At 64.5% G+C, this 55,859-nt stretch carries 53 protein-coding genes and 1 riboswitch (2 of these 54 cut by a window edge); of the genes, 28 read left to right on the top strand and 25 right to left on the bottom strand.

Annotation, left to right across the window (positions count from 1 at the left end; genetic code table 11):
• The 7 genes in view from gspL to HD842_RS11600 are tightly spaced (at most 42 nt apart) and all read left to right on the top strand, a layout consistent with a single transcriptional unit that may run on beyond the window.
• Positions 1–1,144, top strand: partial view of a type II secretion system protein GspL gene (gspL, locus tag HD842_RS11630; protein ID WP_183554557.1) — the 3' portion only. 74 nt of this gene lie to the left of the window's left edge; the window shows 1,144 of its 1,218 coding nt (coding positions 75–1,218); its start codon lies beyond the left edge, outside the window; it ends in the stop codon at positions 1,142–1,144.
• Positions 1,141–1,659 (top strand): type II secretion system protein GspM, encoded by a 519-nt coding sequence (gene gspM / locus HD842_RS11625; protein ID WP_183554555.1) that lies wholly within the window; start codon positions 1,141–1,143, stop codon positions 1,657–1,659. The genes gspL and gspM overlap by 4 nt, the downstream gene beginning before the upstream one ends.
• Positions 1,656–2,429, top strand: a complete 774-nt coding sequence (gene gspN, locus HD842_RS11620) for a type II secretion system protein N (protein WP_183554553.1) — start codon at positions 1,656–1,658, stop codon at positions 2,427–2,429. The genes gspM and gspN overlap by 4 nt, the downstream gene beginning before the upstream one ends.
• Positions 2,429–4,843: a type II secretion system secretin GspD gene (gene gspD, locus HD842_RS11615; RefSeq protein WP_183554551.1), complete on the top strand. Its 2,415-nt coding sequence runs from the start codon at positions 2,429–2,431 to the stop codon at positions 4,841–4,843. Before gspN ends, gspD begins: the two co-directional genes overlap by 1 nt.
• 4 nt (positions 4,844–4,847) lie before the next feature.
• Positions 4,848–6,269, top strand: coding sequence for a type II secretion system ATPase GspE (gspE, locus tag HD842_RS11610; protein ID WP_183554549.1), 1,422 nt, complete (start codon positions 4,848–4,850; stop codon positions 6,267–6,269).
• A 3-nt stretch (positions 6,270–6,272) separates the two neighbouring features.
• The gene (gspF, locus tag HD842_RS11605) at positions 6,273–7,493 is read left to right on the top strand and encodes a type II secretion system inner membrane protein GspF (RefSeq protein ID WP_183554547.1); all 1,221 of its coding nucleotides are present in this window, start codon (positions 6,273–6,275) and stop codon (positions 7,491–7,493) included.
• Positions 7,494–7,535: 42 nt separating this feature from the next.
• A complete protein-coding gene (locus HD842_RS11600; RefSeq protein ID WP_183554545.1) occupies positions 7,536–8,177 on the top strand; it encodes a hypothetical protein in 642 nt (213 codons plus the stop codon).
• A 54-nt stretch (positions 8,178–8,231) separates the two neighbouring features.
• On the opposite strand, the gene HD842_RS11595 is transcribed toward HD842_RS11600, so the two are convergent.
• The 8 genes from HD842_RS11595 to HD842_RS11560 form a co-directional block, all read right to left on the bottom strand.
• Positions 8,232–8,963, bottom strand: coding sequence for a helix-turn-helix domain-containing protein (locus tag HD842_RS11595; protein WP_183554543.1), 732 nt, complete (start codon positions 8,961–8,963; stop codon positions 8,232–8,234).
• Positions 8,964–9,110: 147 nt separating this feature from the next.
• Positions 9,111–9,314 carry a hypothetical protein gene (locus HD842_RS11590; RefSeq protein WP_183554541.1) on the bottom strand — a complete coding sequence of 68 codons (204 nt, stop codon included), beginning with the start codon at positions 9,312–9,314 and terminating at the stop codon, positions 9,111–9,113.
• A 19-nt stretch (positions 9,315–9,333) separates the two neighbouring features.
• Positions 9,334–10,671, bottom strand: a complete 1,338-nt coding sequence (gene hslU, locus HD842_RS11585) for an ATP-dependent protease ATPase subunit HslU (protein ID WP_183554539.1) — start codon at positions 10,669–10,671, stop codon at positions 9,334–9,336.
• A gap of 13 nt (positions 10,672–10,684) precedes the next feature.
• A complete protein-coding gene (gene hslV, locus HD842_RS11580; RefSeq protein ID WP_183554537.1) occupies positions 10,685–11,221 on the bottom strand; it encodes an ATP-dependent protease subunit HslV in 537 nt (178 codons plus the stop codon).
• Between the two features lie 99 nt (positions 11,222–11,320).
• A complete protein-coding gene (locus tag HD842_RS11575) occupies positions 11,321–12,580 on the bottom strand; it encodes an STAS domain-containing protein (RefSeq protein WP_183555288.1) in 1,260 nt (419 codons plus the stop codon).
• 266 nt (positions 12,581–12,846) lie between these two features.
• On the bottom strand, positions 12,847–13,296 hold the full coding sequence (dksA, locus tag HD842_RS11570; RefSeq protein WP_183554535.1) for an RNA polymerase-binding protein DksA: 450 nt from the start codon (positions 13,294–13,296) through the stop codon (positions 12,847–12,849).
• A 255-nt stretch (positions 13,297–13,551) separates the two neighbouring features.
• Positions 13,552–14,631 (bottom strand): CobW family GTP-binding protein, encoded by a 1,080-nt coding sequence (locus HD842_RS11565; RefSeq protein ID WP_183554533.1) that lies wholly within the window; start codon positions 14,629–14,631, stop codon positions 13,552–13,554.
• Positions 14,632–14,775: 144 nt separating this feature from the next.
• Positions 14,776–15,654: an alpha/beta fold hydrolase gene (locus tag HD842_RS11560; protein WP_183554531.1), complete on the bottom strand. Its 879-nt coding sequence runs from the start codon at positions 15,652–15,654 to the stop codon at positions 14,776–14,778.
• A gap of 138 nt (positions 15,655–15,792) precedes the next feature.
• Here HD842_RS11560 and HD842_RS11555 point away from each other — a divergent pair, with 138 nt between their 5' ends.
• Positions 15,793–16,515, top strand: coding sequence for an autoinducer binding domain-containing protein (locus HD842_RS11555; RefSeq protein ID WP_370660826.1), 723 nt, complete (start codon positions 15,793–15,795; stop codon positions 16,513–16,515).
• 36 nt (positions 16,516–16,551) lie between these two features.
• On the opposite strand, the gene xerC is transcribed toward HD842_RS11555, so the two are convergent.
• From xerC to HD842_RS11535, 4 genes are all read right to left on the bottom strand, one after another.
• On the bottom strand, positions 16,552–17,502 hold the full coding sequence (gene xerC / locus HD842_RS11550; protein WP_183554529.1) for a tyrosine recombinase XerC: 951 nt from the start codon (positions 17,500–17,502) through the stop codon (positions 16,552–16,554).
• 5 nt (positions 17,503–17,507) lie between these two features.
• The gene (locus HD842_RS11545) at positions 17,508–18,173 is read right to left on the bottom strand and encodes a DUF484 family protein (protein ID WP_183554527.1); all 666 of its coding nucleotides are present in this window, start codon (positions 18,171–18,173) and stop codon (positions 17,508–17,510) included.
• Positions 18,174–18,280: 107 nt separating this feature from the next.
• Positions 18,281–19,561, bottom strand: coding sequence for a porin (locus HD842_RS11540; protein WP_183554525.1), 1,281 nt, complete (start codon positions 19,559–19,561; stop codon positions 18,281–18,283).
• Between the two features lie 206 nt (positions 19,562–19,767).
• Complete coding sequence (locus HD842_RS11535) at positions 19,768–20,817, bottom strand: porin (RefSeq protein ID WP_183554523.1); 1,050 nt, start codon at positions 20,815–20,817, stop codon at positions 19,768–19,770.
• Between the two features lie 483 nt (positions 20,818–21,300).
• On the opposite strand from HD842_RS11535, the gene HD842_RS11530 reads away from it, so the two are divergent.
• A complete protein-coding gene (locus HD842_RS11530) occupies positions 21,301–22,941 on the top strand; it encodes a tetratricopeptide repeat protein (RefSeq protein ID WP_183554521.1) in 1,641 nt (546 codons plus the stop codon).
• A 143-nt stretch (positions 22,942–23,084) separates the two neighbouring features.
• On the opposite strand, the gene dapF is transcribed toward HD842_RS11530, so the two are convergent.
• From dapF to HD842_RS11515, 3 genes are read right to left on the bottom strand one after another with little or no spacing between them, the layout of a single operon-like run.
• Positions 23,085–23,936, bottom strand: coding sequence for a diaminopimelate epimerase (dapF, locus tag HD842_RS11525; RefSeq protein ID WP_183554519.1), 852 nt, complete (start codon positions 23,934–23,936; stop codon positions 23,085–23,087).
• A 4-nt stretch (positions 23,937–23,940) separates the two neighbouring features.
• Entirely contained in the window at positions 23,941–24,804 is an 864-nt protein-coding gene (locus tag HD842_RS11520) for an LpxL/LpxP family acyltransferase (RefSeq protein ID WP_183554517.1), read from the bottom strand.
• Positions 24,801–25,652 (bottom strand): lysophospholipid acyltransferase family protein, encoded by an 852-nt coding sequence (locus HD842_RS11515; RefSeq protein ID WP_183554515.1) that lies wholly within the window; start codon positions 25,650–25,652, stop codon positions 24,801–24,803. The genes HD842_RS11520 and HD842_RS11515 overlap by 4 nt, the downstream gene beginning before the upstream one ends.
• A gap of 184 nt (positions 25,653–25,836) precedes the next feature.
• On the opposite strand from HD842_RS11515, the gene metK reads away from it, so the two are divergent.
• The 6 genes from metK to metF all read left to right on the top strand — a co-directional run bounded on the left by metK (position 25,837) and on the right by metF (position 31,426).
• Entirely contained in the window at positions 25,837–27,003 is a 1,167-nt protein-coding gene (gene metK, locus HD842_RS11510) for a methionine adenosyltransferase (protein WP_183554512.1), read from the top strand.
• A gap of 95 nt (positions 27,004–27,098) precedes the next feature.
• Entirely contained in the window at positions 27,099–27,896 is a 798-nt protein-coding gene (locus tag HD842_RS11505) for a PhzF family phenazine biosynthesis protein (protein WP_183554510.1), read from the top strand.
• 30 nt (positions 27,897–27,926) lie between these two features.
• Complete coding sequence (locus HD842_RS11500; RefSeq protein WP_183554508.1) at positions 27,927–28,550, top strand: glutathione S-transferase family protein; 624 nt, start codon at positions 27,927–27,929, stop codon at positions 28,548–28,550.
• Between the two features lie 96 nt (positions 28,551–28,646).
• Positions 28,647–28,719, top strand: a riboswitch (S-adenosyl-L-homocysteine riboswitch).
• A 29-nt stretch (positions 28,720–28,748) separates the two neighbouring features.
• Entirely contained in the window at positions 28,749–30,161 is a 1,413-nt protein-coding gene (ahcY, locus tag HD842_RS11495) for an adenosylhomocysteinase (RefSeq protein WP_183554506.1), read from the top strand.
• A 91-nt stretch (positions 30,162–30,252) separates the two neighbouring features.
• Positions 30,253–30,609 carry a phage holin family protein gene (locus tag HD842_RS11490; RefSeq protein WP_183554504.1) on the top strand — a complete coding sequence of 119 codons (357 nt, stop codon included), beginning with the start codon at positions 30,253–30,255 and terminating at the stop codon, positions 30,607–30,609.
• Positions 30,596–31,426, top strand: coding sequence for a methylenetetrahydrofolate reductase [NAD(P)H] (gene metF, locus HD842_RS11485; RefSeq protein ID WP_183554502.1), 831 nt, complete (start codon positions 30,596–30,598; stop codon positions 31,424–31,426). The genes HD842_RS11490 and metF overlap by 14 nt, the downstream gene beginning before the upstream one ends.
• A gap of 145 nt (positions 31,427–31,571) precedes the next feature.
• On the opposite strand, the gene HD842_RS11480 is transcribed toward metF, so the two are convergent.
• A complete protein-coding gene (locus HD842_RS11480) occupies positions 31,572–32,177 on the bottom strand; it encodes a 5-formyltetrahydrofolate cyclo-ligase (protein WP_183554500.1) in 606 nt (201 codons plus the stop codon).
• Between the two features lie 32 nt (positions 32,178–32,209).
• Here HD842_RS11480 and HD842_RS11475 point away from each other — a divergent pair, with 32 nt between their 5' ends.
• The 5 genes from HD842_RS11475 to HD842_RS11455 all read left to right on the top strand — a co-directional run bounded on the left by HD842_RS11475 (position 32,210) and on the right by HD842_RS11455 (position 38,659).
• A complete protein-coding gene (locus HD842_RS11475) occupies positions 32,210–34,234 on the top strand; it encodes a lytic transglycosylase domain-containing protein (RefSeq protein ID WP_183554498.1) in 2,025 nt (674 codons plus the stop codon).
• A gap of 150 nt (positions 34,235–34,384) precedes the next feature.
• Complete coding sequence (locus tag HD842_RS11470; protein ID WP_183554496.1) at positions 34,385–35,101, top strand: glutathione S-transferase family protein; 717 nt, start codon at positions 34,385–34,387, stop codon at positions 35,099–35,101.
• Positions 35,102–35,105: 4 nt separating this feature from the next.
• Complete coding sequence (locus HD842_RS11465; protein WP_183554493.1) at positions 35,106–36,203, top strand: multifunctional CCA addition/repair protein; 1,098 nt, start codon at positions 35,106–35,108, stop codon at positions 36,201–36,203.
• A 110-nt stretch (positions 36,204–36,313) separates the two neighbouring features.
• Positions 36,314–37,960, top strand: coding sequence for a diguanylate cyclase (locus tag HD842_RS11460; protein ID WP_183554490.1), 1,647 nt, complete (start codon positions 36,314–36,316; stop codon positions 37,958–37,960).
• Between the two features lie 48 nt (positions 37,961–38,008).
• On the top strand, positions 38,009–38,659 hold the full coding sequence (locus HD842_RS11455; protein ID WP_183554483.1) for a GNAT family N-acetyltransferase: 651 nt from the start codon (positions 38,009–38,011) through the stop codon (positions 38,657–38,659).
• An 86-nt stretch (positions 38,660–38,745) separates the two neighbouring features.
• Here the strand turns inward: HD842_RS11455 and HD842_RS11450 are convergent, their stop codons facing one another.
• Positions 38,746–39,255 carry an Lrp/AsnC family transcriptional regulator gene (locus tag HD842_RS11450; protein WP_183554481.1) on the bottom strand — a complete coding sequence of 170 codons (510 nt, stop codon included), beginning with the start codon at positions 39,253–39,255 and terminating at the stop codon, positions 38,746–38,748.
• A gap of 189 nt (positions 39,256–39,444) precedes the next feature.
• On the opposite strand from HD842_RS11450, the gene HD842_RS11445 reads away from it, so the two are divergent.
• From HD842_RS11445 to HD842_RS11435, 3 genes are all read left to right on the top strand, one after another.
• Positions 39,445–43,017 (top strand): indolepyruvate ferredoxin oxidoreductase family protein, encoded by a 3,573-nt coding sequence (locus HD842_RS11445; RefSeq protein WP_183554478.1) that lies wholly within the window; start codon positions 39,445–39,447, stop codon positions 43,015–43,017.
• Positions 43,018–43,208: 191 nt separating this feature from the next.
• On the top strand, positions 43,209–44,774 hold the full coding sequence (locus HD842_RS11440) for a S41 family peptidase (RefSeq protein ID WP_229424725.1): 1,566 nt from the start codon (positions 43,209–43,211) through the stop codon (positions 44,772–44,774).
• Between the two features lie 129 nt (positions 44,775–44,903).
• The gene (locus HD842_RS11435; RefSeq protein ID WP_183554475.1) at positions 44,904–46,667 is read left to right on the top strand and encodes a M14 family metallopeptidase; all 1,764 of its coding nucleotides are present in this window, start codon (positions 44,904–44,906) and stop codon (positions 46,665–46,667) included.
• 25 nt (positions 46,668–46,692) lie between these two features.
• Here the strand turns inward: HD842_RS11435 and pqqE are convergent, their stop codons facing one another.
• From pqqE to pqqA, 5 genes are all read right to left on the bottom strand, one after another.
• Positions 46,693–47,862, bottom strand: coding sequence for a pyrroloquinoline quinone biosynthesis protein PqqE (gene pqqE, locus HD842_RS11430; protein WP_229424724.1), 1,170 nt, complete (start codon positions 47,860–47,862; stop codon positions 46,693–46,695).
• A complete protein-coding gene (pqqD, locus tag HD842_RS11425) occupies positions 47,862–48,131 on the bottom strand; it encodes a pyrroloquinoline quinone biosynthesis peptide chaperone PqqD (RefSeq protein ID WP_183554471.1) in 270 nt (89 codons plus the stop codon). Before pqqD ends, pqqE begins: the two co-directional genes overlap by 1 nt.
• The gene (gene pqqC / locus HD842_RS11420; RefSeq protein WP_183554469.1) at positions 48,128–48,856 is read right to left on the bottom strand and encodes a pyrroloquinoline-quinone synthase PqqC; all 729 of its coding nucleotides are present in this window, start codon (positions 48,854–48,856) and stop codon (positions 48,128–48,130) included. The genes pqqD and pqqC overlap by 4 nt, the downstream gene beginning before the upstream one ends.
• Complete coding sequence (gene pqqB / locus HD842_RS11415; protein ID WP_183555286.1) at positions 48,853–49,770, bottom strand: pyrroloquinoline quinone biosynthesis protein PqqB; 918 nt, start codon at positions 49,768–49,770, stop codon at positions 48,853–48,855. Before pqqB ends, pqqC begins: the two co-directional genes overlap by 4 nt.
• A gap of 91 nt (positions 49,771–49,861) precedes the next feature.
• Complete coding sequence (pqqA, locus tag HD842_RS24465; protein ID WP_183555285.1) at positions 49,862–49,936, bottom strand: pyrroloquinoline quinone precursor peptide PqqA; 75 nt, start codon at positions 49,934–49,936, stop codon at positions 49,862–49,864.
• 257 nt (positions 49,937–50,193) lie between these two features.
• Between pqqA and HD842_RS24280 the strand changes: the two genes are divergently transcribed.
• The gene (locus HD842_RS24280; protein ID WP_267875172.1) at positions 50,194–50,322 is read left to right on the top strand and encodes a hypothetical protein; all 129 of its coding nucleotides are present in this window, start codon (positions 50,194–50,196) and stop codon (positions 50,320–50,322) included.
• Between the two features lie 16 nt (positions 50,323–50,338).
• Here the strand turns inward: HD842_RS24280 and HD842_RS11405 are convergent, their stop codons facing one another.
• Positions 50,339–50,860, bottom strand: a complete 522-nt coding sequence (locus HD842_RS11405) for a SixA phosphatase family protein (RefSeq protein WP_183554467.1) — start codon at positions 50,858–50,860, stop codon at positions 50,339–50,341.
• A 49-nt stretch (positions 50,861–50,909) separates the two neighbouring features.
• Entirely contained in the window at positions 50,910–51,974 is a 1,065-nt protein-coding gene (locus HD842_RS11400) for a GlxA family transcriptional regulator (protein ID WP_370660825.1), read from the bottom strand.
• 103 nt (positions 51,975–52,077) lie between these two features.
• Here HD842_RS11400 and HD842_RS11395 point away from each other — a divergent pair, with 103 nt between their 5' ends.
• Positions 52,078–53,184 carry an S-(hydroxymethyl)glutathione dehydrogenase/class III alcohol dehydrogenase gene (locus HD842_RS11395; RefSeq protein ID WP_183554464.1) on the top strand — a complete coding sequence of 369 codons (1,107 nt, stop codon included), beginning with the start codon at positions 52,078–52,080 and terminating at the stop codon, positions 53,182–53,184.
• A gap of 19 nt (positions 53,185–53,203) precedes the next feature.
• Here the strand turns inward: HD842_RS11395 and HD842_RS11390 are convergent, their stop codons facing one another.
• Positions 53,204–54,067, bottom strand: a complete 864-nt coding sequence (locus HD842_RS11390; protein WP_229424723.1) for a LysR family transcriptional regulator — start codon at positions 54,065–54,067, stop codon at positions 53,204–53,206.
• A gap of 122 nt (positions 54,068–54,189) precedes the next feature.
• Between HD842_RS11390 and HD842_RS11385 the strand changes: the two genes are divergently transcribed.
• From HD842_RS11385 to HD842_RS11375, 3 genes are all read left to right on the top strand, one after another.
• Positions 54,190–54,972: a DODA-type extradiol aromatic ring-opening family dioxygenase gene (locus tag HD842_RS11385; RefSeq protein WP_183554461.1), complete on the top strand. Its 783-nt coding sequence runs from the start codon at positions 54,190–54,192 to the stop codon at positions 54,970–54,972.
• Between the two features lie 35 nt (positions 54,973–55,007).
• Positions 55,008–55,436: a DoxX family protein gene (locus HD842_RS11380; protein ID WP_183554459.1), complete on the top strand. Its 429-nt coding sequence runs from the start codon at positions 55,008–55,010 to the stop codon at positions 55,434–55,436.
• 106 nt (positions 55,437–55,542) lie between these two features.
• A protein-coding gene (locus tag HD842_RS11375; protein WP_183554457.1) for a hypothetical protein crosses the window boundary here: on the top strand, positions 55,543–55,859 show its start. The gene runs 370 nt beyond the window's last position; 317 of the gene's 687 nt are visible here — the first part of the coding sequence; it begins with the start codon at positions 55,543–55,545; its stop codon lies off the right edge, out of view.

Raw genomic sequence — 55,859 nt, 5'->3', positions numbered from 1 at the left:
CGACAACGGCGCCATCGGCCAGCAGGGCGAGGGCGTGCTGCGCAATCTGGGCGACGTCGTTGCCGCCAGCCGGCGCGTGGTGCTGGTGCTGGCCGCCAGCGACGTCACGCTGCTGTCCGTGCAGGCTCCGCCGCTGGCCGGCGCCCGCCTGCGCGCGGCGCTGCCGGCGCTCGTCGAAGAACACATCCTGGGCGACCCCCTTGATTGCGTGCTGGTGGCCGGTCCTGTACAGCCCGACGGCCGCCGTCCTGTCGCCGTGGTGCAGCAGGCCTGGCTCGAGCCCCTTGTGCGCGCGCTGCTCGCGCTCGGTGCGCGCCAGATCGCCGCCATCCCTGAGCAACTGTGCCTGCCGCTGCATCCGGGCAGCGTCAGCGCCGCCGTCGGCAACGGCGAACTGATCCTGCGCCAGAGCCAGTACGATGGCCTGGGTCTGGCGCTCGACGGCAGCCCGGTGGTGGCCTTGCAAACGGCGCGCGCGCTGTCGGGCGATGCACCACTGGTACTGTACGTCGACCGTGAACAGCTGGGTGAATACAATGCGCTCGTGGCCGAAGCCGGCCCCGGCATCACGCTGGAAAGCGACGACTGGGCGCACTGGATCGCCGGCGCCAAGGGCAGCACGGGCCCCGTGCTCGACCTGGTGCCGGGCCTGGGCACGGCCGGCGTCGCGCAGCGCGACTGGCGCCGCTGGCGCTGGCCGATCCGCCTGGCGCTGGCAGCCGTCGCGATCAACCTGATCGGTCTGAATATCGAGTGGCTGGGCCTGAAACGTGAAGCCGACGCCGTGCGCCTGCAGATGAGTCAAACGTTCCGCTCGGTGTACCCGAACCAGCCGGCCATCGACCCGGTCGCGCAAATGCGCCAGAACATCGATCGCGCCAAGGCCGGCAGTGGCCAGGTGGCCGGCAACGAGTTCAACTGGATGGCCGCCGCCTTCGGCGAAGCGACACGCACACTGGGCGTGCCGCCTGCGATTGCATCAATCGATTACCGCGAACGGACCCTCACCGTGCGCGTCAAACCAGAGTCCACCAACCCCGGCATGGCCGACCAGCTCCGCGCGTCCCTGTCGTCACGTAACCTCAGCCTGGAGTCGCCCGATGCGACCACCTGGCTGATCCGCAGCACAGGGGCCAAGCCATGAGCGCCATCGGCAAACTGAGCGGCCTGCGCGAACGCGTGGGCGGCTACTGGAGCGCGCGCACCGCGCAAGAACGCAAGTTCCTGCTCGTCGGCGGCGGTGTGGTGGCGCTGACGCTGCTGTACCTGGTGCTGCTCGAGCCGGCGCTGACCGGTCGCGAACAATTGCGCCGCGCGCTGCCCGAGCTGCGCCAGCAAGCCGCGCAGCTCGACGCGCTGGCGGCCGAAGCGCGCGCCGTCGCGGCCCAGCCGGCGCCGGCCGTCGCACCCGTCACGCGCGAGGCGCTGGCTGCCAGCATGACGGCCAGCGGTCTGAATCCGGCGTCGCTGTCGGTCAGTGGCGAATACACCAAGGTGCAACTCAATGGCGTCTCGTTCGCCAACCTGATGGCCTGGCTCGACGCGCAACGCCGCGACAGCCGCCTGCTGGTGCAGGACGCGCAATTTACCGCCAAGGATGCCCTTGGCCAGGTTGATGCCACGCTCACGCTGCGTCAAAGCACCGAGCCGGCTGCATGAGGCGGGCGCTGACGTGGGGCTTGCTGGTGGCGCTGGCCGTGGTGGCAACGGTGCTGGCATTTTTGCCGGCGGCCTGGCTTGGCCCCATGGTCGAACGCCAGACCGGCGGTCGATTGACGCTGGGGGATGCGCAGGGTACGCTTTGGCGCGGCTCGGCCTTTATTGGCGGCGCGCCGGGGCAGGGCGGTGCGGTGACGCCATTGCTGCCAGGCCGTTTTGCCTGGACCCTGTCGCCACTGGTGGTGCTGGGCAATGTGAACATGACGCTCGAAAATGCACAGGCGCTGGCCAACCCGGTGCGCGTGCAGGGCAGCTGGTCGCAGTGGCAGGTCAATGCCGGCGAACTCCTGCTGCCAGCCGAGGGGCTGGCGGGCCTGGGCGCGCCGCTCAACACGCTCGCGCCCACCGGCCGCATCCGGCTTTCCTGGAATACGCTGGACCTGCTGCGCCAGCAAAACATCGTGACGCTGCAGGGTCGTACCACGCTGTCGATGAGCGACATGGGTTCGCGCATGTCGCCCATCAAGCCGCTGGGCAGCTACGAAATGATCATGGACTGGCGCGGACCGCAGGCCGATCTGACGCTGCGTACCGTGCGCGGCGCCCTGCTGCTGTCGGGCGCAGGTACATTGCAGAACGGCCGCCTGCGTTTTTCAGGCCAGGCAGCGGCCGCCGATGGCTATGAAGACACTCTGGGAACCATGTTGAATCTGCTGGGACAGCGCCGGATGGTGAACGGCAAAAACGTAATCGCACTCGAGTTCAGATAATGAAGAAAACAGACCACACCACCTTCGCGCACCTCGAACTTCCGGCCCTGCGCCGTCTTGCCGCCGGCGCCATGCTGTGCTGCGCCGCTTCCGCCGTCGTCACGACCCTGGCCCTGCCATTGTCGGCCTCCGCGCAAGAGACTGCGAACGCCGCAGCGCTCAGCTTCGTGAATGCCGACATCGAATCGGTGATCAAGGCGATCGGCCACTACACCGGCATGACCTTCATCATCGACCCGCGCGTGAAGGGCACGCTCACGCTCGTATCCGAAAAGTCGCTCAGCAAGAGCGAAGCCTTTGGCCTGCTCACATCGACCCTGCGCCTGCAGGGCTTCGCGGTGGTCACCAGCGGCGATGGGTATGCCAAGGTGGTGCCCGAGGCCGAAGCCAAGCTGCAATCCTCACCCACGCAAGTGGGCGGCGTGCGCTCGAGCAAGGCCACCGGCGACCAGATCGCCACGCAGGTGTTCTACCTGTCGTACGAATCGGCCGCCAACCTCACCGCCGTGCTGCGGCCGCTGATCTCGCCGAACAACTCGATCATGGCCAACCCGGGCAACAACACCCTGGTCGTGACCGATTACGCCGACAACCTGCGCCGCCTGGCACGCATCATCGCCGCGCTCGACGCGCCGGTGGCGGCCGATCTCGACGTGATCCCGATCCGCAACGCCATCGCCAGCGATATCGCGCAACTCGTCACGCGCCTGATGGAACCGGCTGCCGGCGGTGACTCGGGCCGCGTCACGGTGCTGGCCGATCCGCGCACCAATGCCGTCATCGTGCGTGCGCCGTCGCAGGCGCGCGCCAACCTGGCCAAGAGCCTGATTGCGCGGCTTGACCAGGAAAGCTCCACCCGCGGCAATATCCACGTCGTCTACCTGAAAAACGCCGACGCCAGCCGCGTCGCGCAAACGCTGCGCGCCGTCGTCTCGCAAGATGCCTCGGCCGTGCCGGTGCAGCAGCAGGGCACGTCGGGCAGCTCGATCACGTCGGCCACTGGCAGCGGGCAGGGCGGCAGCGGTGCCGGTGGCCTGGGCGGCCAGCAAGGCCAGCAGAGCAGCACCGGCATGGGCGGCACCGGCAACACCTTCGGCCAGCAAAGCCAGCTCACCGCCAACGCCGGCGGCGCCGGCGGTGGCCAGGGCTCCGGCTTCATCCAGGCCGATGCCTCGACCAACAGCCTGATCATCACCGCGCCGGACGCCGTCTACCGCAACCTGCGCTCGGTCATCGACCAGCTCGACGTGCGCCGCGCCCAGGTGTACATCGAGGCGCTGGTGGTCGAAGTCACGTCCAACAAGGCGTCCGAATTCGGCGTGCAGTGGGTTGGCGCCACGGGTGACTCCGACAGCAAATACCGCTTCGGCGGCGTGCAGAACTACGTCGGTGGCAGCTCGAGCAACAGCATCGTCAACCTGGCCCTGGCTGCCAGCCAGGGTACCAGCGCCACGACTGCGCCAAGCATCCCGACCGGCCTCACGTTCGGCCTGTTCCGCCAGATTGGCGGCGAGCTTGGCCTGGGCGCCGTGGCCCGCGCACTGGAAAACGATGGCAACGCCAACATCCTGTCGACGCCAAACCTGATCACGCTTGACAATGAACTGGCCACCATCAAGGTCGGCCAGAACGTGCCGATCATCACCGGTTCGTACACCACGTCGGGCAACAACAGCGGTAACCCGTTCCAGACCGTCGAGCGGCAAGACGTCGGTCTGCTGCTCAAGGTGCGCCCGCAGATCTCGGAAGGCGGCACCATCAAGATGGCCATCTACCACGAGAATTCGAGTGTCGACGCGGCCACCCGCAACCTGGCGTCCGGCCTGACGACCAATGTGCGCGCCATCGAAAGCAATGTCCTGGCCGATGATGGCCAGATCATCGTGCTGGGCGGCCTGATCGAAGACAGCGAAGGCGACGGCGAAGAAAAAGTGCGTGGCCTGGGCGACATCCCGGTGCTGGGCAACCTGTTCAAGTACCGCACCCGCTCACGCACCAAGACCAACCTGATGGTGTTCCTGCGTCCGGTCGTGGTGCGCAGCAAGGATGCATCGAACTCGATCGCGATGGACCGCTACGAATTCATGCGCGCTGCTGGCGCTGCCGGCCGGCCAGAAACGTCGCCGCTGCTGCGCGACCTGGGCGCGCCGCTGTTGCCGCCGCTGGTGGGCGGTCAGCCGCCGGCAGGTGGCGGCATGGCCACCGTGCCGGTCCAGGCGCCGCCACCGGCCAACGCCGCGCCGGGCGCATCGAACGATGGCGCAGCCAATCGTCCGGGCGCCTCGCGTTCGAGCTCTGCGAACCCTGCAACCAATCCTGCAGATGCCACATCGGGCGCAGCATCTGGCGCAGTATCTGGCACCCCCGTGCCAGCTTCGCAATTTCGCCCGGTGACGCCACCGAACCGGGAGTAATCAGATGACCAATCTCTTGCCCTACGCGTTCGCCCGTGACCACGTCGTCCTGGCGCGCGGCACTGGCGAACCGGGCCAGAGCGTCGAAGTGCTGGTCTCCAGCGCGACCGCGCCGGCCGCCATCGCCGAGGTGTCGCGCCGCTTCGGCCGCATCCAGTTGCGCCGCATGGACAAGGACGAGCTCGACACCGTCATCGCCGGTGCGTATGCCGGCGGTGGCAACGACGCCTCGCAGGTGGTCGACGAGTTCGACGCCGACCTCGACCTGACCAAGCTGCTGCAGGATGTGCCGGCGATCGAAGATTTGCTCGAATCGTCCGACGACGCGCCCGTGATCCGCATGATCAATGCGCTACTGACGCAATCGCTGCGCGAGGGTGCATCCGATATCCACATCGAGCCGTTCGAGCAGACGTCGGTCGTGCGCTTTCGCATCGACGGCGCGCTGCGCGACATCGTGCGGCCCAAAAAGGCCATCCACGCGTCGCTGATCTCGCGTATCAAGATCATGTCGCAGCTCGACATCGCCGAAAAACGCCTGCCGCAGGATGGCCGCATCACGCTGCGCGTGGGTGGCAAACCAGTCGACGTGCGCGTCTCGACGCTGCCGACCGGCCACGGCGAGCGCGCCGTGCTGCGTCTGCTCGACAAAGAGGCAGGGCGCCTCGACCTGTCGCACCTGGGCATGGCCAGCGACCTGCTGCCGCAGTTCGACCGCCTGATCAACCAGCCGCACGGCATCGTGCTGGTCACGGGTCCGACCGGCTCGGGCAAGACCACGACGCTGTACGCGGCGCTGTCGCGCCTGAACGCGGCGACGGCCAACATCATGACGGTCGAAGACCCGATCGAGTACGACCTGAACGGCGTCGGCCAGACCCAGGTCAATGCCCGCATCGACATGACGTTCGCGAAAGCGCTGCGCGCCATCCTGCGGCAAGATCCTGACATCATCATGATCGGCGAGATCCGCGACCTGGAAACGGCGCAGATCGCCGTCCAGGCATCGCTGACGGGTCACCTGGTGCTGGCCACGCTGCACACCAACGATGCGGCCTCGGCCGTGACGCGCCTGCTCGACATGGGCATCGAACCGTTCCTGCTGTCCTCGTCGCTGCTGGGCGTGATGGCCCAGCGCCTCGTGCGCAAGCTCTGCTCGCAGTGCAAGACCTTCGACGGCACGACCTGGCACGCGGTTGGCTGCGAGCGCTGCGGCCACACGGGCTACCACGGCCGCGTCGGCGTCTACGAGCTGTTAGAGACCACCGACCAGATCCGCGCCCAGATCCACAACCGGGCATCCGAAGCCGACATCCGTGTCGCGGCGCTGGGCGTGGGCATGAAGACCATGCGCGAAGACGGCGAACGCTGGCTGCTCGATGGCACCACCACACGGGCCGAAATCGTGCGCGTGACCAAGGACTAACCGATGCCGGCATTTCGTTACGAAGCCGTCGACAACGCGGGCGCCACGCGCAAGGGCGTGGTCAACGCCGACAGCCCGCGCGCCGCGCGCGCTGACCTGCGCGCGCAGGGCCTGACGCCGCTGAGCGTCGAAGCCATCGCAGCCCAGCTCGACGCCGCCGGCGTGGCCCGCTCGCGCGGCATCGGCGAGCGCCTGTCGCAAAACGAACTGGCACTGTTCACGCGCCAGCTGGCCAGCCTGCTGGAAGCCGGCCTGCCGCTCGAGCAAGCGTTTACCGCCTTGCTCGAACAGGCCGAGCGGCCGTACGTGCGCGACCTGGTTGCGTCGATCCGCGCCGAAGTCATCGGCGGCTCGGCCTTCTCCACCGCCCTGACGCACCACCCGCGCGACTTTGCCGAGATTTACCGGGCGCTGGTCGGCTCGGGCGAGCAGATCGGCCAACTGTCGCGCGTGCTCTCCCGCCTGGCCGACTACATCGAGCGCCGCAATGCCCTCGTGCAGAAAGTGCGCCTGGCGTTCACGTATCCGGCGATCGTCACCGTCGTCGCGTTTGCGATCGTGATTTTCCTGCTCACCTACGTGGTGCCGCAGATTGTCTCGGTATTTGCCAACACCAAGCAAAAGCTGCCATTCCTCACGGTCGTCATGCTGGCCGTGTCCGACTTCGTGCGCGCGTATGGGATTTATGTCGGCATCCTGATTGCCGGCGCGTTCTGGCTGTGGCGGCGCGCGCTGCGCAATCCGGTGCTCAAGCGCCGCTGGCACACGTGGCTGCTGACTGCGCCTATCTACGGCAAGTTCGAGCGCAGCCTGAACACGGCGCGCTTTGCCAGCACGCTGGCGATCACCACCGGCTCGGGCGTGCCGATCCTGCGCGCGCTCGACACCAGCCGCGAAACACTGTCGAACGTGGCGATGGCCGAACTGGTCGAGCAGGCCACGGCCAGCGTGCGCGAAGGCGTGAGCCTGGCGCGCGCGCTGTCGGCGCAAAAGCTGTTTCCACCGATGCTCGTGCACATGATCCGCGCCGGCGAAATCACCGGCGAACTGCCGGCCATGCTCGAGCGCGCTGCCAATTCGCAGCAGGCCGATCTGGAGCGGCGCACGCTGACCATTGCCGGCCTGCTCGAGCCCGTGCTGATCCTGGCGATGGGCCTGGTCGTGCTGCTGATCGTGCTGGCTGTGCTGATGCCGATCATCGAAATCAACCAGCTGGTGCAATAAGAATCGCGCAGCGATGCCAATGACCGAGATGCGAAAGACACCATGAACAAGCGTTTGCCCCTTCTTTTAACCCTGCTGGCCCTGCTCGTGCTGGCCGCATCGGGCGCCTATTGGATCCTGCAGCTGTACAAGCCCGAGCAGCGCCCGCTGGCCGCAGCGCCAATGGCGACCCAGCCCGCGCCGAGCCCGGAAGCTGCAGCCACGCTGTTTGGCGGCCAGCCGACGGTCGCGATTTCCAGTTTTCAGTTGACCGGTGTGGTCTCGGCCGGCGCCAACAGCGCCGTGATCCTGGTGGCCGACGGGTCGCCGCCGAAAGCAGTGCGCATCGGCCGCGAGATCGCGCCCGGCGTCGTGGTGGCCGAAGTGCATCGGCGTTATGTGATGTTGTCCGATAGCGGCGTCATGAAGCGCGTTGAACTGGCGCCTGATGCCGGCCAGTCGAGTGCGATCAGCCAGCCGGTGCCGCGCGCAATGTCACCGCAGCCGGTGATGGACCCGCAAATGGCCCCGGGTGTGGTCAGCGCGCCGCCGATGATGCAGAGCGCGCCGCCGAATGGCAATCCGCAAGGGATGCAGGGCCAGCCCCGCGATCCGCCGCCGGAGCAGGACAACCCGGGTCAACAGGGCCAGCCGCAGATGCCACAGAACGCGCAGCCAATGAACGGCGAGCGGCCGGTGATGTAATCAGTCTGGTGTCGGCAGCAGTAGCCGCGCATCAGCCGCCGCAGCAGTAGCCGCTCAGCGCCGCAATGCCGTAAACGCCGCCAGTTCCCACGACCGGAAGCCCAGCAGCAGCGTATGCCCCTTGCGCTCGTCGGCCGGCAGGCGCCGGTCGTTGCGGTGCAGCCGCGCCAGTTCGGCCGCCAGTTGATCGATCTTCAGCGACAGTTCGAGCGCACTGGCCGGCGACAGCCGCGCAGGCAGGCACAGCAGCGCTTCGCCCGCCCCATCGAAGCGGCCCGAGAAGTAATCGTTCACCACGTTCTCGCGGAAGAAATGCTGCACCGGGCCATCCGGCAGCCAGCGAAATGCATTCGACACCCGCAGCAGGTAACGGTTCAGCGGTTTCAGTTCAATCAGTCCCAGCCGATCGAGCTCGGCGAGCAGCGTGATGCATTCGGCCTCGGTCAGGTCGTAGGTCTCGATGATCTGTTCGATGCTCCAGTGGCCCAGGCAGCAGATCGCCATCAACAGCAGGCGAGGGTTGGCAACGATGGAGCGTTCCTGCGTCAGGCTCAGCGCATCGAGCTGGGGCCGCGCCTCGATCGCTCCGCGCAGCAGGTCTTCCAGGCCAATGCCGGTGGCCTGGCAAATCTCCGCCAGGCGCGACAGCGCCATATCTTTTTGCCCGAACATGCGCTTGACGCTCGATTCGCTCACGCCAATGCGCTCGGACAGCGTTTTATACGTGATGCCTGCCGCGCGCAAGCGTATGCGCAGCGCGTCCAGGATCAGATCGGGTGAACTCATTGGCGATCCAGAGAAAATGACAACGGCTGACTTTAACGTTGAATCACGGTGCGGACAAGGCGCGTACACCGGAATGGCGCCCCTGGCCAAAAAAACGGACACCGAAGTGTCCGCAAAGAGTGTAAGCACAGCGTACCTGGGGCCGGTTCAATCGTCGTCGCCCGCCACCAGCTTAACCTTCCTGAGCGCCTGCTTGGCGGCAGTGCGCTCGCTCGAGAGCGGCTTGGCATGCGGGCCGGCGGCGCGCGCCTTGGCCAGCGCGGCGATGGGATTGCGTGGCTTGCCCGCTTGCTGCGACGGTTCGATCCGCAACCGCATTTTTTGCCGCGTCGCCAATGCCTTGTTTGCCATGCCGGCCTCCCGCAAGAAATTACAGCACGTAGCGTGACAGGTCTTCGTTGACCGCCAGCGCGTCGAGTCGTTCGTTGACAAAGGCTGCGTCGATGCGCACCACCTGGTCTTTTTCCGACCCGGCAGTGAACGAAATTTCCTCGAGCAGCTTTTCCATCACCGTGTACAGGCGGCGCGCGCCGATGTTCTCGGTGCGCTCGTTGACCGAGAACGCGATCTCGGCCAGGCGATGGATGCCTTCGTCCAGAAACTCGACCTGCACGCCTTCGGTGGCCAGCAGCGCCTGGTATTGCTTGGTCAGGCTGGCGTGGGTCGACGTCAGGATGCTCTTGAAGTCTTCGATCGACAGCGATTCGAGCTCGACGCGGATCGGGAAGCGGCCCTGCAACTCGGGGATCAGGTCCGATGGCTTGGACAGGTGGAACGCGCCCGACGCGATGAACAGGATGTGGTCCGTCTTGATCATCCCGTACTTGGTGTTCACGGTCGTGCCCTCTACCAGCGGCAGCAGGTCGCGCTGCACGCCGGCGCGCGAGACATCGGCGCCACCATGCTCGGAGCGGGTCGCGATCTTGTCGATCTCGTCGAGGAACACGATGCCGTTCTGCTCGACGTTGGCAATCGCCTTTTGCTTGAGCTCGTCTTCGTTGAGCAGCTTGCCAGCTTCTTCGTCGATCAGGATCTTCATGGCTTCCTGGACCTTGAGCTTGCGCGGCTTCTTGCGCGCGCCGTTGGCGCCAGCAAACATCGACTTGATCTGCTCGGTCATTTCTTCCATGCCTGGCGGCGCCATGATTTCCATCTGCGGCGCAGCGTCGGACACTTCGATCTCGATTTCGCGATCGTCGAGCGCGCCTTCGCGCAGGCGCTTGCGGAAGGTCTGGCGCGTGGCGTCGCCTTCCTTGCTGTCCGGCGTATTGGCGGTGTTGAAGCCAAAGTCGCGCGCCGGCGGCACCAGGATATCGATGATGCGGTCTTCAGCGGCGTCTTCGGCGCGCTGGCGCACTTTCTTCGCTTCGCTGGCGCGGGTCTGCTTGATGCCGATGTCGATCAGGTCGCGGATGATGGTGTCGACGTCGCGTCCGACATAGCCGACCTCGGTGAACTTGGTCGCTTCGATCTTGATGAATGGCGCATCGGCCAGCTTGGCCAGGCGGCGCGCGATCTCGGTCTTGCCGACGCCCGTCGGGCCGATCATCAGGATGTTCTTCGGCGTGATTTCGTAGCGCAGCGGTTCCTCGACCTGCTGGCGGCGCCAGCGGTTACGCAGCGCGATCGCGACGGCCTTCTTGGCCTTGCCCTGGCCGACGACGTGCTTGTCCAGCTCGGAGACGATTTCGGGTGGGGTCATGTTCATGAAGCTGTTCATATCAGTCCAGGGTCTCGATGATGTGGGACATGTTCGTGTAGATGCACAGTTCGCCTGCAATGGTCAGCGCTTTCTTGACCACTTCGGCAGGCGCCATGTCGGTGTTCTCGTACAGGGCCTTGGCGGCCGACTGCGCATAGATGCCGCCGGAGCCGATCGCGCCGATGCCGTCTTCCGGCTCGAGCACGTCGCCATTGCCGGTGATGATCAGGGTGGATTCGCGGTCGGCCACGAGCAACATGGCTTCCAGGCGGCGCAGCACGCGGTCGGTGCGCCAGTCCTTGGCCAGCTCGACCGAGGCGCGCAGCAGGTTGCCCTGGTGCTTTTCAAGTTTGCCCTCGAAGCGATCGAGCAGCGTAAAGGCGTCGGCGGTGCCGCCGGCGAAACCGCACAGGACCTTGCCCTGATACAGCTTGCGCACCTTGCGGGCCGAGCCCTTCATGACGACGTTGCCGAGCGTGACCTGCCCATCGCCGCCGAGCGCGACCTGATTGCCGCGGCGTACGCTGACGATGGTTGTACCGTGAAATTGTTCCATTTTTACCTCGTGATTGTCTGGCTACCAGCAGGTGGGGACCGTGCGCGGGATTGCAAGATTATCCGAACGGGAAATACGGATGCGCTATTACAGCCAGGGTCAGTAGCGGTGCGGATAGAGCCGCACGCTATCGCCGGCGCCGAGCAGCCGCAGCAGGGCGGCCACAAGATGGTTCAGTTCGCGCAGCTCGACCGTGCGGCCTGCTGCGGCCTGTGCATCGAGCCGCGCCAGCAGGCTGCCGGCGCCGGCGTACTCGATGCGCGCCAGCCGTGAGCAGTCGAGCACGAGTGCGTCGCGTTCTGCGGCGTAGGCCTCGATGGCCCCCGTCAATGCCGGGTCCAGGCTGCTGATCACGGCGGGCAGCATGAAGCGGTCGCCGTGGCTCGGGGCCGGTGCGGCGGTCGAGACATGGCGGGGCGCTTCGAACGAGGGCGGCGAGACTTCGTAGGTGACGCAGTAATCCATCGCCGCTTCTTCGAAATCCTTCTCGCGGTTGGTCAGCAGCAGCAGTTCGAGCAGCAGCAGCCATGGCGCCGGGCTGGCCCCGCGCTTGCCGATGACGAGCATCGGGCGCAGCGTTGTGATCAAGGTGTCGGCGCCGGCCAGCACCAGGCCGCGGTCGCTCGCGCGCAGCGTCTGCAGGGCGGGCAGCAGGCAGTCGGCGCCGTCCGCATCGATGCTGCGCACTTTGCCGAAGTCGAGCCGCACGTTCGGCGCCTGCGCCTCGAGTACGCGGCGCAGCCGGGGCGCGACGGTTGCATCGAGCAGCGTGTCGAAGGTTTCAGTGGCGGTCAGCCCCTGCGCCGGCTGGCTTGCCACCGAGGCGGGCGCGAGCGGCTTCCAGGTGGGCGGCGAGGTTTCGAAGTGGCTGGCGTAATCGATCGCGATGCTCTCGAACAGTTCTTCGCGGCCATCGGCCTGATACAGGTCGAACAGCATCCACCATGGCAGGCGTTCGTGGCGGCCCAGCGTCGCGAGCGATTCGCGCAGCAATTGTTCGGCAGCGGCGCTCTGGCCGTTGGCGTACAGGATGGCGCTTTCGTCGACCGCCGGGGCGCTGGCGGGCGCGGCGGCCTGGTCGGGGATGTCGTCGGGATCGGGCGCGGCCGCCACCGTGACGCCGTTGGCAGGGCGGCGGCCACTGTCCCAGGCCGGCTCGTCGTCGAACATGTCGGACGCAAATTCGAGTTCGATTTCGTCGATCTTGGCAGCGGTGGCGCGCGCGATTTCGCGCTGGCGTTCGCGCTCGGCGTCAGACGCCAGGCGTGACGGTTCGCTGCGCAGGCGCGACTCGGGTGGCGGCCAGCTGGGCGCGGCCACCGCATCGTTCTTTTTCTTCAGGAAGGAAAAAAGCCCCATGCTCACCGTTGTCTCGATAACGTGTCCACCATGACCTTAGCACGGACCCTGGCGACGGATGCTGAGCACACGTGGCCGCGCGTCAGTGTAGCCGAAGGGCAATGTTGGTAGGATATTGAGCAATTGTAGCGTGCGCGCATGGCCGGGACGGCGGCTGTCATGCGTCGTTACAAACATCAAGAAATGGTGTCTGCACATAAAAAAAGCATGCGACAGGTCGCATGCTTTTTTTCTGGCGCTGAATCAAGGTTCAGCACGCTCATCGATCAGTCGCCGTACAGCTTCTGCTTGAGTTCGCGACGCTGCTGGGCTTCCAGCGACAGCGTGGCGGTCGGGCGGGCGATCAGGCGCGGGATGCCGATCGGCTCGCCGGTTTCTTCGCACCAGCCGTATTCGCCACCGTCGATCGACTGGATCGATTGCTGAACTTTCTTGAGCAGCTTGCGCTCGCGGTCGCGGGTACGCAGTTCGAGCGCATGTTCTTCTTCGATGGTTGCGCGGTCGGCCGGATCGGGAACCAGCACGGTTTCGCGCAGGTGTTCCGTGGTTTCGCCGGCGTTCTTGAGCAGTTCGCGCTCGAGTTCCTGCAGGCGGTTCTTGAAGAATGCCAGCTGGGCTGCATTCATGTAGTCGCCCTCGCTCATCGCGCGAATCTCGTCTTCCGTCAGGAGGCGTTCGTCGGACTGGGCGGTATTCGGTTTCGTTGTTTTAGTCATGATGCCTTCGATACGACAGAGGTTTGCATTTTATCAGCTTGCCCATCAGTAACACCGCACAAATGGGTGCATGCCGGGCAGGCTGCCTTGATGACGACGGTACGCCATCCTATCTCCGTCCGCGCCGCATGGGCGGCAAGGGCGGTTCACCACTGGCTGTTTGAAGCGCGTCGTGGCGGTCCGTGCGGCCCGGCCTGGCAAACTGTCGACGCATGGCGCCGGACATGCCTGCATGGCCAGTCAAACTGATGCAGTTTATACCAAACACTGTTCCAGTCCGCGGATAAATACGTCTTTTGGTAAATTTTTACCAATAAAGACCATCTTGGTGGCGGGCGTTTCATTCTCCCCCCATTTCGGTCCTACGTCGCTGCCCATGATCTGGTGCACGCCCTGGAACACGACCTTGCGATCGACGCCATCCATCCGCAATACGCCTTTGTAGCGCAGCATTTGCGGGCCGAAGACCTGGACCAGGCTGCCAAGGAACTGTTCCAGACGCTCCGGGTCGAATGCGCGCTCGCTCTTGAATACGAACGCGGCGATGTCGTCGCTGTGGTGGCTGTGATGATGGTCGTGGCTGCACGACGCATCGTGCACGTGGTCGTGGCCGTGGTCGTGGCCACAATCGGCGCCATGTTCGTGCTGGTGATCATGGTCGTGCCCGTCTTCACCATCGACACGCAGGAAATCGGGATCGATGTCCAGCTTGTCGTTCAGGTTGAAGCCGCGCAGGTCGAGCACGTCGGCAATCGGCGCGCGGCCGAAGTCGCTCGTGGCGATCGGTGCGCGCGGGTTGATGCGCTGCAGGCGCGCCTCGAGCGCATCGACGGCGGCGGCATCGACCAGGTCGGTCTTGGACAGCAGGATCTTGTCGGCAAAGCCCACCTGGCGCTGGGCTTCTTCGTGGGCGGTCAATTGTTCCATCGCGTGGCGGGCGTCGACCACGGTGACGACGGCGTCGAGCAGGTAGTGGGCGCCAACTTCTTCATCGACGAAGAAGGTCTGGGCCACCGGGCCTGGATTGGCCAGGCCCGTCGTTTCGATGACGACGCGATCGAAACTGATTTCGCCGGCAGCGCGTTTCTTTGCCAGGCTGTTGAGTGCTTCGATCAGGTCGCCACGCACGGTGCAGCAGATGCAGCCGTTGTTCATCTCGATGATCTGCTCGCCCGAGTCCTGCACCAGGATTTCGTTGTCAATGTTTTCTTCACCGAATTCGTTCTCGATGACGGCGATGCGCATGCCGTGGTCTTCCTGCAGGATGCGGTTGAGCAGGGTGGTCTTGCCCGCGCCGAGAAAGCCGGTGAGGATGGTGCTGGGGATCAGGTCCATTGGTTCGCTACTCGTGGTTGACATCAAGGTTGGACAAAAGAACCGGGGGATTATGCCGCAATTCTTGCAACCTCACCATCTGGCGTGTCGCGTGCCGATCGTGTTCAAACCATGGACGGACTTCTGGCCGGATTGGCAGGGTGTCTACTGCTTGCCGGCCGCCTCGTCCGCGCGTGCGGTGTCGGCCGCAGCAATGACCTGGGCAATCGCGGCAACCACGAGCTGCGGTTGTTCCTGGTGGATGTTGTGGCCGCTATCGGGCGTCACCACATGGCTGCCGCGCCGGAAGCCGCGAAAGAAGCGTGCATGCAGATCGCGCCAGACGTCGACGGCTGCCGGGGTTTCCAAAAAGAGTTGCGGCTGCTCGCGGCGCTGCACGGACGTGAGCACCACGACCGGCACATCCGGCAAGGGCCCGGCCAGGGGCAGGTTGCCGCTGTCGAGAATGGCCTGCACCTGGGCCAGTTCGGGCTGGAACTTGGGCGGCATGTATTGCACCAGCAGGCGGGCGTCGTTGTCGACCGCGGCGGCATCGAGCTTGCGCAGCTCGGTGCTCTGGTGCTCGTCGCTGGGGTCGACGAACACCATGCCGGCGATCTGGGCCGGATGGCGTGCGGCGTAGCTGCGGATCAGGAAGCCACCGTAGGAGTGGCCGACCAGCACGAAGGGCGGGCGCACGCCTGCAGCAGCGATCACTTGTTCCAGTTCATCGGTACGGCTGGCCACGGTTGGCGTGCCGGGGCGCGCCTCCGAGCGGCCATGGCCGGCGCGCGAGTACGTGATCACCCTGTTCGACCTGGCCACCTGCGGCGCCACATCGCGCCACACGTTCAGGTCGCGCCCGAAGCCGGACTCGAAGATGACGGTATAAGGACCGGCGCCCTTGCTGACCAGCTGCACCCGGTAGGAGCCCACGTCCAGCAGTTCGGGTGTGTCCTTTGGCATGGCAGCAGGCGTTTGGGCGCCGGCAAACGTGCTCAGTGCCAGCAGGACGGCACCGACGGTGCGGGCCAGATAGACCATATTGACTCCATTAAATGCGTTGTCATCCTGTCTGCATGCGGCGACAATTGGATGTGAAGCAATAGTCTAAGAAACGCGGCAAGACACCGGTACTGTCAAATATGTCAGTCGGGCAGCGGGCTGGGGATGGGGGAAGCGGTGGCAAACGAATCGATGGCGCAATGGCGTGCCCGTCATCTGGACGCAATGGGCCGTGCCGTGGATGCGGATGGCCTGTTTGCGGTCGTCGCCGGCGCCGCGCGCGAACTGGGTTTCGACTATTGCGCCTACGGCATGCGCAAGCCAATGCCGCTGTCGAAACGGTCGACCCTCATGCTGAACAATTACCCGGATGTATGGCAGGCGCGCTATGCCGACCAGGGTTATCTGGGGCAGGATCCCACGGTCCGGCATGGCGCCGTATCGCTGTTGCCGCTGTTGTGGAGCGAGCCGGTATTCGCGCAGGCGCGCCCGCTGTGGGAAGACGCGCGTGGCCATGGTTTGCAGGTGGGCTGGGCGCAGGCGTCGCGTACGCCGGATGGTTGCGTCGGCATGCTGACGCTGGCGCGCTCGCACGATGCGCTGTCCGAGACCGAGCTGGACCAGAGCGAAGCCAATATGTCGTGGCTGGCGCATGCGGCGCACCAGGGATTGGCCCGCCTGCAGCGGCCGGCGCCAGGTACGCCGGTGCTGGCGCTCAGCGCGCGGGAAGCCGAAGTCTTGCGCTGGATGGCTGATGGCAAGACCTCGAGCGAGGCCGGCACCATCCTCAGCCTGTCCGAGCGGACCGTCAACTTTCACGTTGCTAATGCCCTGCTCAAGCTGGGTGCGGCCAACAAGACCGCCGCCGTGGTCAAGGCCGCGTTGTTCGGCCTGCTTTAAAAGGCCTGCTTTAAGAGGCCGGTGCGAGACGCCGGCTCAGGACTCCGGCTTGGCTTTCGCCCGCGGGTGCGCCGCGTCATACACTTTGGACAGGTGCTGAAAGTCCAGGGCCGTATAGATTTGCGTGGACGTGATGCTGGCGTGGCCCAGCAGTTCCTGCACCGCGCGCAGGTCGCCCGACGATTGCAGCAGGTGCGACGCGAACGAATGGCGCAGCACGTGCGGGTGCACGTGCACCGGCGTGCCGGCGCGCAGCGCGTGCTGTTTCAGGCGGGTTTGTACGACGCGCGGCGTGATGCGGGTGTCGCGCGCCGACAAAAACAGCGCGGCGCCCCCGTCGCGCGCGGCAGGACGCACTGCGAGCCAGCGCGCCAGCGCCTCGCGCGCCGGGCCGCCGACCGGCACCCGTCGCATCTTGTTGCCCTTGCCGGTCACCACCACTTCGCCCGCCTGCAGGTCGAGCCAGCCCAGCGAGCCCGGCTGGCCGCCGCGCGCATCCTGCCAGGCCACGTCCAGGCCCGCCAGTTCCGACACGCGCAGCCCGCTCGAATACAGCAGCTCGAACATCGCGTGATTGCACAGCTCGAACGGCTCGAGGTGGCCGCGCTGGTTTGCTTCCATCAATTGCACGGCGTCGTCGACCGCCAGCGCCTTCGGCAGGCTCTGCGCGCGCTTCGGGGCGCGCACGCCGTCGACCGGATTGGCGGCAAGCGTCGTCTGGTGCGACAGCCATTCGTAGAAGCCACGCCAGCCCGAGAGCTTGCGCGCAATGGAGCGCGCGGACTGGCCGCCGGCATGCAGCTTGCCGGCAAAGCGGCGGATGTCAGCGTGCACCAGCCGGGCCCAGTCGCTGTGGCCGGCCAGCTCCGCGAGCTCGGCCAGGTCGCGCCGGTAGGCCGCGATCGTGTGCGGGGACAACTGGCGCTGGGTGGCCAGTTCGCCGAGGTAGCGCGCGGCCCAGTCGGTTGGCGGCTCGCGCGTGTCCATGCTGGTCAAGTGCGCAGTGGCGCCAGGGCGGTGGTGGCGGTGGCAGCGATGTGGACGAGGAAATCGGTTGCCATCGCGGTGGTAAAGCGCGCCGGATCGGGCGAACCGAGCACCAGGAGGCCAAAGCTCTGGCCCGGCGCGCCGAGCGGCAGCATCACCGTCGAGCGAATCGATTCGGCGTCGTCCAGCCAGCGCACCGCTTCGAAATCATTGTTCGGACCGCAATATGGCGCGCGCAGGCTGTTGGCGAAGATGCGTGCGTCGTCCGAGACATTGCTGGCAAACCAGGCATCGGCATGTTCCGGGGCCACGTGCCACAGGCGCAAGGTCACTTGCGGCACGGTGAAGTGGGTGCGTAAACCCTCGGTCAGGTCGCGCGCCATCGCGGCGCCGCCTTTCGAGACCAAGAGGGCCTGGGTCCAGGCGTGAAAGCGGTTGGCGATGCCGGCGTTTTCTTCGGCGCGGCGCGACAGGTCGGACAGGCGCAGTTCAAGCGCGCGGTACTTGTCGCGCATCACTTCCATCTGGCGTTCCTGGAGCGACACGGTGCGGCCGGTCAGCGGACTCGACAGTTTCACTTCACCCAGCAGGCCGGCTTGCTCCTGGAAGAACTCCGGATGATCGGTCAGGTATTGCGCAACAGTGCTGGCGTCCAGTGGTGCAGTGCTCATGGGGAATAAGGTATTGAAATGGATCGGATCATTTTAACCGACGCTGGGCGTTGCACCCGAGAACAAAAAAGACGCCCGCAGGCGTCTTTGCGTGAACGCGGGCGCGGTCAGAAGCGGTGACGGATACCTAGCTGCAAGGCGCGGCCATCGGCGCCCGGCGCTTCGGTAAAGCCGCCCGGATTGCCCGAGGTGCCTGGCGAATACTGGGCTTCGTTGTCGTTCTTGATGAACGCCAGCGCCGTGTACAGGTCGGTACGCTTGGACAGGTAGTAGTTGTAGCCCAGCGCGTACAGATTGGCATCGCTGTTGGACGCGGTGCGGTCGTTCTGGTGCGCGTACGACGCGACGACGCGGCCATTGCCGATCTTGTAGTGGACGCCGACCTGGTAGCTGTTGGCGTCCTGCTTGGTGTTGGCCGAAATCGCGTTGGCGAAGATACCGCGCAGGGCCAGCTGGTTTGGCAGTGGAATGCCTTGCGCGGTCAGTGCTGGTGCCACGGCTTGATCCCAGCCATTCAGGTAATCCGGGATCAGCGCCGAGTTCTCGTTGCGCTGGCTGTGGAAGCCAGCGAAGAATTTCCAGCTCTCGCCCAGCGCGTAAGAGCCGCCAACGGTCAGCGTGCGCAGGCTCGGCCGGTTCTGCTGGTCGTAGCCGTGGTTGTAGCCGACGCCGACGTCGAAACCGTTGGCTTTGTACGTCACCGCGCCGGCGCGGAACTTGTTGTAGCGGCCGAGGTAACCCGAATTGCGCGCGCCGTACATGACCGAGCCGCCCAGGCCATTGGGCAACGCGATGCGGTACTGGATGGCTTCCTGCGAGCGGATGTCCGCGCCCAGTGCGGTAAAGCCGGCGGTGCCGCCCGTGACGTGGCCCCAGGTGCCGGCCGTGCCCGATTCAAAGGCATCGGCCATATTGAACACTTCGTAGCCCGGCGTGTACATGCGGCCCAGCAGCACGGCGCCGATCGGGGTGATCAGGCCGACCATCGAGGTGCGGTCGAACAGGGCTTTTTCCTGGTTGACTGCAGGGCCGCCCGGCGGCTGGATGGCCGCTTGCAGGCGGTCGCGGATCGCGACCGGAATGCGTTCCATGCCGCGCAGCAGGTAGCGGCCCGGATTGTCGTTCATCAGCGTTGGCTGCTGCGAACCGGTGTCGAGTTCGACGCGGGCTTCAAGATTGAAAATCGCCTTGTAGCCATTGCCCAGGTCTTCGGAGCCGCGCAGGCCGAGGCGCGAACCGTCGGCGCCGCCGCTGTAGATCTTGGTCGGGCCGCCTTTTTGCCACATCACGCCGGCATCAGCAATGCCGTAGATCTGGACGCTGGTCTGGGCCAGAGCGGTGCTTGCGAAGGTCGCGCCGAGCAGGGCGGCGATAAGGCATTTTTTCATGGTGTCTCCATATTATTTTCTTGTCGCGTGGCATGAGCCCGCTACGCAAATATGCCATTGCCTTGCTGCACTGTACAGAACGCTCGTTCGGATGGGGCCTGGTGGCGCGTTGTCGTTGTGAAAAGGCTACAGAGCGTCGCCTGCGACAAGGGCGAACACCGTTGCCGGTGTCCGCCCTCGAGCCGTTGCTGGCCGCTCCAGGAGTGTTAGAACGTGTGGTGAATACCGATGTCGTACTGGTTGATCGTGCCCGGGGCGGCCGGGACGCCTTTTTTGCGCGACACGTCAAAGTACAGATAAGTGCGCTTGGACAGGCTGTACTCGTAGCCCAGCGACAGTTGCTTGACCTTTTCCAGGCCATCGGTGTCCTTCTGACCATAGCCAGCGAGGAATTTCCCGGGGCCGACCGTGTAATTCGCGCCCACGACCCACGAACTGGTGTCGGTATTGAACAGGCGCGTATTGTCTTCGTCGAGCCGTGTGAACGTGCCCATCAGCTTGAGTTCGGGCGTCGGGCTGACCGATGCACCGATCGACCAGACCTTCGATTCGACGGCGTTGCGCTCATAAGCCGCCATCAGCGCAGCCGGGCCGTTGTTGTAGGTGCCGGAGATGGAGAACGGATTGGTTGAGGCTTCAGTGCCGGCCGCATACTGCGGCGCTGCTGCACTGCCGCGGCCGATGATGGCGACGGCGCCATTGTTTTCTTTGGTGGCGATGGCCGTGTTGAGCTGGAAGCCGTTCACGACCGGCGAGTTGTACCAGACCGCGTTCGACCAGCGGTTGGCGGTGGAACCCACCGGGTCGAGGGGCTGCGAGCTGTAGCCGGCCACGCTCAGATCGGTATAAAAGCCGCCCGCGGTTTCGATCGCGTGGAACGGCTCGAAGGCGCCGATGGTTTCGTGGAACGGGGTCAGGCCGCGGCCGATGCGCAGCATGCCGAAGTCGCCCTGCAGGCCGACGCGGCTCTGGCCCTGGAACAACCGGCGGCCATTGCCATCGGGGCCGATTTCGGCGCTGCCGGTGTCTGGCTCATAGCGCGTTTCAAGTTGGAACAGGGCCTTGAGGCCATTGCCCAGTTCTTCGGTGCCCTTGAAGCCCAGGGTGTTGGCCGAGCGCTTGCCGATGCTGACGTTCTGGCTGCTGCGTTTGACGATGCCGGCATCGAGGTTGCCGTAGACCTGTACTGACGTCTGCGCATGGGCCGCACCGGCGCAAGCGCCAAGCAGTGCGACAGCCAGGAGAGAGGTCTTCATCGGGGTAATCCTGTCAATAAAGTGAACACGTACATCTGGAGCGTTGAGACCTGGCTGAACGCGCGATACGTGCACCTTAAATCTTTCAAACGTCAAGACTAGCTAATCCGTCAATTATCGGGGGGCCGCCGCGCTCCTTGCCAATAAATCGAACCGTGCTGTTGTATTTTTGAAACGACCGTTGGAAATTGGGGTAGTGCAGCACATGTCGACGGGGTAACCCGACGTTGCCGGCCTCAGCCTGACCGTTTGTCTTGCGAATATCCGAAACAGTTTCATCGGATTCGTGCTGTTTTGTGACCTCTCAATCGGCTCCGGAATCCAATCGAATCGCCATCTGCCACGGCGTAGACTTTGGCCTCGTTCGCACAGCAGCGCCGCATGGTGCCGATAGCTTGTATATTTGCAACTTCCACGTTGCCGCTGTGTGTCGCAGGCACACTTTCCATGGCTTTCACGTCATGTCTTTCACGTACTCCAACGATGGCTAACCGCGAAGAACTGGCAATCATCCGCAATGCCCGTGCCGGCCAGGTGATGGCCCAGCTCGCGCTGGGCAAGCTGTACCTATTTGGCAGCAGCAGCTTGCCGCAAAGCCTTCCTACGGCGCTGCACTGGCTGGAGCGCGCGGCGCGACAAGATTGTCCGCCAGCGTGGCAATTGATCGGCAACCATATCCCGTTTGAACTGGCGCAGCGCGATGCAGCAGGCGTGTCGCAATGGTACGAACGCGCGTATGACGATGGCAGCGTGCATGCCGGCCTCGTGTTTGCGCAACTGGTGCTCGATCCCCTGGCGCCGGTCGCGCAGCAGCAGCAGCCGAAAGCCGTGCGCGCGCTCGAAGACGCCGCGCGGGCTGGTTTTTTGCATGCCCAGGTGCTATTGACCCGGCAACACGAGCAGGCCGCCAGCAGGGCGGCGGCCACGCCGGCCATGGCGGCGCGTACGCAGGCGGTGCATGGCGCGCAACATGGCGCACGACTCTCGCCCGCGCAGTCCGCCGCCATGGCCCAGCATGCCGGCCTCGACGCGCTGTGGTTCGCGCGGCGCTGGACCGACTATCTGCGCATGGCGTTGCCGCAGGCGCGGGCGCTGGTCGATGAACACGGCGAACCCGGTGAACTGCGCCGGTTCGCACCGGATGAGATCACGCTGCTGTCGCGCTGCGCGCGTCTGCTGGATCCTGCGCTCGATGGGGTTTATGGCGTCGGTGGCATCAGTGACGTAGGTGAGGCGGCCGGCGCGGCGCCGGCGCCCTGCGATCCCGGTGAGCTGGCCATCTTCTGGGAACTGGCTGCCGCCGAACACGATCCCCACGCGCAACTGGCGCTGGGCCTGCGCTCGGCCCGCATGCGGGTGGATGGCCGGCGCATTGGCAGTGGCGATGCGCATGCCGCGCACGTGGCCAATTTCAAACGGGCGATCCGTTGGCTGACACTGGCGGGCGAGCAGGGGCTGGCCGAGGCCTGGTACGCGCTGTCGCGTATCTGTATCAAGCCAGAATTCTCACAACGCAATGTGGCCGATGCCCAGCGCTACCTCGAACGCGCGGCCGAGATGGGGTATCGCGATGCCCAGCTCGAATGCGGCCACAACGCCTGGCGCGCGCGCCGTGAAAATGAAAACAACGATGTGCGGGCCGTGTACTGGCTGCAAAAGGCGGCGCAGCAGGATGCGCCTGACGCAGCCGGGCTGCTGCACAAGATCGCGCCGCGCCTCTACACCACGCCGTACACCGACACGGGCGCCTTGCTGGCGCTGCACGCCGGGGTGCTGGCGCCGCATGCGTTGCTGGCGGCACGTCTCGAACTGGCGCAGCTGTTCAATCTGTCGCGCCCCGAAGCCTTGCTGCTCGATGTGGTCGCCGCCGACCAGGGCCACTGCCTGGTCATCGATATCCGCGCCAGTTACGGGCGCAGCAAGCGGCGGTTGGTGATGGTGGCGCCGGGGCCTGAGCGCCAGGCGCTCGATCGCATCGTGCGCCTGTTCGAGCCGGTCGATTGCGGCCCGGCCGGGCCGGAAGGCAATTACCGCCAGCGCCTGTACCGGCTGCGCACGCTGCTCAATATCGTGCCGCCTGACAGCGACGATGGGGCCGGGGCCAATGTGGAACTGGCGGCCTGACGCGCACGTCGGTAGGGTGGGCGGGTTTCCCGCCCACGCGTTCAACATAAACCGATGTTGTGACGCACCAGAGATCGTTGGATGCGTGGACGGGGAACCCGCCCCGCCGGTCGCACCCACCTTACGGCCGAGCGGGTTTAAGCTCAGATCTCGACTTCGCCTTCAAACACGGACACGGCCGGGCCGCTCAGATACACCGGCTGGCCCGGCCCCGCCCAGGCGATGCTGAGTTCGCCGCCATGGGCCGAGACGCGCACCGGCGAATCGAGCAGGCCGCGCCGGATGCCGGCCACGACTGCGGCGCAGGCGCCGGTGCCACAGGCCAGCGTCTCGCCCGCGCCGCGCTCGAACACGCGCAGGCGGATATGGTGCCGGTCCATCACTTGCAGGTAGCCGGCATTGACGCGTTTTGGAAAGCGCACGTGGCGCTCGATCAGCGGGCCCGTTTCTTCCACCGGCGCCGCATCGACATCGTCGACCACCTGCACCGCATGCGGATTGCCCATCGACACGACCGACACGAAGACAGTCTCATCGCCGACCGGCAGCGGCCACAAGGTGTCGTTACCCTGGACCATGCCGGCCAGACCGGTCTCGTCAAACGGCACGTCGGCCGGCACGAGGCGCGGGGCGCCCATGTCGACCGTGACGCTGCCGTCGTCTTCCAGGCGCGGGTTGATGATGCCCGACATGGTCTGCACGCGGATGCTGTGCGCCTGTGTCAGCCCCTTGTCGACGACAAAGCGCACGAAGGCGCGCGAGCCGTTGCCGCACTGCTCGACCTCGCCGCCGTCGTTATTGAAGATGCGATAGCGAAAGTCCACCCCCGCGTCAGTCGGGCGTTCCACGACCAGGATCTGGTCAGCGCCGATGCCGAAGCGGCGGTCGGCCAGGCGGCGCCATTGATCGACGCTCAGGTCGACTTGCTGGTTGATCGCGTCGACGACGATGAAGTCGTTGCCGGCGCCGTGCATCTTGGTGAATTTCAGTTTCATGGCTTCAATCGTACAGCGAAGGTTCACCCGGCGGCCGGGTTTTAAAACGTTTGTGGGTCCAGAAATATTGTTCCGGCGCCTCGCGCACGCGCTCTTCGATAAAAGCGTTCATGCGGCGGGTCGCTTCGACCATATCGTCGCCCGGGTAGTTTTCCCAGGCCGGATAAAAGCGCACGCGCCAGCCCTGGTAATTCGGCAGGTAGGTGGCGATCACGGGGATGACCTTGGCGCCGGTCGTGCCGGCAATGCGGCCCAGTGCGGTGAGGGTCGCGGCCGGCACGCCGAAGAACGGCACGAAGTCGGCATCCTTTTCGCCGAAGTCCATGTCGGGCAGCATGAAGTAAGGCAGGCCATCGCGCAGTGCGCGCAGGATCGGCTTGATGCCTTCCTTGCGCGTCACCAGGCGTACCGGGCCGTAGCGTTCGCGGCCGTGACGCAGCAGGCGGTCGAAGTCTTCGTTTTTTTGCGGCACGTACATGCTGCAGACAGGAATCACACGGGCGCCGATGCCGGCCACATCCAGGCACACGAAGTGCGGACACAGCAAAATTGTCGGGCCGTCCTGCATGGCGGCCAGCGGCACCGATGGTTCGATCTGGATCAGGCTGCGCACGCGTTCTTCCGGTGCCCACCACAGGATCGAGCGCTCGAAGATGCTGCGGGCGTACGCGCGGAAATGCTGCTTGGCGATCGTGCGGCGCGCGCGCTCATCGAGCTCTGGCAGGCACAGGCGCAGATTGGTCAGCGCGATCTTGCGGCGCTTGCCCAGGATCACGAACATCAGGCTGCCGATCGCTTCGCCGAAGCGGCCCAGAATGGGCAACGGCAAGAAATGCAGCAACCACATAAATCCCAACAAGACCTTCATGGTGCGGCCTCGCTGTCCGGGCCTGCCACGCCGTCCGGCTGCTTGTAGCGGTTATAGCTCCAGAAATACTGGGCTGGCGCGCGGGCAATGAGTTGCTCCATCGCGCGGTTAATGGCCGCTGCCTGCTCGGCACCCGTGCCGGACAGGTCGCCATCGAACTCGACGAAGCGCACGATGTAGCCGGCGCCGTGCGGACGGCGCTCGGCATACACCAGCAGGATGTCGGCCTTGCCGAGCTGGGCCAGCTTGGCCGGCAGCGTCATCGTGTAAGCATTGCGGCCGAAAAATGGCGCCCAGACGCCTTCGCCTTCTTGTGGTACCTGGTCTGGCAGCAAGCCGATCGGTTGGCCGCCTTTGAGGGTTTTGGCCAGGATGCGCACGCCTGACAGATTGGCCGGCGCCAGATGCAGGTTATGGCGCGCACGGGCGCCTTCGACCAGCGGCTTCAACGCGCTCTTGCGCGGCGGGCGATACATGACGGTCAAGGCCGTGCGCAGCGCGATTTGCTGCGCCGTCATTTCAAAGCAACCCAGGTGTGGCGTAAGAAAGACAATCCCGCGGCCGGCGTCGAGCCGGGCCTGGACCAGGTCCCAGTTCTCCACCGTGGCATGCCTGGCAACCCGCTGCGGGTTGGCGCACCAGACGAACGCGAGCTCGATGGCGGCCTTGCCAGCCTCGGCGACGGCCGCGCGCCAGTGCGCGTCATAGCCGGCCTGGGCCAGGTTGGCGCGCAGGCGCTTGCGATACGATGGCGACAGGCCATACACCAGCCAACCCATCGCCGCGCCCAGGGCGTGCAAGAGTGGCAAGGGAAAAACGGAAAGTATCCGGAAAAGTACAACTAGCATGTCGATTGTTGGGTAGCGGACGCCACGCGCGTTTCCACACCAAAATTCCAAGGAAGCGTAAAATACCACTTTATGCAGGATCCGCCGAGTTAACAGACAACTTGCGAAGCGGAATATAAATGTCGCTAAAGCGTCGCAGGCTCAGTTTGCTGCGGCAGAATTATGACCCGTAACAGGAGCCTTCATGTCGAACGACTATCTCTTTACCTCTGAATCCGTTTCCGAAGGCCACCCAGACAAGGTGGCTGACCAGATTTCCGACGCCATTCTCGATGCGATCCTGACCGAGGATCCAACTGCCCGCGTCGCTGCAGAAACGTTGTGCAATACCGGCCTCGTCGTCCTCGCCGGTGAAATCACCACCCACGCCAACGTCGACTACATCAAGGTCGCACGTGACACCATCAAACGCATCGGCTACGACAACACCGATTTCGGCATCGACTACAAAGGTTGCGCCGTCATGGTCTGCTACGACAAGCAGTCGCCGGACATCGCCCAGGGCGTCGACGAAGGCAAGGGCATCGACCTCGACCAGGGCGCTGGTGACCAGGGCCTGATGTTCGGCTATGCCTGCGATGAAACGCCAGAGCTGATGCCAGCTGCCATCTATTACGCGCACCGCCTGGTCGAGCGCCAGTCGCAGCTGCGCAAGGATGGCCGCCTGCCATGGCTGCGCCCGGACGCCAAGTCGCAAGTCACGCTGCGCTACGTCAATGGCCGCCCGGTGGCCGTCGACACCGTCGTGCTCTCGACCCAGCATCACCCTGACGTCACGCACGCGCAGATCGAAGAAGCCGTCATCGAAGAAATCATCAAGACCACGCTGCCGCGCGAGTGGCTCAAGGAAACGCGTTTCCTGGTCAACCCGACCGGCCGCTTCGTCATCGGCGGCCCGCAGGGCGATTGCGGCCTGACCGGCCGCAAGATCATCGTCGACACCTACGGCGGCGCAGCCCCGCACGGCGGCGGCGCGTTCTCGGGCAAGGACCCTACCAAGGTCGACCGTTCGGCTGCCTACGCTGCCCGCTACGTGGCGAAGAACATCGTCGCCGCCGGCCTGGCGCGTCAGTGCCAGGTGCAGGTCAGCTACGCCATCGGCGTGGCGCGTCCGATCAATATCACCGTGTACACCGAAGGCACCGGCGTGATCCCGGACGACAAGATCGCAGCGCTCGTCAACGAACACTTCGACCTGCGCCCGAAAGGCATCGTCCAGATGCTCGACCTGCTGCGTCCGATCTACACCAAGACCGCCGCCTACGGCCACTTCGGCCGCGAAGAGCCGGAATTCACGTGGGAACGCACTGACAAGGCAGCCGAACTGCGCGCAGCGGCCGGCATCGCCTAAGTTACGGGCGCGCACACCGCGACCGCACACTGAGCCCCAAAAATTGCCCTGCAGTTTTTGGGGTTTTTTCTTGCCCATTGCCATACAAGGACGCCATGCAGGTACTACCCATCTATCAAGTCGATGCCTTCACAGACCGGCTGTTTGGCGGCAATCCGGCTGCCGTCGTCGTGCTGGACGCGTTTCCCGACACGGCGCTGATGCATGCGATCGCTGCCGAAAACAACCTGTCCGAGACGGCGTTTCTGGTACCGCATGACGGACAGTACCGGCTGCGCTGGTTCACCCCGGTGGTTGAAATGCCGCTGTGTGGCCATGCGACGCTGGCGAGCGCGGCGGTTGTCATGGAACGGCTCGAGCCCGGTCGCACCGAGGTCGTGTTCGACACGGCAAGCGGCCCGTTGCCGGTACGGCGTTCAGCAACCGGCTATGTGTTGAATTTCCCTGCCCGCACACTGGTGCCAGTGGCGGCACCGCCCGGCTTGGCGGCCGCCCTGGGTTGTCATCCGCACGAATTGCTCGACGTACTCGACGATGGATTCGGCTATACGGTGGTGCTGGCAGACGCACGCGCCGTGCGCGAACTGGCGCCGGACTTCAATGCCATCGGGCGCCTGCCGCGGCCTGGCCTGGCCGTGACGGCGCGGGGCGATGGCGACTACGACTGCGTCAGCCGCTACTTTGCCCCGGCCAAGGGTGTGCCGGAAGACCCCGTCACGGGCAGCGCCCATTGCGCGCTTGCGCCATACTGGGGCGAACGGCTGGGCAAGACGACACTGCGCGCCTTCCAGGCATCGCGCCGCGGCGGCGAACTGGCGTGCCGGCTGGTCGACGGCCGGGTCGAGCTCGAAGGTGGATGCGTGTTGTATCTCGAAGGCCGCATCACCGTTTGAATCATCCGTTTTCACTTCACAGGAGACCCCATGCTGAAAATTCTCGGAAAAGCTGCCTCGCTCAACGTGCGCAAGGTCTTGTGGACCTGCAGCGAACTGGACATCCCGTTCAAGCGCGAAGACTGGGGCGCAGGCTTTCAGTCGCCCCAGCAGGAAGCCTTCCTTGCGCTTAACCCCAACGCAACGGTGCCGGTCATCGTCGATGGCGACTTCGTGCTGTGGGAATCGAATGCGATTTGCCGCTACCTGTGCGCCAACAGCGCCGAACAGCACCTGCTGCCGCCCACGCCGCGCGCCCGCGCGCTGGTCGAGCAATGGATGGACTGGCAAGCCACCGAATTGAACAATGCCTGGCGCTATGCGTTCATGGGACTGGTGCGGGGTAGCCCGGCGCACCGCGATCCGGACCAGATCGCGGCCAGTATCGCCAGCTGGCACCGGCATATCGGCATTCTCGAGCGCCAGCTGGCCACCACCGGCGCCTACGTGACCGGCGCGCAATTCTCGCTGGCAGACGTCGTGCTGGGCCTGTCGGTCAACCGCTGGCTGCTCACGCCGATGGAGCGGCCGAACTATCCAGCCGTGCTCGCGTACATGGAACGACTGAATGAACGTTCAGGATTCCGGACGTTCGGCGCCAACGGCGAGCCGTGAGTATTGAACCGTCGGGCGTTGCTGTCGGGTCACGCCGTGTCCCGGTGCTCGTCCAGGCAAGCATATCCATGGCGGATCAAGCGTGCTAAACTACTTCGTTCCGAGGAGCGTTGCGACTGAAAGACTCCTTTCAGCCAGGCTCGGATATCAGCAACTGCGCTCACGTTACTTTTTTCTAATCATTGAAAGGAGGGCGTGATGAACGCCGTACTCAAAGAAACTGCCGACTATCTGGTCGCCGACATTTCCCTGGCCGCCTGGGGCGAGAAAGAAATCCGCATCGCTGAAACCGAGATGCCGGGTCTCATGGCCATTCAGGAAGAATACGCTGCCACGCAACCGCTCAAGGGCGCGCGCATTGCCGGCTCGCTGCACATGACGATCCAGACCGCCGTGCTGATCCGCACGCTGGAAGCACTGGGCGCCACCGTGCGCTGGGCATCGTGCAACATCTACTCGACGCAAGACCACGCTGCCGCGGCCATCGCCTCGGTCGGCACGCCAGTGTTCGCCGTCAAGGGCGAAACCCTGGACGAATACTGGGAATACACCCACCGCATCTTCGAATGGCCAGGCGACAGCCACGCCAACATGATCCTGGACGATGGCGGCGATGCAACCCTGCTGCTGCACCTGGGCGTGCGCGCTGAAACCGACATCTCGGTGCTCGACAAGCCGGGTTCGGAAGAAGAAATCTGCCTGTTCAACGCGATCAAGGGCCGTCTGGCACGTGATCCGAAGTGGTACTCGAAGCGCCTGCCAGAAATCAAGGGCGTGACCGAAGAAACCACGACCGGCGTGCACCGCCTGTACCAGATGCACCAGGACGGCAAGCTGGCTTTCCCGGCCATCAACGTCAATGACTCGGTCACCAAGTCGAAGTTCGACAACCTGTACGGTTGCCGCGAATCGCTGGTCGACGGCATCAAGCGCGCGACCGACGTCATGATCGCCGGTAAAGTTGCTGTGATCGCCGGTTACGGTGACGTCGGCAAGGGTTCGGCCCAGGCCATGCGCGCGCTGTCGGCGCAGGTGTGGGTCACCGAAATCGATCCGATCTGCGCACTGCAGGCGGCGATGGAAGGCTACCGCGTCGTGACGATGGATTACGCGTGCGAACACGGCGATATCTTCGTGACTTGCACCGGCAACTACCACGTCATCACCGAGCAGCACATGCTCAAGATGAAAGACCAGGCCATCGTCTGCAATATCGGTCACTTCGACAACGAAATCGAAGTTGCCGCGCTCAAGAAATACGAGTGGGACAACATCAAGCCGCAGGTCGATCACGTCATCTTCCCTGATGGCAAGCGCATCATCCTGCTGGCCGAAGGCCGCCTGGTGAACCTCGGTTGCGGTACGGGTCACCCGTCGTACGTGATGAGCTCGTCGTTTGCGAACCAGACGATCGCCCAGATCGAATTGTTCATGAACACCGAGCAGTATCCGGTGGGCGTGTACACGCTGCCGAAGAAGCTGGACGAAAAAGTCGCGCGCCTGCAACTGCGTAAACTGAACGCCCAGCTGACCACGCTGACCGACGAGCAAGCCAAGTACATCACGGTGAGCCAAGAAGGTCCGTACAAGCCGGAACACTACCGCTATTAATCAGTCCTGGACTGTGCACTAGCTATTCCGTTGTTCTGTGAAACGCCTTTCGGGGCGTTTCGTTTATCCAAATCCACGAAAGTCTGTAACGATGCGCCTGTTAATCACCTGGCTGATCAATGCCGCGGCCCTGATGGCCCTGCCTTACCTGATGCACTCCGTCGAAGTCTCGAGCGTCGGCACCGCCCTGATCGCGGCGCTGGTGCTGGGCCTGGTCAATACGCTGATCCGGCCTGTGCTGGTGCTGCTGACCCTGCCAGTGACGCTGCTCTCGATGGGCCTGTTCATCCTGGTCATCAATGCTGTGCTGTTCTGGCTGGTGGCGAACATGATAGGGGGCTTTGAAGTGGCCGGTTTCTGGTCGGCCTTCCTGGCAGCCATCCTGTACAGCATCATTTCGTGGGCGCTTTCTTCCTTGCTTCTCTCCGACAAAGATGGAAACTCCTGATTTCAGTATCGAGTTCTTTCCGCCCAAGACGCCGGAAGGCGCCGAGAAACTGCGCGTCACGCGGGCCAAGCTGGCCGAGTTGCAGCCCAGGTATTTCTCGGTGACGTTCGGCGCCGGCGGCAGTACCCAGCAGGGTACGCTGCAGACGGTGCAGGAAATCCAGGCCGCCGGCCACGAAGCCGCGCCGCACCTGTCGTGCGTGGGCGCCACGCGCGAGTCGATCCGCGCCGTCCTCAAGCAGTACCAGGACAGCGGCATCCGGCGCATCGTGGCGTTGCGCGGCGATTTGCCGAGCGGTTACGGCGGCGCCGGCGAATTGCGCTATGCCAGCGACCTGGTCGAATTCATCCGCCAGGAAACCGGCGACTGGTTCCGCATCGAAGTGGCGGCCTATCCCGAAATGCACCCGCAGGCACGTTCGCCGCAAGACGACCTGCAAGCGTTCGCGCGCAAGGTGAGTGCCGGCGCTGACGCTGCCATTACCCAGTACTTCTACAATGCCGACGCGTATTTTTCGTTCGTCGACAATGTTCGCAAGCTGGGCGTGACGGTGCCGATCGTGGCCGGCATCATGCCGATCACGAACTACATGCAGCTGATGCGGTTCTCGGACATGTGCGGCGCGGAGATCCCGCGCTGGGTGCGTCTCAAACTGGCAAGCTTCGGCGACGACAGCGCGTCGATCAAGGCATTTGGTCTGGATGTCGTCACTGGCTTGTGCGAAAAGCTGCTGGCTGGCGGTGCGCCGGGGCTGCATTTCTACAGCATGAACCAGGCAGTGCCGACGACGGCGATCTGGCAGCGGCTCAGGCCTTGAGCGGTTGCGCCAGTGTGATTGAACGCGTGGGCGGCGGAGCCGACTGCGCGTCCCGGCCCACCCTACGCTATCGTGATCTGCTAAGGGTAGGGTGGATGGCTATGCCGTCCACGCGTTCAACCCACGTTCGATATGCCCGCTTACATCACGCTTCGGTAATCACCCGATCAAGCGGCACATCGTGCGCGTCGCCGATGAATTCGACCAACTGGCACGCATACGCGATGCCTACTGTGCTCGGGCGCGGCTCGGGCGCCAGCGTCCGGTCATAAAATCCCCCGCCATACCCCACGCGATACCCCAAAGTATTGAATCCCAAGCACGGCACCAGCAATGCCGGCGGCCGCGCCACCATGCGCAACTCGGCTGGCACCGCCACACCCATCCGGTCGGCCACGGTCGGCTCGCCCGGCAGCCATTCGGCAAATTCCAGCGCCGCATGGCGCGCCACGACCACGGGCAGCGCCAGTCGTACGCCTGCCGCCGCCATTTCCGCGTACGCTGCGCCGAGGTCCGGCTCGCCCGCGAGCGGCCAGTAGACGGCCAGCGAGGCGTGGGGATTGGCGTGCCACCAGGCCAGTACCCGCGCACCGATGCGCTGGTCCCATGCGGCCTTGTCGGCCGGATCGAGCGCACGCCGGCGCGCCTTGAGTGTGTCGCGCAACAACGCCTTGTCTTGATGTGGTTGCTGTAGAGCACTTGTGTCTGGTGGCGGCACAGAAGCGCGTGGTATTCTTGGTTCGCCGGTCATGGTTTCAATGCAGCGTATTGTGAGAGTGGTGGATGTTTCAATCGAAATTGCCTGTCGGCGTGTTGCCGGCTGCTATTGCCCTTGTTCTGAGTCTGGCCTTCGCGCCAGGCGCAGCGGCCCAGGAAGACCCGGAAGCACCCGCGCCCGAGGTAGCACTGTCCCCCGTTCCGGCGGGTGCACCCACCGTGGCGGGCGCAGCCAGCCGCGCCGACGACGACAACTTCATGTTGCTGCGCGAAGCGGCGCGCCAGAACGACGACGCGCGCGCCAACGCGATCGCGTCGCGCCTGCCCGTGACCAATTATCTGCTGGCGTCCTACGTTGACTATTATCGTCTGAAACCGCGCCTGCGCGATGCCATCCAGGACGAGGTGCTGCAAGTGCTGCGGCGCCACGAAGGCACGGCGGTGGCCGAACAGCTGCGCGCCGAATGGCTGATGGAGCTGGGCAAGCGGCGCGAATGGAATACCTTTGAACGCGAAGCGGGCACGCTGGCCCAGTCCGGCAGCCTGCCGATCCGCTGCTACGCGCTGCTGGCCAAAGCCGAGCGCGGCGAGCGCGTCGCCGACGAAGCGCGCGCACTGCTGAAAACCCCGGCCGGCTACGGCGACGCCTGCGGCGCCCTGATTGCACAACTGGTGGCCAATGGCCAGTTCACCGAAGCTGACCTGCTGACGCAACTGCGCCTGGCGGGCCTGGACAATGCCAGCGGCCCGGCGCGCCGCGCTGCCGTCTTGCTTGGTTTACCCGAAACCCGGGCCACCCAGGCGGTCGACCTGCCCGCCGTGGCCATGGCGCGCGGGATCGGCAACAGCCGCGCCGAGCGCGAGCTGTACCTGGTCGCCGTGGGCCGCATGGCGCGCACCACGCTGCGCCTGGCCGTGGCTGGCCTGGAAAAAAACAGCGCCCAACTGACGGCCGAAGAACGCGCGATCGGCTGGGCCAATGTGGCACTGGCTGCCTCGATCGTGCTGGCGCCCGAAGCGCACGCGTATTGGGACCGTGCGAATGGCGCGCCCCTGAGCGACTTCCAGATGCAGTGGAAAACGCGCATGGCGCTGCGCCGCGGTGACTGGAAAACCGTGCGCGCCACCATTGAGAGCATGCCGCCGGCCTTGCGCGCCGACTCGACCTGGGTCTACTGGCTCGGGCGCGCGCACCAGGGCGAAGGGCGCCCGGCCGAAGCGCGCGCGCAGTGGCAGAGCATCGCTGGCCAGACCACCTTCTATACCCAGCTGGCGCAAGAAGAACTGGGCAACCAGGTCGTCGCGCCGCCCCCGATCGCGCCGATCACGGCCGCCGAACTGGCCCAGGCCACGGCGAATCAGAGTCTGCAGCGGGCCATCAAATTCTACGATCTGCGCCTGCGCGCCGAAGGCAACCGCGAATGGAGCTGGGGCTTGCGCAATCTGTCCGAACGCCAGTTGCTGGCCGCCGCCGAGCTGGCGCGTCGCAACGAGCTGCTCGACCGCATGGTCGAGACGTCGCTGCGCACGCGCACCGAACTGAGCTACGACCAGCGCTTCCCGGCGCCGCACCTCGACGTGCTGCGGCCCACGGCCCAGGGCCTGAGTCTGGACAAGGCCTGGGTGTATGGCCTGATCCGGCAAGAGTCGCGCTTCATCCGCGATGCGCGCTCGGGCGTGGGCGCATCGGGCCTGATGCAGGTGATGCCCGCCACCGGCAAATGGGTGGCGGCCAAGATCGGCCTGAACAACTTCGTCACCAGCATGCTCAACGACCTGCACGTGAACATCACGCTCGGGGCCAACTACATGACGATGGTGTTGAACAATTTTGAAGGCTCGCAAGTGCTGGCCACGGCCGCCTACAACGCCGGCCCGAGCCGCTCGCGCACCTGGCGCAGCCGGCTCGACGCGCCGATGGAAGGGGCGATCTTCGTCGAGACCATCCCGTTCACCGAAACACGCGGCTACGTGCGTAACGTGATGGCCAACGCCACCAATTATGCGTCGATCTTCGAGGGCAAGCCGCAGTCGCTCAAGGCGCGCCTGGGCACGATCACGCCGCGGCCATCCACGTCCGTGCTGGACTGACAGGCTGACCCTGCCGCGCTTCACCGTGCTGTCGGGCAAGCGCCTTGACAGCCGCGGCATTGGGCCGCAAGCTGATGTCGATTACCGCAGCCGTCCCGGGCTTTCATGCGCCGCCCGGGACGCCCTTCGCCACGTACCCGACGAGACCCCATGCAGACCATCGAACGCGACCCGATTCTCACGCACACCCTGGACCAGACCCGCAGCCCCGGCTTGACGCTCATCATCGGCAACAAGAACCTGTCGTCGTGGTCGATGCGCCCCTGGGTCGCGGCCATGGCGTTCGGGATTCCGTTCACGGAAATCAAGGTTCTGCTCGACCAGCCGGATACGTCCAACGAGATCGCCCGCTACTCGCACGCAGGCCGCGTGCCGGTGCTGCTGGCCGGCGAAATGACGGTGTGGGACAGCCTGGCGATCACCGAATATTTGGCCGAGCAATTTCCTGACAAGCATATGTGGCCGCAGGACGTGGCGGCGCGCGCGCTGGCGCGCTCGATCGTGGCCGAGATGCACGCCGGCTTCGGCGAACTGCGCAGCGCCATGCCGATGAATATCCAGGCCCGCTTGCCGGGCCGGGGCCGCACGCATGGCGCGCAGGCCGACATCGGCCGCGTCTGCGAAATCTGGGAAGACTGCCTGTCGCGCTTTGGCCATCACCAGTTCCTGTTCGGCGCGTTCTCGATTGCCGACGCGTTCTATGCGCCGATCGTGCTGCGTTTCCAGACCTATGGCGTGATGCTGGCCCCGGCGCTGCAGGCGTATTGCGAGCGCGTGCTGGCCCATCCGGCCGTGGCGCGCTGGGTGAACGAAGCGATGCTGGAAAATCACCCGACGCCGTTGCACGACGCCGATTTGCCGGAGTAAAGCGATGCGCAGTTATGTTGTCGGCGGCGCCGTGCGTGATGCGCTGCTCGGGCTGCCGGTCAAGGACCACGATCACGTGGTTGTGGGCGCCACGCCCGAACAGATGATCGAGGCCGGCTTTCGCGCCGTGGGCAAGGACTTCCCGGTCTTTCTGCACCCGAAAACGCACGAGGAATACGCGCTGGCGCGCACCGAGCGCAAGACCGCGCCCGGCTACCACGGCTTCGTGTTCCATGCGGCGCCCGACGTCACGCTCGAACAGGACCTGGTGCGGCGCGACCTGACCATCAATGCGATGGCGCAGGGCGAGGATGGCGTCATCGTCGATCCGCTGGGCGGCCGCGCCGACCTGGAAGCGCGCCTGTTCCGCCACGTGTCCGATGCCTTTGCCGAAGACCCGGTGCGCATCCTGCGCGTCGCGCGCTTTGCTGCGCGCCTGCCCGAATTTAAGGTGGCGGGCGACACCAATGTCCTGATGCGCCAGATGGTCGAGGCGGGGGAGGTCGATGCCCTCGTGCCCGAGCGCGTCTGGCAAGAGCTGGCGCGCGGCCTGATGGAACGCCAGCCGTCGCGCATGCTGCTCGTGCTGGACGAGTGCGGCGCACTCGCGCGCCTGTTGCCCGAGCTCGATACCCAGCCGCACACGCTGCGCGTCATCGACACCGCCGCGCAGCAGGATCACCCGCTCGAAATCCGTTTCGCGGCCCTGATGCGCGACGTCGGTACGGCTGCTGTCGAGGCAGTCTCCAAACGGCTGAAAGTGCCCAACGAATGTCGCGATCTGGCCCTGATGACGGCGCGCGAGCATGGCGTGCTTGCGCAGGCACGCACACTCGATGCCGACGCGCTCGTCACGCTGTTCGAGCGCAGCGACGCCTTCCGCAAGAGCGCGCGCTTTGTCCAGATGTTGCTGACCACGCGTTGTCACGCCAAAGATACTGAACATGACCCGGCAGGCGACTGGCTGCTGCAAGCCCTTGGCGCGGCGCGCGGCGTGGATGCCGGCGCTGTAGCGGCGCGTTGCGACCAGCGCGACCGGATCGCCCAGGCCGTGCACCAGGCGCGCGTCGAGGCAGTGGCTGCCATTTGTAATAAAGTGTGAAAAACCGCCCTGTAGAGCGTCACAGTTACATGTAGTTACACCCTGCGTACAGTGTGGGCCAGCGGTTTGTTATTCTTCCACATGGTCAATTGTTGCGTTGGAGAAAAACGATGTTCAGGATGCTGGTACGGCGGGTAGGGAGCTGGGTACGGCGCCGCCGCCTGTTATTGGCGAGCCTGGCCGTCGTATTGATGAGCGCGCTGCTGGTCTTTCTGTACACCCGCACCGAGGTGATCGACCCTGAAGTGCGCAGCAACGTCCTGCTCAACCTGCGCGAATTCGAAAAGCTCGACGCCGAATGGGATGCCAATCTTCTGCGCGCCCATACCGGCCGCGCCAGCGTCCGGCCCGACCTGAGTTCGCAACTGCCGCGCATGCGCATCCTGATGGCGCGCCTGGAACAAGCCGCGCCGCTCACCGGCAGCCGCGCCGCCACCGAAGCCTGCGCCGATCTGCGCACGGCGCTGCGCAACAAGGAAATGCTGGTGGCCGAGTTCGCGCGGCACAATCCGCGCCTGCGCGCAGCGCTGCTGCATATGCCACCGGCCGTGGCCGACCTGAAAACGGAAATCTCGGGCATCGAAGGCGCGCTGGCGCCGGCCCAGTTCGTCGTGCGGCTCGACACCACCCTCAATGCGCTGCTGACCGACATCCTGCGCTACAACATCGCCCCATCGCCCGTGCTGGCCAACCGCATCGAAGAAATCCTGGGCAATGTCGCCGCCCAGGAGATCGCCTTTTCGCCGGCCGTCGTCGACAAGATGGACGCCGTGATCCTGAGCAGCCGCGTGATCCTCGAAAAGCGGCCGCTGGAAAACCTGCTCGAAGCGCAGATCGCTGCCGTCGGCAGCGACATCGTCCTTGACCGCCTGGAGCAGGAATTCGAGCGGTCGTTTACCACCGTGCTGCTCGAGCGCCAGCGTTTTCGCGGCTACCTCGCGGCATATTCCGGCCTGTTGCTGGTGCTGCTGGCCTATGCCGGCGTGCGCCTGCGCCGCAGCTACCGCATCATCGGCGTCGTCAACCGCCGCCTGCAGGCGGCCAACGAAACGCTCGAGCAGCGCGTGGCCGAGCGCACCGCCGAGCTGCAGGCGCAGTCGGTCCAGCTCGAGCGCCTGGCCCAGCACGACAGCCTGACGGGCCTGATCAATTACCGGCAACTGACCCGCCTGCTCGAACGGGCGCTGGCCCGGGCCGACCGCCGCGACAGCGTGGTGGTGCTGATGTTCATCGACCTGGATGGGTTCAAGGCCGTCAACGATACCTGGGGCCACGCGACCGGTGACCTGGTGCTCAAGACCGTGGCGCGCCGCGTGCAGGCCAGGCTGCGCGCCGAAGATGCGCTGGCGCGCCTGGGTGGCGATGAATTCGTTATCCTGCTCGAAGACGTGACGTCGCGCGACGGCGCGCTGCGCGTAGCGCGCCTGGTGCTGGCGGAAATCGAATCGATCACCGAGGCCGATGGTCATGCCATCAGGATCTCGGCCAGTATCGGCATCGCCAGCGCGCGCGGCCAGATGGGCGCAGCGCGTGGACAGGAGGCGTTGTTGGCTGAGGCCGACCAGGCCATGTACGCCGCCAAGCAGGCCGGCAAGGGCCGCTTCGTGGTCAGCGAGCAGGCGCAGTGGCGCGATGAAGACGACCCCGTGGAACCAACACTGGAGCAGGCACGACGCGAGCGTCCGAAAGAGGACGCCGCTGGCAGCACTGGTACGGGCACAGGCACAAGCAAGGCAGACGCCGACCGGATCGGCTAAGATTTACGGGCGACATCGACTGGTTGTCGCGCACGGGAAGGTGGGAACATGCTGGACAATCCATTACGCCGCTGGTTACAGGGCTTGCGCGGCAAGAAGGGGCAGCCGCCGGTCCTGGTCAAGGAATTGCACGAGCGCGACCGCCGCCGTGTGCTGCGCCATCTGCTCGCGCTCGACAAGGATGACCGCCTGCTGCGCTTTGGCAGCATGATGTCCGACGACGGCATCACGGCGTATGTCGGCAAGCTCGATTTCGAGCGCGACATCGTCTTTGGTGTCGTGAGCAATGTATTCCAGCTGGTGGGCATGGGGCACCTGGCGTTCGCGCCGACCGAAGGGCGCACCGGCACGGCCAAGGCGCAGGTGGCCGAGTTTGGCGTGTCGGTGTCGGCCTCGGCGCGCGGGCAGGGCGTGGGCACGCGCCTGTTCCAGCGCGCGGCGATTCACTGCCGCAACTCGGACGTCGACACGCTCTATATGCAGTGCCTGACGTCCAACAAGACGATGATGCATATCGCAAAGAAAGCCGGGATGGTCGTCACGCGCGAATACGGCGAAGCCGATGCCCACCTCGCATTGCCACCGCCCAGCCCGGGCAGCGTGATGGCCGAGGCGTTAGAAGAGCAGTTCGCGGCGATCGATTACACGGTCAAGGCCAATACGAGGGCGGCAGTGAAGTTCTTCACGCCGAAAAAGTAGGGTGGACGCGGCCGGCGAGGCGGCTCTGCCGTCCACGCGTTCAACGTCGGTCAACGCACCGCCTCCTACAAGCGGCGCAACGGACCTCACACCAGCGGCATCGCCGTCGTTTCCTTGATCCGCTGCAGCGCAAAGCTCGACTTCACGTCCAGCACCGCCGGATGCTTGAGCAGCGTGCCCATCATGAAGCGCGAGAAGTGGTCCATGTCGCCCACATGCACGCGCAGCAAAAAGTCCATGTCACCCGTCATCGCGTAGCAGGCGACGACTTCGGGCCAGCTGCCCACCGACACCGCGAAATCGTTGCGCGGCGACGTTGCCGGCAAGCCCGGCTGACGCGTGGTGCTGGCCACTTCGCTGTGCTTTTCCAGCCGCACGTTGACGTACGCCAGCAGGCCCAGGCCGATCTTGTCCGAGTCGAGCAGCGCCACGTACTGGCGAATCACGCCTGCTTCCTCTAACCGCTTGATGCGGCGCAGACACGGCGAAGGCGACAGGTTCACGCGCTCGGCCACATCCTGGTTCGACAACCGCCCATCGTTCTGCAAAATCTCCAGGATTTTGCGATCTGTTTTATCCAGCTCAATCTTTGACATACCTTCCCCACGTCCGTCTTTTGTATGGCAATTTTATTGCGCAATTCAAGAAGGAGGGGGAATTGTTTGGAATTTAATGCTGGGGGGGCAGGTCTATACTGGCGCAAGACGGGAGACCACTCCCGCCAAGAAGCGAGATGCAGGAAATGCACCGCTTCCGGCAACCGCCACCAGTTTCTTGGAGACACAATGAACGCACCCCTGGACCGCGCCCACCTGGCGTCGCCGTCGCCCGCATCCGCACCCGCACAAGACATCACGCTCGACGACAAATGGACGCTCGAGCGCGGCCGCGCCTTCATGACCGGCACGCAAGCGCTGATCCGCCTGCCGATGCTGCAGCGCGAGCGCGACGTCAAGGCCGGCCTGAACACGGCCGGCTACATCACCGGCTACCGCGGCTCGCCCGTCACCTCGGTCGACCAGACCGCGATGAAGGCCAAGGCGCACCTCGACGCGCACCACGTCAAGTTCCATCCCGGCATGAACGAAGACCTGGCGGCGACTGCTGTCTGGGGCACGCAGCAAACCAATCTGTACAAGGACGCGAAGTACGACGGCGTGTTCTCGATGTGGTACGGCAAGGGGCCGGGCGTCGACCGCTGCGGCGACGTGTTCAAGCACGGCAACAACGCCGGCTCGTCGCAATACGGCGGCGTGCTGGTGCTGGCCGGCGACGACCACGCGGCCAAATCGTCGTCTACTGCGCACCAGTCCGACCATATCCTGACCCACTGCGGCATCCCGGTGCTGTATCCCTCGTCGGTGCAGGAATACATCGACTTCGGCCTGCACGCCTGGGCCATGAGCCGCTACACGGGCCTGTGGGTATCGATGAAATGCGTGACCGACATCATCGAGTCGGGCGCCGTCGTCGACCTCGATCCGGACCGCGTACAAACGGTGATCCCGACCGACTTCCAGCTGCCCGAGGGCGGCCTGAACATCCGCTGGCCGGACGCCGTGCTGGACCAGGAAGTGCGGATGAGCAACCACAAGTGGTATGCCGCGCTGGCCTATGCGCGCGCCAATAAGCTCAACCGCATCATCTGGGACAGCCCGCAGCCAAAGATCGGCATCATCACCGCCGGCAAAAGCTATCTGGACACGCGCCAGGCGCTGGCCGACCTCGGCATCGACGAGCAGGCTGCGCAGGACATTGGCCTGCGCCTGTACAAGGTCGGCATGACCTGGCCGCTCGAGGCTGAAGGCGTGCACGAGTTCGCACGGGGCCTCGATGAAATCCTGGTGGTCGAAGAAAAGCGCCAGGTCATGGAATACGCGCTCAAGGAAGAGCTCTACAACCTGCCTGACGGCGAGCGTCCGCGCGTGGTCGGCAAGTTCGACGACACGGGCGAGTGGAGCAACAAGAACCGCATGGGCCATGGCGACTGGCTGCTGCCTGCGACGTACGAGCTGAATCCGGCGCAGATTGCGCGCGCCATTGCTTCGCGTATCGGGCACTACTGCGCCGGTCACCCGGTTGCCGAGCGCGTCGCTCAGCGCATCGCCTTCCTCGAAGCGAAAGAGCTGGTGCTGCGCAATATCCCGGCCAAAGCAAACCCGGAAACCGACCGCATCCCGTATTTCTGCTCGGGCTGCCCGCACAACAGCTCGACCAAGGTGCCGGAAGGCTCGCGCGCGATGGCCGGCATCGGCTGCCACTACATGGTGCTGTGGATGGACCGTGAAACGTCGACCTTCACGCACATGGGCGCCGAAGGCACGACCTGGATCGGCCAGTCGCCGTTCACCGACGAGAAGCACGTGTTCGTCAATCTGGGCGACGGTACCTACTTCCACTCGGGCATTCTGGCGATCCGCGCCGCGGTGGCGGCCAAGGTCAACATCACCTACAAGATTCTCTACAATGATGCGGTCGCGATGACGGGCGGCCAGAACGTCGATGGCCCGCTCGACCCGGGCATGATCAGCCGCCAGATCGCGGCCGAAGGCGTCACGCCCATCATCGTCGTCACCGACGAGCCGGACAAATACCCGAGCGACTATGCCTGGGCGCCGGGCACCACGGTGCGTCACCGGTCCGAGCTGATGGACGTGCAGCGCGAACTGCGCGAGATGCCGGGCGTGTCGGCCGTGATCTATGACCAGACCTGCGCGTCCGAAAAACGCCGGCGCCGGAAGAAAGGCGAATTCCCTGACCCTGCCAAGCGCGCCGTGATCAACGAAGCCGTCTGCGAAGGCTGCGGCGATTGCTCGGTGCAGTCCAACTGCCTGTCGGTCGAGCCGCTGGAAACCGAACTGGGCCGCAAGCGCCAGATCAACCAGTCCTCGTGCAACAAGGATTATTCGTGCGTGTCGGGCTTCTGCCCGAGCTTCGTCACCGTCGAAGGCGGCGGCCTGAAAAAGCCGAAGAAAGCTGCTGCGTCCGACGCGGCGCCGCCGGTGCTGCCAGAGCCCGTTATTCCATCGGTTGCTACGCCATTCGGCATTCTCGTGGCCGGCGTGGGCGGCACCGGTGTTGTCACGGTCGGCCAGATCCTGGCGGTGGCGGCGCACGTCGAAGGCAAGGGCGCCATCGTGCTCGACCAGAGCGGTCTGGCCCAGAAGGGCGGCCCCGTGATGTCGCACGTGCGCCTGGCCGAACACCAGGCCGACCTGCACTCGACCCGCGTGGGCACCGGCAGCGCCGACCTTGTGATCGGCTGCGACCAGATCGTCACGGCCAGCCGCGATGCCTTGTCGCGCATGGGCGAAGGCCGTACCTGGGCCGCCGTCAATTCGAGCACGGCCACCACGGCCGCGTTCGTGAAGAACCCGGACTGGCAATTCCCGGCCGAAGGTTCGCGCGGCGCGATCGAGCAAGCCTGCGGCAAGGCCAACGTCGAATTCCTCGACGCCGGCAGCATCGCCACGGCGCTGCTGGGCGACGCGATCGCCACCAATATGTTCATGCTCGGCTACGCATTCCAGAAAGGCCGTGTGCCGCTGCACGAAGCCTCGCTGATGAAAGCCATCGAACTCAATGGCGTGTCGGTTGCGTTCAACAAGGCGGCCTTCAACTGGGGCCGCAGCGCCGGACACGATCTGGCGGCCGTCAGCAAGTCGGCGATGCCGGCCAAGGTGATCGAGTTCAAGCGCATGCAGACGCTCGACGATGTCGTCAAGCGCCGGGTCGAGCTGCTCACGGCGTACCAGGACGCGGCGTATGCGGGCCAGTACACGGCCTTCGTCGAGCAGGTCAGGGCGCAGGAAGCGCGCCTGGGCAAGGGCACGCGCCTGTCGGAAGCCGTGGCCAAGTACCTGTACAAACTGATGGCGTACAAGGACGAGTACGAAGTCGCGCGGCTGCATACCGATCCGGCGTTCCGTGAAAAAATCGCCAATATGTTTGAAGGCGATATCACGCTCAAGTTCCACCTTGCCCCGCCATTGCTGGCCAAGCATGACAAGGAAGGCCGCGCCATCAAGCAGGAGTTCGGTCCGTGGATGATGCGCGCGTTCGGCGTGCTGGCAAAGTTCAAGGGCCTGCGCGGTACCGCGTTCGACGTGTTCGGCTACACCGCCGAGCGCCGCGTCGAGCGCGCCCTGATCGGCGAATACCGCGCGACGGTGGCGGCATTGCTGCCCAAGCTCACGGACGACAACCTGGCGCAGGCCGTGGCGGTGGCCAGCATTCCCGAAGATATCCGGGGCTACGGGCACGTCAAAGAGCGGCACCTGAAAGCGGCGAAGGCAAAAGAAGCGGCGTTGCTGGCGGTATTCCATGCGCCGGTGGGCGCGGCGCCGCGCGCGGCTTGATGGTGTTTTGATCACGCCGGCGCGGCATACGCGCCGGCGTTGTTGGATGGATGCTTGTCGGCTTGGCATGCTTCGTTGTCGCCTGGCCTCACTGTGACATTTGGTGGTGTTGTGCAGGAAAACCGCCGTCTATAATCATCCGCATGAGCCCGACATTCTCCCTCCCAAACAAGGCAGTTTCCGTCCGTCTGATGTCAAGCGCGCTTGCTGCGCTGTTCGCTCTCGCCGGCTGTGGCGGCGGTGGCGGCTCGCCCGGCGTGGGCGCGCGGCCACCCGTGGCAGACACGGCGCCGGTCACGCCAACCCCGACCCCAACCCCCACCACCAGTGGTGCCACGCTGGAAGACCTCAATCCCAATCTGCTCGGCGACGCCTACGGCAGTTACTGGAACAAGTGCGCCGCGCCGCGCACCGGCGTCGATGCCAGCGGCAAGGCCTTCCCCGATGTGCAGGGCACGTTGCTGGACGAACTCAAATTCCTGCGCGCCTGGACCAACCAGTACTACCTCTGGTACAACGAAGTCCCGAACACCTACAAGATGGCCGACTTCAAGAGCGCCATCGACTACTTCGACGTGCTCAAGACGCCGGCCGTGACCGCCACCGGGCAGGCCAAGGACCGCTACCACTTCACCTATCCGACCGCCGAATGGGAAGCAATGCAGACCCAGGGCATCGATCTTGGCTACGGCATCACGTGGTCGCGCAATGCGGGCGGCACGGCGCCGCGCACCTGGCTGATCACGGCCGTGGAACCGGGTTCGCCGGGCGCGGCTGCGGGCCTGCTGCGCGGTGACCTGTTGACGAAGATCGATGGCATCGATTTCGTCAACGCCAGCGACGCGGCATCGATCGCACGCATCAACGAGGCCCTGTTCCCTGAGACGGCCGGCAGCGCGCACCGCTTCACGCTGCAGCGCGGCGGCGTGCCGTTCGAGGTGACGATGACGGGCGCCGACGTGCGCATCGCACCGGTCAAGAACGTCAAGATCATCGAGACCGCGAGCGGCAAGGTCGGCTACCTGACCTTCGACACCTTCAATGCGGTCTCCGAAAAGCAGCTGATCGACGCCTTCACCACGTTCCGCCAGGCCGGCGTGAACGACCTGGTGCTCGACATCCGCTACAACGGCGGCGGCCTGCTGTACCTGGCCAGCCAGCTGGCCTATATGGTCTCGGGGCCGGAGTCGACCAATGGCAAGGTGTTCGAGCAATCGCAGTACAACGACAAGTTGCCGCGCGAAGCGCCACTGCCGTTCCGCTCGACCGCGTGGGGCTTCGCCTCCAGCAATCCGGTGCGCACTGGCACGCCGCTGCCAACCCTGGGCCTGAAACGCGTGACGGTGCTGAGCACGGCCGGCACCTGCTCGGCCAGCGAATCGGTGATCAATGGCTTGCGCGGCGCCGATGTCGAGGTCATCCAGATTGGCGGCACCACCTGCGGTAAACCGTATGGCTTCACGCCAGTGCCGAACTGCGGCACGACCTATTTCTCGATCGAGTTCAAGGGCGTCAACAACAAGGGTTTCGGTGATTTCACCGACGGCTTCGCGCCGACCTGCCAGGTCAGTGACGACCTGACGCGACCGGTGGGCGATGAGAGCGAAGGCTTGCTGGCCGCCGCGCTGACCTACCGCGCCACGCAGGCGTGCCCGGTCTCGACGACGAGCCGTGCCCGCTTCGTGCCGATGGAAATCGTGCGGCCGCAGGTGAAAGAAATCGCGATCCGGCCGACACCCGGCGCACCACCGCGCTGAGCAGACCGGCCGTATTGACGGGCGGCGTGGCCAATCCGGCGCGCCGCCCTTTGTGTTTCCAGAACTTAACTTTGAGTCAAGAACACGTCTATAATCGTCGGCTTCCCTGTCACCTGCCGGAGCTTCTCGATGATTCGTTCTGCGTTACTGCTGGCCCTGCTGTCTGCATTCCCCCTGGCGCACGCCGCTACCCCCGACCTGACGACGATTTCGGAACGCTCCGGCTTCCAGGCCACCGGCCGCTACGATGAAACGATCGCGCTGTGCGCCGCGTTTGCGCAGGCGTATCCGAAGCAGGTCCAGTGCATCGATTTCGGCATCACGCCGGAAGGTCGCCCGATGAAGGCGCTGGTGGCCAACAACAACGGCGTGTTCACGCCCGCAGCTGCCAAACAGGCGGGCTTGCCCGTCACACTGATCCAGGGCGGCATCCACGCCGGCGAGATCGACGGCAAGGACGCGGGTTTCCTGGCACTGCGCGAGATCCTCGAAGGCCGCGCGGGCAAGGGCGCGCTCGACAAGCAGGTGCTGCTGTTCGTGCCGGTGTTTAACGTCGACGGGCACGAGCGCTTCGGCAAATGGAACCGCCCGAATCAGCGCGGCCCGGTGGAAATGGGCTGGCGCACCACCGCCCAGAACCTGAACCTGAACCGCGACTACCTGAAGGCCGACGCGCCGGAAATGCAGGCGATGCTGGGCCTGGTAAATGCCTGGGATCCGCTGACCTATGTCGACCTGCATGCCACCAACGGCGCCAAGTTCCAGCACGATATCTCGATCCAGGTCGAGCCGGTGTACTCGGGCGACCCGGAATTCCGCAAGGCTGGCCTGGCGCTGCGCACCAATGTCATCAAGGACATCGCGAAGGAAGGCTCGACGCCGCAGTCGTACTATATGTCGTTCGTGAAGCAGGACGATCCGATGTCGGGCTTCGAGGACGGCGTGTCGGACCCGCGTTTTTCAACCGGCTACTTCCAGCTGCGTAACCGCATGGCGATGCTGGTGGAAACGCATTCGTGGAAAGAATACCCGGTGCGCGTACGCATCACCCGCAACACCGTGGTGTCATTGCTGAACCAGGTCGCAAAGCACGGGGCGGACTGGCAAAAGGCGGCTTATGCGGCCGACGCGCGCGCCGCAAAACTGGGCAACAAGAAGGTGGCGCTGAACTACCGCACCACCGACAAGACCGAGATGGTCAACTTCAACGGCTACGAATACACGCGCAAGCCATCCGAAATCTCGGGCGGCCTGATGACGCGCTACGACGAAACCAAGCCGCAAGTGTGGCGCGTGCCACTGCGCGACGAGGTCGTCGCCGATGTGGAAGTGACGGCCCCGGGCGCCGGCTATATCGTGCCGGCGGCGCAAGCGGCCATCGTGGGCGAGAAGCTGCGCCAGCATGGCGTCGTGTTCCGCAAGCTGGACCAGGGTATTGCTCGCGCCAATGTCGAGACCTTCCGCGCCGACAAGGCGACGCTGGACGCCGCCTCGGTCGAAGGGCACCAGCGCCTGACGGTCACGGGCAAGTGGACGGCGGAGCCGCGCGCAGTGACGGCCGGTTCGCTGTTCGTGCCGATCGCGCAGCCAAAGGCGCGGCTGGTGGTGGCGATGTTCGAGCCGCAGGCACCGGATTCGCTGCTGGCCTGGGGCACGTTCAACACGGCCTTCGAGCGCAAGGAATACATGGAAGACTACGTGGCTGAAGACGTGGCGCGCGAGCAGATGGCGGCCGACCCGAAAGTGGCCGCCGAATTTGCCCAGCGCCTGGCATCGGACCCGGCGTTTGCCAAGGATCCGCAGGCGCGCCTGGCGTTCTTCGCCAAGCGGCATTCGTCGTATGACGAGCGGTTGAATCTGTATCCGGTGCTGCGTACGGATACTGCGCTGTAAATCAGGCCCTGCCGACCGGCACGCTTCAGGTGTCGGTCTGCAGGAGAGTGCGTGAATTCGCATTCGTGCGAAACACGATCGGCTGCTCGATCACGTGGGCGTTGTCCAGGCCTGTCGGGCGCTGGCTGGCAAAGCGGATCACCTTGTCGACTTCGCCGCGCTTGGGCGACTTACTGCAGACGGGGTCGGTCGCTGCCGCGTCACCGGCGAGCATAAATGCCTGGCAGCGGCAGCCGCCGAGATCGCGCCCCTTTTCGTCGCAACTACGGCACGGCTCCTGCATCCAGTCATTGCCACGATAGGCGTTGAATGCGGTGCTGGTGCGCCAGATGTCCGCCAGGCCCACGTCGCGCACGTTCGGCAAATTTAAGCCGGGCAGGTCGCGCGCATTGTGGCAGGGCAGCGCCACGCCGTCCGGCGCCACGCCGAGAAACACCGCGCCCCAGCCATTCATGCAGGCCTTTGGGCGGTCCTCGAAATAATCGGGCACCACGAACAGCAGCTTGCAGGCGTCGCCAATCCGCTCGCGGTATTCCTCCACCACGCGTTCGGCGTCGCGCACCTGTTCGAGCGTCGGCATCAGCTGGTTGCGGTTCTTCATGGCCCAGCCGTAGTACTGGGTATTGGCCAGCTCCAGGTATTCGGCGCCCAGCGCCAGCGCCATTTCGATGATCTTGCCGACATGCGGCAGGTTATACCGATGCAGCACGCAATTCATCACCATCGGGTAATCGTATTGCTTGATCAGCTTGGCGACTTTGAGCTTGAGATCGAAGGTTTTGGTGCTGCTCAGGAAATCGTTGAGCTCACGGGTGGAATCCTGGAACGACAACTGGATATGATCGAGCCCGGCGTTCTTGAGCGCCGCGATACGGGTTTCATTCAGGCCGACACCCGACGTGATCAGATTGCTGTAAAAGCCCAGGCGGCGCGCTTCGGCGACCAGTTCTTCGAGGTCGTCGCGCATCAGCGGCTCGCCCCCCGAAAACCCCAGCTGCACGGCGCCCAGCGCGCGCGCTTCGCGCATCACCCGCACCCATTCGCCCGTCGTCAATTCATTGCGCACCGCATCGTAATTGAGCGGGTTATAGCAAAACGCGCAGTGCAGCGGGCATTGGTAAGTCAGTTCGGCCAGCAGCCAGAATGGCGGCGACACGGCAGGTGCGCCGCTGTTGACACTAACGGTAGGCAGCATCATTCGATCCACTTGTGCTGGTGGGCGTGGGCCAGCAAGCCCTCGATATCGGTGCGCAGGCCGGTGGCCTGGAATTTGTTTTCCAGGTCGTGCACGATCTGGTCGACCGTGGTCTTGCCGTCGCAGCATTTCAGGATTTCGCCGGCGCTGCCATTCAGTTTGACCATGCCTTCCGGGTACAGCAGCACGTAGGCCTGCTGGGCGTCCTCCCATTGCAGGCGAAAGCGCCGGTTCAGGGCCGGCATGGCGGGGATGAGGGGAGCGTTCATGTCGGATAAGCTTTTTCGATGGCGTCCAGCATGGCCCACAGGATGTCCAGTTTGAACTTGAGGATCTCGAGTGCACGTTGCTGCTGCGCCCTGGTCGTGAAATAGTCGAGCGTCACGGCCAGGCCATGATCGACATCGCGCTGGGCCAGCGGAATGCGGCTGCGGAAATAATGCAGGCCGGCCGGTTCCACCCACGGATACTGGGTTGGCCAGCCGGCCAGGCGGTCCTTGTGGATCTGCGGCGCGAACATCTCGGTCAGCGACGAGCACACCGCTTCTTGCCATGGCGAGCGGCGCGCAAAGTCGACATACGCGTCGCAGGCAAAGCGCACCGCTGGCACCACGTGCTGGAGCGACCACAGTTCGGCGCGGGGAATGCCGGCCGCTTCGCCCAGCTGGGTCCAGGCTTCCATGCCGCCCTGGGCGTCGCCCTGGTAATCGTCGTAGCCGTCATGGTCCAGGATGCGGGCGATCCACAGGCGGCGCGTCGCGCGATCGTCGCAATTGGACAGGATCGCGGCATCCTTTTTCGGGATGATGAACTGGTAGTAGAAACGGTTGGCGATCCAGCCGCGCAGCTGCTCGGGCGAGCATTGCCCGGCATTCATGCGCAGGTTGAACGGATGGTGGATATGGTAGCTCTTGCCCATCGCCCGCAACTGCTGTTCGAATTCGGCGCGCGACCAGGGCGCCAGCTGGTCGCTGCTATCGGGGGAGGGCGTCATAAGGTAATGTCCATGCCGTCGAACGCGACCTCGATGCCGTGCGTGGCCAGTTCGGTACGCTCGGGCGAGTCTTCGCGCAGGATCGGATTGCTGTTATTGATATGAATGAGGATCTTGCGGCGCGCCGGCATGCGCGCCAGCACCTCGATCATGCCGCCCGGCCCGGATTGCGGCAGATGGCCCATCATGTGGGCCGTCTTTTTCGACAGCCCGAGCGTGATCATTTCGTCGTCGCTCCAGCAGGTGCCATCGACCAGCAGCACATCGGCCTGGCGCATCGCCGCTTCCACCGCATCGGTCATCTGGCCCAGCCCGGGCGCGTAGAACACCCGCGCGCCGCTGGCGCTGTCGTGCAGCATCAGGCCGATGTTGTCGCCCGGATGCGGGTCGTTGCGGTGCGACGAATAAGGCGGCGCTTTGCTGGACAGCGGAACGGGCAGGAACGTCGTGTCGCGCAGCGGCGCGATCGAGAACGGCTGGCCGTCAATGGCCAGCGTGTGCGGTTCGACACCGCAATAATGACCAAGCACGCGCGTCAAAGGCAGCGCTTGCGACAGGTCGGCCAGCACCTCGGCGGTCGCATACAGGGGCAGGGGCGTGCCGCGCTCGCGCAGCATCAGCAAGCCGGTCACGTGGTCGATCTGGGCATCCATCAGCAGCACAGCCGCAATACCGGTGTCGCGCACGGCGCGGGCAGGTTGCAGGGCGGGTGTGGCGCGGATTTGCACCAGGATGTCGGGGGATGCATTGACCAGGACCCAGTTAATGCCATCGTCGCTCACGGCGATCGAGGATTGGGTGCGGCTTACAGCCTGGATGGTGCCATTGCGGATGCCATCACAGTTCAGACAATTACAATTCCACTGCGGAAAACCACCTCCCGCTGCCGAACCAAGAATGCGGATTTTCAACAGCGTATCCAACCTTTCACATGGTTATCGCTGATAACCGGAGTGGCAGGTAACGATGACAAAATCGTTCATCGGTACCTGCCGGAATTAAACATCAACGGTTCAGCACGTACATGGTGATTTCAAAACCCCAACGGAAATCAATTGCTTCAGGTGTTTCCCAGCGCATGGTAAGCCTCCTAGTGAATGCATGATGGTATGTTGCGAGTGATGGTCGTCGGCTACGCGACGACATCTGATTGTGACGCAATCTTGTCGATTCTGCACGACGGCGGGCGCTGCCGTGCGGGGGTATGTACGACGCAGGCAGCAAGTGCATCAGAATGGGTTGGATGCGTCAGTGCCTCGCCCGAACGCAAGGTTTGCCCGGGCTGGGTTATGATTTCGTCAGCTCTGTGATCACAACAACAACTTTGTGAGGTGAAGATGAAAGACGTTAAAGTAGATGTGCGTGTACGCGTGGACGTCGACGCAGCCAGCGTTGTATTGCTTCTGGCTTCTGCAGCCATGGCGCTTTTCGTCGTGAAGCAGCAGAAGAAAGAACAGCTACAGTAGCTGCAGTACGCCGCTTCTACGGCGTCGCCGGCAACGACGTCAACAGCACGGTCGTCACTTTGCCATCGGCGCCATTGACCAGCTGATATACGCGGTCAAATTCATTGTCCCCAATCTCGGTCCCTGGCGCACCGCCGAACAGCCGCACCAGTTCCGGCAGGGTATTGGAGTGCCCCACCACCAGCACCGGCCCTTGCAGCGCCTTGACCTTGGCGACCAGCGCCTCTGGCCTGCCTGCGTCGTATTGCTGCACAGGCAGGCTAAGTGATGCGGACAGTGGTTTCGCGGTCTCGAGCGTGCGGACGGTGGCGCTGCTGAAGATGGCCTGGATGCCTGCGCGGTGCAGCATCGTTGCGATATTCTGCGCACGTTGGCGGCCTTGCGGCGTGAGCGATGGGTCGTTGCCGTCGGCGGCTTTTTCGCCGTGGCGCACGAGGTAGATCATGTCGGGCTCAGCCATGGCGGCGCAGGGCGCGAGCAGGGCGGCGGCCAGTGCCAGATGCCCCAACAAGCGTGAGGGTGGTAGAGGAAAGCGCATCGCGGTCTTTCAGCATGGATTTGGATAAAAGCAGCGTAGCACGGGGTGATTAATTGTCGTGCGCGTTGGCGGCGCGGCCGGCCGCGACACCCGTCGTGGCGAAGCGTTCGCGATACACTTTCGGCGCAATCCCCAGCTTTTTCAGGAACACCCGGCGCATCTGCGCCTCGTCGCTGAAGCAGGCACGCGCCGCGACCGTCTTCAGTGGCAGCGCTACATCGGCCAGCAATTGGGTAGCGCGCTCGAAGCGGCAGGTTTCAATGAATTCCTGCGTGCTCATGCCCACCTCTTGCTGGAATACGCGGGCGACATGGCGCTCGCTCATCATCGCTTTGTCCGCCAGCTGGGCGACCGACAGGCGCTCGTGCAGATTCTCCAGTATCCAGGCTTGCAGCTCGCGGATCGTCGGTTTCGCTGTGCGCTCACTGAGCAGGTGCGCGCTGAACTGCGACTGGCCGCCCGGGCGCTTAAGGTACACGACCATCTCGGTGGCCACGTCCAGCGCCAGCGCACGCCCGAAGTCCTGTTCCACCAGCGCGAGGGCCAGGTCCATGCCGGCCGTGACGCCGGCCGAGGTCCACACATTGCCGGAGCGGATGAAGATGGCATCGGCATCGATGTCGATGGCCGGGAAATCGGCGTGCAGGCGATCGGCCACGCCCCAGTGCGTGGTGGCGCGTTTGCCGTCGAGCACGCCGGCGGCGGCCAGGAAGAACGCGCCCGAGCACAGGGCGCTCAGGCGTTCGAGGCGAGGGGCGGCGTCGCGGATCCAGTCGATCAGGGCGGCGCTTTCGACCAGCGCCGCCTGGATGTGGCGCGCACCGACCACCATCGCGGTGTGGGGCAGGGCCAGCGTGTTGACCACCTTGGTGGCTTCGAGCGACATCAGGGTGTCCGAGCGGATCGGCCCGGTCTTGAAAGACGCCACGCGCACATCGTAGCCGGCCGCCTTGCCTTGCCGTGCCAGGTGCAGGTTCGCGTATTCGAACACCGACATGGGGCCGATCGCTTCCATTGCCTTGAAGCCGGGGTAGACGACGATGTCGACGGTGATGGTGTCCAGAGGTGGCGCAGAAGGCATCGGCAGGGCGGTCAGTGGCGAAGATCCGGTCATTATTGCACCAAATCCTGCCATTTCCGGCCTAGTGGCGCCGGTGGCCAGGCCCGCGCCTGCAGAATGGCGGCATTCCATTTTTATTCAGCCAGAGACCATCACCATGAAAACCAAAGCAGCCATTGCCTGGCGCGCCGGCGCGCCATTGACCATCGAAGAAGTCGACCTGGAAGGCCCGCGCGAGGGCGAAGTACTGATTGAACTGAAAGCGACCGGCATTTGTCATACCGATTACTACACGCTGTCCGGCGCCGATCCGGAAGGCCTGTTCCCGGCGATCCTGGGCCATGAAGGCGCGGGCATCGTGGTCGATGTGGGCCCTGGCGTGACGAGCTTGAAGAAAGACGATCACGTCATCCCGCTCTACACGCCGGAATGCCGCCAGTGCAAATTCTGCCTGTCGCAAAAGACGAATCTTTGCCAGGCGATCCGCAGCACGCAGGGCCGCGGCCTGATGCCGGACGCGACCAGCCGCTTTTCGCTCGATGGCAAGCCGCTGTTTCACTATATGGGCACGTCGACGTTCTCGAACTACATCGTGGTGCCGGAAATCGCGCTGGCGAAAATCCGTGAAGATGCCCCGTTCGACAAGGTCTGCTACATCGGTTGCGGCGTGACGACCGGCGTGGGCGCGGTGCTGTTTTCGGCCAAGGTCGAAGCCGGCGCCAACGTGGTCGTGTTCGGCCTGGGCGGCATCGGCCTGAACGTCATTCAGGCGGCGAAAATGGTGGGCGCGGACAAGATCATCGGTGTCGATATCAACCCGGCGCGCCAGGATATGGCGCGCAAGTTCGGCATGACCCATTTCATCAATCCAAAAGAAGTCGAGAATGTCGTCGATGCGATCGTGCAGATCACCGATGGCGGCGCCGACTACAGTTTCGAGTGCGTTGGCAACGTCAACACGATGCGCCAGGCGCTGGAATGCACGCACAAGGGCTGGGGCAAATCGTTCATCATCGGCGTGGCAGCGGCTGGCGAAGAAATCGCGACCCGGCCATTCCAGCTGGTGACGGGCCGTGAATGGCGCGGTTCGGCCTTTGGCGGTGCGCGTGGCCGTACCGATGTGCCGAAGATCGTCGACTGGTATATGGAAGGCAAGCTCAATATCGACGACCTGATCACGCACCGCCTGCCGCTCGAACGCATCAATGAAGGGTTCGACCTGATGAAGAGCGGCGAATCGATCCGCTCGGTGGTGCTGTACTGATGCTGTCGGCCGCGGCGGTTCAGGCCAGCGCGGCCACGACGAAGTCGACGAAGGTGCGCACCTTGGCCGACAAATGCTTGCGGCTTGGATAGAGCGCATGAATGCCCAGCTCGGCTGACTCCCAGCCGGGCAGCACCTGCACCAGCCGCCCGGCCGCCAGATCCTCGCCCACGATAAAGTGCGGCTGGAACACAATGCCGGCCCCGGCGAGCGCCGCCAGGCGGATCATGTCGCCATTGTCGGCCCTGATGGGGCCATTCACCGGCACGGTGAGATGTTCGCCTGCGGATTCCAGGCGCCAGTCGGCGCCGCCCCCGCTCAATGAGTAGCTCAGGCACGTATGCTGGCTCAGGTCGTGCGGCGTCTGCGGCGTACCGTGCGCGGCCAGATAGGCGGGCGAGGCGCACACGATACTGCGCGCGACGCCCAGCTTGCGCGCGATCAGGTCCGACTGGGGCAGGGCGCCGATCCGGATCGCCACATCGAAGCCTTCCTCGACCAGATCGACCTTGCGGTCGGACAGCGCAATATCGAGCTGCACCTGCGGGTAGGCCTGGGTGTACGCACCGATGATGCTGCCCAGGCGGTGCTGGGCGTAGGACAGCGGAATCGTCACGCGCAGCACGCCGCGCGGCAGCGTCGTCATCTGGCCGGCAATCTGCTCGGCCTCGTTCACATCCCCCAGAATCTGCACGCTGCGCTCGTGGAAGGCGCGGCCGGTTTCCGTCAGGCTCAGGCGCCGGGTGGTGCGGTTCAATAGCCGCGTGCCGAGGTGTTCCTCGAGCTTTTGCACCTGCTTGGAGACCATGGCGCGTGACACGTCCAGCCGGAGCGCCGCAGCAGCGAAGCTGCCGCTGTCGACCACGGCAACGTAGGTTTTCATCGAGCCGAGCAAGTCCATTGGGCGAGATTGTCAATCAAATGGAAACAGTCTAACCACGTTCCCCTGCTTTATCAACGTCAGGGACATGGGTACCATGGACGCATCACTTAACGAGGTGCACGATGAACTTGCCCACAATCTTTGTCTCACACGGCTCGCCGATGCTTGCGCTGCAGGATAGCCCGGCACGCCGCTTCCTGCAGGGCCTGGGCCAGACATTGCCACGGCCGAGCGCGATTGCCGTCGTCTCGGCGCACTGGGAAACCGCTGGCGGCCCGGCCGTCTCGCTGGCCACCCAGCCGGAAACGATTCACGACTTTGGTGGCTTCCCGCAGGCGCTGTTCGACATGCGCTATCCGGCGCCGGGTGCGCCTGCCGCTGCCGAACGCGCGGCGGCGCTGTTTCAAGCGGCCGGCATCCCGGTCGGGCGCAGCGCGACACGGGGCCTGGACCATGGCGCATGGGTGCCGCTCAGCCTGATGTATCCGGCCGCCGACGTGCCGGTAATGCAGATTTCGATCGTGCATGGCGCCGCACCCGCGCTGCATCAGCAACTCGGCCTGGCGCTGCAGGCCTTGCGCCAGGAGGGCGTGCTGGTGATCGGCTCGGGATCGCTGACGCACAACCTGTATGAAATCCGCGGGCACAGCGCCGATGCGCCGCCGCCAGCCTGGGTCAGCGACTTTGGCACCTGGATGCGCGAGCGGCTGATGGCGAATGACCGCGCCGCCCTGCTGGACTACCGCAAGCTGGCACCAATGGCTGCAAAAAACCATCCGACCGAAGAACATCTGCTGCCGCTGTTCGTGGCAATGGGCGCGGCCGGGCCCGATGCCAGAGCGTCCGTGCTGCACACGAGTGTCGAACATGGCGTGCTGGCCATGGATGCCTACGCGTTCAATTAATCATTTACCTTGTTTTCATTTACGAAAGAACGATCATGCACACCACGACCACGCAACTGAATACCAACAACAACGACGCCGGCAAGCTGGTGCTGCGCGTCGCCCTGGCCGCGATGCTGCTGTTCCACGGCGTTGCCAAACTGAGCGGCGGCATTGGTTTTGTTGCCGACATGCTGGCCAAAGCCGGCTTGCCCGCGGTGTTTGGCTACGGGGTGTACATCGGCGAAGTCGTCGCACCGCTGCTCATCCTGGTCGGCCTGTTCACGCGTCCTGCCGCACTGATCGTGGCCATCAACATGATCGTCGCCGTGCTGCTGGCGCACACGAGCCAGTTCTTCACGCTCAACGAGACCGGCGGCTGGGCGCTGGAATTGCAGGGGATGTTCTTCTTTGCTGCAGTGGCAGTCGCGCTGCTGGGTGCGGGGCGTTACAGCATCGGTGGTGTCAATGGGCGCCTGAACTGAGCGGATTTGGCCAGCGCGTGCTCCCGAGGTGAGAATCAACGCATTTTCTGTGGCGCTGAGAACGTTATCGTTGCTGGATGATGTCGTTCAAACCTTGGGAGTGAAAATGATGGCGACCCTGATGGTGGCTTTTCTGTTGGTTGTTCTTGCCCCAGTCGCGTCGGCAGCTGACCTTTGTCCTCCCACCAACACGGGAAATCCATGGTCAGTGCAGTGCTTCGAAGGCGAGAACGATCACCGGCGTATCAAAAGCGCATTCATTGACCGGGTGAGAATCAATGCCTATGGTATGGCAACGATCAGCATTGACGATTCCCCTGACATTCCAAGAGAAGTGATTGCTGTCGATCGTTACGGCAACGTCGTGATTCCCAATATTCGCCATACGGGCGATTTTGACTATCCGAGTGCGTATCGTGGCCT

Origin of the sequence: Massilia aurea (assembly GCF_014200505.1) — a bacterium.
GTDB lineage: Bacteria > Pseudomonadota > Gammaproteobacteria > Burkholderiales > Burkholderiaceae_D > Telluria > Telluria aurea_B.
This window is presented reverse-complemented; position numbering and strand designations above follow the sequence as displayed.

Bases quoted from the DNA above. Each gene is read 5' to 3' on its own strand.
- gspM (WP_183554555.1), top strand. From the start codon at position 1,141: ATGAGCGCCATCGGCAAACTGAGCGGCCTGCGCGAACGCGTGGGCGGC.
- gspN (WP_183554553.1), top strand. From the start codon at position 1,656: ATGAGGCGGGCGCTGACGTGGGGCTTGCTGGTGGCGCTGGCCGTGGTG.
- gspD (WP_183554551.1), top strand. From the start codon at position 2,429: ATGAAGAAAACAGACCACACCACCTTCGCGCACCTCGAACTTCCGGCC.
- gspE (WP_183554549.1), top strand. From the start codon at position 4,848: ATGACCAATCTCTTGCCCTACGCGTTCGCCCGTGACCACGTCGTCCTG.
- gspF (WP_183554547.1), top strand. From the start codon at position 6,273: ATGCCGGCATTTCGTTACGAAGCCGTCGACAACGCGGGCGCCACGCGC.
- HD842_RS11600 (WP_183554545.1), top strand. From the start codon at position 7,536: ATGAACAAGCGTTTGCCCCTTCTTTTAACCCTGCTGGCCCTGCTCGTG.
- HD842_RS11595 (WP_183554543.1), bottom strand. From the start codon at position 8,963: ATGAGTTCACCCGATCTGATCCTGGACGCGCTGCGCATACGCTTGCGC.
- HD842_RS11590 (WP_183554541.1), bottom strand. From the start codon at position 9,314: ATGGCAAACAAGGCATTGGCGACGCGGCAAAAAATGCGGTTGCGGATC.
- hslU (WP_183554539.1), bottom strand. From the start codon at position 10,671: ATGAACATGACCCCACCCGAAATCGTCTCCGAGCTGGACAAGCACGTC.
- hslV (WP_183554537.1), bottom strand. From the start codon at position 11,221: ATGGAACAATTTCACGGTACAACCATCGTCAGCGTACGCCGCGGCAAT.
- HD842_RS11575 (WP_183555288.1), bottom strand. From the start codon at position 12,580: ATGGGGCTTTTTTCCTTCCTGAAGAAAAAGAACGATGCGGTGGCCGCG.
- dksA (WP_183554535.1), bottom strand. From the start codon at position 13,296: ATGACTAAAACAACGAAACCGAATACCGCCCAGTCCGACGAACGCCTC.
- HD842_RS11565 (WP_183554533.1), bottom strand. From the start codon at position 14,631: ATGGACCTGATCCCCAGCACCATCCTCACCGGCTTTCTCGGCGCGGGC.
- HD842_RS11560 (WP_183554531.1), bottom strand. From the start codon at position 15,654: ATGGTCTATCTGGCCCGCACCGTCGGTGCCGTCCTGCTGGCACTGAGC.
- xerC (WP_183554529.1), bottom strand. From the start codon at position 17,502: ATGGACACGCGCGAGCCGCCAACCGACTGGGCCGCGCGCTACCTCGGC.
- HD842_RS11545 (WP_183554527.1), bottom strand. From the start codon at position 18,173: ATGAGCACTGCACCACTGGACGCCAGCACTGTTGCGCAATACCTGACC.
- HD842_RS11540 (WP_183554525.1), bottom strand. From the start codon at position 19,561: ATGAAAAAATGCCTTATCGCCGCCCTGCTCGGCGCGACCTTCGCAAGC.
- HD842_RS11535 (WP_183554523.1), bottom strand. From the start codon at position 20,817: ATGAAGACCTCTCTCCTGGCTGTCGCACTGCTTGGCGCTTGCGCCGGT.
- HD842_RS11530 (WP_183554521.1), top strand. From the start codon at position 21,301: ATGGCTAACCGCGAAGAACTGGCAATCATCCGCAATGCCCGTGCCGGC.
- dapF (WP_183554519.1), bottom strand. From the start codon at position 23,936: ATGAAACTGAAATTCACCAAGATGCACGGCGCCGGCAACGACTTCATC.
- HD842_RS11520 (WP_183554517.1), bottom strand. From the start codon at position 24,804: ATGAAGGTCTTGTTGGGATTTATGTGGTTGCTGCATTTCTTGCCGTTG.
- HD842_RS11515 (WP_183554515.1), bottom strand. From the start codon at position 25,652: ATGCTAGTTGTACTTTTCCGGATACTTTCCGTTTTTCCCTTGCCACTC.
- metK (WP_183554512.1), top strand. From the start codon at position 25,837: ATGTCGAACGACTATCTCTTTACCTCTGAATCCGTTTCCGAAGGCCAC.
- HD842_RS11505 (WP_183554510.1), top strand. From the start codon at position 27,099: ATGCAGGTACTACCCATCTATCAAGTCGATGCCTTCACAGACCGGCTG.
- HD842_RS11500 (WP_183554508.1), top strand. From the start codon at position 27,927: ATGCTGAAAATTCTCGGAAAAGCTGCCTCGCTCAACGTGCGCAAGGTC.
- ahcY (WP_183554506.1), top strand. From the start codon at position 28,749: ATGAACGCCGTACTCAAAGAAACTGCCGACTATCTGGTCGCCGACATT.
- HD842_RS11490 (WP_183554504.1), top strand. From the start codon at position 30,253: ATGCGCCTGTTAATCACCTGGCTGATCAATGCCGCGGCCCTGATGGCC.
- metF (WP_183554502.1), top strand. From the start codon at position 30,596: ATGGAAACTCCTGATTTCAGTATCGAGTTCTTTCCGCCCAAGACGCCG.
- HD842_RS11480 (WP_183554500.1), bottom strand. From the start codon at position 32,177: ATGACCGGCGAACCAAGAATACCACGCGCTTCTGTGCCGCCACCAGAC.
- HD842_RS11475 (WP_183554498.1), top strand. From the start codon at position 32,210: ATGTTTCAATCGAAATTGCCTGTCGGCGTGTTGCCGGCTGCTATTGCC.
- HD842_RS11470 (WP_183554496.1), top strand. From the start codon at position 34,385: ATGCAGACCATCGAACGCGACCCGATTCTCACGCACACCCTGGACCAG.
- HD842_RS11465 (WP_183554493.1), top strand. From the start codon at position 35,106: ATGCGCAGTTATGTTGTCGGCGGCGCCGTGCGTGATGCGCTGCTCGGG.
- HD842_RS11460 (WP_183554490.1), top strand. From the start codon at position 36,314: ATGTTCAGGATGCTGGTACGGCGGGTAGGGAGCTGGGTACGGCGCCGC.
- HD842_RS11455 (WP_183554483.1), top strand. From the start codon at position 38,009: ATGCTGGACAATCCATTACGCCGCTGGTTACAGGGCTTGCGCGGCAAG.
- HD842_RS11450 (WP_183554481.1), bottom strand. From the start codon at position 39,255: ATGTCAAAGATTGAGCTGGATAAAACAGATCGCAAAATCCTGGAGATT.
- HD842_RS11445 (WP_183554478.1), top strand. From the start codon at position 39,445: ATGAACGCACCCCTGGACCGCGCCCACCTGGCGTCGCCGTCGCCCGCA.
- HD842_RS11440 (WP_229424725.1), top strand. From the start codon at position 43,209: ATGTCAAGCGCGCTTGCTGCGCTGTTCGCTCTCGCCGGCTGTGGCGGC.
- HD842_RS11435 (WP_183554475.1), top strand. From the start codon at position 44,904: ATGATTCGTTCTGCGTTACTGCTGGCCCTGCTGTCTGCATTCCCCCTG.
- pqqE (WP_229424724.1), bottom strand. From the start codon at position 47,862: ATGCTGCCTACCGTTAGTGTCAACAGCGGCGCACCTGCCGTGTCGCCG.
- pqqD (WP_183554471.1), bottom strand. From the start codon at position 48,131: ATGAACGCTCCCCTCATCCCCGCCATGCCGGCCCTGAACCGGCGCTTT.
- pqqC (WP_183554469.1), bottom strand. From the start codon at position 48,856: ATGACGCCCTCCCCCGATAGCAGCGACCAGCTGGCGCCCTGGTCGCGC.
- HD842_RS24280 (WP_267875172.1), top strand. From the start codon at position 50,194: ATGAAAGACGTTAAAGTAGATGTGCGTGTACGCGTGGACGTCGACGCA.
- HD842_RS11405 (WP_183554467.1), bottom strand. From the start codon at position 50,860: ATGCGCTTTCCTCTACCACCCTCACGCTTGTTGGGGCATCTGGCACTG.
- HD842_RS11400 (WP_370660825.1), bottom strand. From the start codon at position 51,974: ATGACCGGATCTTCGCCACTGACCGCCCTGCCGATGCCTTCTGCGCCA.
- HD842_RS11395 (WP_183554464.1), top strand. From the start codon at position 52,078: ATGAAAACCAAAGCAGCCATTGCCTGGCGCGCCGGCGCGCCATTGACC.
- HD842_RS11390 (WP_229424723.1), bottom strand. From the start codon at position 54,067: ATGAAAACCTACGTTGCCGTGGTCGACAGCGGCAGCTTCGCTGCTGCG.
- HD842_RS11385 (WP_183554461.1), top strand. From the start codon at position 54,190: ATGAACTTGCCCACAATCTTTGTCTCACACGGCTCGCCGATGCTTGCG.
- HD842_RS11380 (WP_183554459.1), top strand. From the start codon at position 55,008: ATGCACACCACGACCACGCAACTGAATACCAACAACAACGACGCCGGC.